The sequence below is a fragment of the Streptomyces nymphaeiformis genome, from assembly GCF_014203895.1.
Classification (GTDB): Bacteria; Actinomycetota; Actinomycetes; order Streptomycetales; family Streptomycetaceae; genus Streptomyces; species Streptomyces nymphaeiformis.
Genome location: NZ_JACHJY010000018.1, coordinates 1 through 54,489 on the forward strand (window position 1 = coordinate 1; position 54,489 = coordinate 54,489).

A 54,489-nucleotide genomic window follows, 5' to 3' on the forward strand; every position below is an offset into this window, starting at 1 on the left:
GGGCATCCACCGCATCAACCAGAACCCGCAGCTGCCTTGGTCCTTCCTCGCCCACACGGGCCTTACCCTCCACCCGCCAACCCCATGGAACTAACAAAAAGATCAGTAGAGGTCATCTCATTTGGTGGCTACGTGTGGGGAGCCCGCGGCAAGTCGAGCCATCTCGTGCAGGCGGTGCCAGTACTCAGGGGCGTCCGCTTCGCCGAGTACAGGTATGACCTGGTCTAGGCAGGCGATGCAGCGAAGCAGAATGCTTCGGCCCCGCGCTTCGAGCTCGCCGCCGCTCTTGATCCCCGTGAAAACGCAGCCTGCGGTGTCCGAGTCCAGCATCACCACGTCGAAGCCGGCCCGGTCCGCTCCGGCCAATCCGGGAGGAAACGGCAGTTACATGAACTCTTGGTACAGGCGTGATACGGCCTCAAACACAGTCTCTTCGCTCACGCGGACCATCATGGCGCAGCTTTCACAACGCCTGGAGTCGTCTTGAGCCTGCGGTAGCAGATGAGGGTGCAGGCGATGCTGGTGAAGGCGAGGAAGTGGTCGGCCTTGCGTTCGTAGCTTCGGTGGAGGCGCCGACAGCCAGCGAGCCAGGCCATGGTGCGTTCGATGGTCCACCGGTGACGGCCCAGCCTCTGCGAGGACTCGACACCTTTGCGGGCGATGCGGTGGGTGATGCCACGCTGGCGTAACCATTGCCGCAGGTGGGAGTAGTCGTAGCCCTTGTCGCCGTGGAGCTTGCCGGGCTTGCGCCGCCTGCGTCCGCGGCGGGACCGGATCGGCGGTATGCCCTTCACCAGCGGGATCAGGGCCTGGCTGTCGTGCAGATTCGCCGCCGAGATCCCGACAGAGAAGGGCAGACCTGTCCGCTCGGTGATCAAGTGGATCTTCGAGCCGTACTTGCCCCGGTCCACAGGATTCGGACCTGTCAGGTCCCCCTTTTCAAGGCCCGCATGTTCACCGAGTCGATCGCGCAGTGGGACCAGTCCAGCTCGCCTCGGGACCCGAGCTCGTCGAGGACCAGGCGGTAGAGCTTGGCCCACACCCTGGCCTTCGTCCACTCAGAGAAGCGTCGGTGGGCCGTCGCTCCCGACGGCCCGAACGACGCGGACGGCAGCTGCTGCCACGTACAGCCCGACGTGGCCACGAACACGATCGCGGCCAGCACCTCCCGGTCACCGTGCCGCCGCCGGCCACCACCCTGGGGCCGCGACGGAGCCTCCGGCACCACCCGCTGGAACAGCTCCCACAGCTCGTCCGGCACCAGCCGCTCAACAATCCCCACCACAGACCGCAGCCTACTGACCCTGCCAAATGAGATGACCTCTAAGGGCGGCAAGCTGCGTGACGTACCCCTGCCCGACCCCGTGGCGGACGCGCTCAAGGCCCATATGAAGCTCTTCCCGCCGGTGGAGATCACGCTGCCCTGGATGCGCGCCGGCGGTCCGCCGGTGACCAAGCGGCTGCTCTTCACCGGTCCGCTGGGAGGGCACGTCTGGCGCACGTCTCTGAACGAGGACCACTGGAAGCCCGCACTGGCCAAGGTGGGCGTCATCCCCACGGCGAAGAGCCGGGAGCACGCCGCCGCGCGCGAGCACGGGATGCACGCCCTGAGGCACTTCTACGCCTCGGTGCTGCTGGACGCCGGAGAGAGCATCAAGGCCGTCAGCGAGTACCTGGGCCACTCCGACCCGGGACTCACGCTGAAGGTGTACGCCCACCTGATGCCGAGCAGCCGGGACCGCGCGCGGCAGGCACTCGGCAGGGCCCTGAGGCCGGACGACTCTCCGCACTGAGGGCCCAGGGTGGGCCCAGAGCGCGAAAATGCCCCCGATCTGCGCCGTGTGCGCAGGTCAGGGGCATGATCACTATTCCTACTTCTTCTTGCCCTGGTTCCTGACCGCCTCGATGGCGGCCGCCGCGGCCTCCGGGTCGAGGTAGGTGCCGCCCGGGTTGAGGGGCTTGAAGTTCTCGTCCAGCTCGTAGGAGAGCGGGATGCCCGTCGGGATGTTGAGGCCGGCGATGTCGGCGTCCGAGATGCCGTCCAGGTGCTTCACCAGGGCGCGGAGGCTGTTGCCGTGGGCGGCGACCAGGACCGTGCGGCCGGCGAGGAGGTCCGGGACGATGTTGTCGTACCAGTACGGGAGCATCCGCTCGACGACGTCCTTGAGGCACTCGGTCTGCGGGCGCAGCTCCGGCGGGATCGAGGCGTAGCGGGCGTCGTGGGCCTGCGAGTACTCGCTGTCGTCGGACAGGGCCGGCGGCGGGGTGTCGTACGAGCGGCGCCACAGCATGAACTGCTCCTCGCCGAACTCGGCGAGCGTCTGGGCCTTGTCCTTGCCCTGGAGGGCGCCGTAGTGACGCTCGTTGAGGCGCCAGGAGCGGCTGACCGGGATCCAGTGGCGGTCGGCGGACTCGAGGGCGAGCTGCGCCGTGCGGATGGCGCGCTTCTGGAGGGAGGTGTGCAGCACGTCGGGCAGGAGGCCGGCGTCCTTGAGCAGCTCGCCGCCGCGCGTCGCCTCCTTCTCGCCCTTGGCGGTGAGGTTCACGTCCACCCATCCGGTGAACAGGTTCTTCTCGTTCCACTCGCTCTCGCCGTGGCGGAGGAGGATCAGCTTGTACGGTGCGTCGGCCATGCGTACGAGCCTAATCGACCGCTGACGATTGACGCGCGTCGTCAATTCGCTGGCGTCCGACGTATGAGATGCGTAAGTTACGAGAGCCGGAAGCAGGGCTTACGTACAGCAGGGGGCCGCCACACATGTCCATCGATTCGCTCAGACGATCAGCCCGGGCGACGGTCTCCGGCCTCCCCCAGGGATTCTGGTGGTTGTGGCTGTCCACCCTGGTCAATCGGACCGGGGCCTTCGTCCTCACCTTCCTCTCCCTCTACCTGACCGTCGAGCTCGGGCACTCCGCCTGGTTCGCCGGACTCGTCGTCGCCCTCCACGGGCTCGGCGGCGTCGCGGGATCGCCGCTCGGCGGCATGCTCACCGACCGCTGGGGCCGCCGGCCCACCATGGTCTCCATGCACCTCGCGGCCGCCGCCTGCGCCGCCGCCCTCGCCGTCGTCACCAGCGCCTGGGCCATCGCCGCCGTCGTCCTGCTCATGGGCGTCGCCATGCAGGCCGTCCGCCCCTCCATCAACGCGACCATCGCCGACATGGTCCCCGCCCACGACGTGCGCCGGGCGTACGCCCTCAACTACTGGGCCCTCAACCTCGGCTTCGCCATCGCCTCCATCGGCGGCGGCGCCGCGATGTTCCTCGGCTACCGCACCCTCTTCGTCGTCGACGCCGTCGCCACCACCCTGTGCGCCCTCATCGTCTTCCTCCGGCTCCCGGAGACCCGGCCCGAGACCCCGACCGACACGGCGGGCGAGCCGGTCGCCGAGGAGAGGGTCAGCATGCTCACCGTGCTGCGCGACGCGCCCTTCCGCACGCTCGTCCTCCTCAACCTGCTCGTCTGCCTCGTCTTCACCGCCCCCTGGATCGGTCTGCCGCTCACCATGGCGGGCCAGGGCCTCTCGCCCTCCTCGTACGGCGTCGTCATCGCCGTCAACGGCATCGTGATCGTCGGCTTCCAGCTGCTCGTCAACAAGCTGACGGACAAGCGCTCCCCGGTCGTCCTGCTGAGCCTCTCCGCCCTCCTCTTCGCCTTCGGCACCGGCGCCACCGCCCTCGCCGGCTCCCCCGTCGCCTTCGCCGCGACCGTCATCGTCTGGACGATCGGCGAGATGATCCACGTCCCGACGAACGCCGCCGCCACCGCCCGCCTCGCCCCCGAGCACGCCCGGGGCCGCTACCAGGGCGTGATGGGCATGTCCTGGGCCGTCGCCGCCTTCGTCGCCCCGATCGGCGCCGGCGCGATCGTCGACGGCCCCGGCCCCGACGTCCTGTGGGCGGCGTGCGCCGCGATCGGCGTCGCCGCCGCGGTCGGGTACTCGATCCGGCTGCGGAAGGCCCTGTGCGAGGAGCCCGAGGAAGCCGCCGCCGCAGCGGGACCGGTCAGGACCGAGGAAGCCGCCCCCGCCGCCGGACCGGTGAAGACCGAGGACGCCCCGTCCTCCGTCAGCGCCTGACCCGCTCCGTGTCGCCGTAGGCCGCCCACGCGGCCACGGCGAACCCCGTCCCCTCCCTCCGCACTTCGGCGGCGCCCGCCCCGCCGAAGTGCGCGGGGACGACCAGCTCCCGCTCGTCGGCGGCCCGTTCGAGGATCCGCCGGCGGCTGACCGCCGCCCCCGCCGGATCCAGGCAGAAGCAACTGGCGCGCTCCGGGTCGAGGATCTGCACCGGGCTGTGGAGCAGGTCGCCGACGAAGACCGCCCGGTCCGTCCCGGACGCCAGCCGCAGCACGGCCGAGCCCGGGGTGTGACCGGGCGCCGACTCCAGGACCAGGTTCTCGTCGATGCGGTGGGACCCGTCCCAGAGCGTGACCAGCTCCGCGCGGTGCACGGGCGCCACGCTGTCCCCGTAGATCAGCCGGTCCTCCTCCTGCAGGCCGCCGCCGTACGCGTTCTCCGGGCCGAAGTGGAAGTCGTCGGCGGCGGGGAGGAGGTAGCGGGCGTTCGGGAACGTCGGCGCCCACCCCCCTTCGACGGGGCGCGTGTTCCAGCCGACGTGGTCCGCGTGCAGATGCGTGTTGACGACGACGTCGACGTCCTCGGGCCGGACGCCCGCCCGCTCCAGACGGCCGAGGAAACCGTCCTGCCGGTGGTGGAAGTGCGGCGAGTGCGGCCGCTCCCGCCCGTCGCCCACCCCCGTGTCCACCAGGACGGTCCGTCCGCCGCTGCGCAGCACCCAGGTCTGCAGCGCCATGACCGCGCTGTCGCCGTCCGGCGCCCAGTGGTCCGGCGCCAGCCACTCCTCGTTGTCCTTCCACACCTCGGCCCCGGCGTCCGGGACGAGGGCGCGGGCGGGCGCGAACGGCCCCTGCCACTCGACGATCCGGATGATCTCGACGTCCCCCAGGACGATGCTCTGTGCGCTCTCGTTCGTCATGGGATCGACGGTAGGGAGGGCGGGTGAGCCTCTCAATGCCTCCTCGGCTCTTCTGCATGCGCCAGACGCTCAGTACGCTCCCCGCCATGGTGGACGTGGTGAGCGACGCGATCGCGGCCGTACGGGTCGGGCGGCCGTCCTCCGACCGGGTACGGGTCGGAGGACGCTGGTGCGCGCGGCTCGCCCCGTACGAAGGGGCCGGCTTCCACGTCGTGCTCGGCGGCAGCTGCTGGCTGCTGCCCGACGGCGGCGAACCGGTCGCGCTCGGCGCGGGCGACGTGGTGCTGCTCCCGCACGGCACCGGGCACGTCATCGCCGACGCGCCCGCCGACGCGGAGACGGTCGCGCGGGCGGTCCCCTTCGAGCGCTGGGCCGACGGCAGCCTTCCGCGGCGGCCCCGGACGCACGCGGGCACGCGCGAGGTCGAGATGCTCTGCGGCAAGTACCGCCTCGACCGCAGCCACGCGCACCCGCTGCTCACGGAACTCCCGCCGCTCGTCCACCTGCCCGCCCGCGCCGGCGCGCACCCGGAACTCCGGGCGGCGATCGGCCTTCTGGAGGGCGAGCTGGACGAACGCCGGCCGGGCGCCTCCCTCGCGCTCCCCAGCCTGCTCGACCTGCTGTTCGTCTACATGATCCGGTCCTGGGCGGCCGAGAGCACGGCCGGGGCGTGGCCGGCCGCCCTGGGCGACCCGGTGACGGCCGCCGCGCTGCGCGCGCTGCACTCCGACCCGGCCGCGCCCTGGACCGTCGACCGGCTCGCGGCCGAGGCGGGCGTCTCCCGCCCCACGCTCGCCCGCCGCTTCACCGCCCTGGTGGGCCGGCCCCCGATGGCGTACCTCACCTGGTGGCGGCTGACCCGCGCCGCCGCGCTCCTCCGCGACACCGGCGACCCGCTGGCGACGGTCGCCCGCCACGTCGGCTACGCCTCGCCGTACGCCCTGTCCCACGCCTTCCGCCGCGAGTTCGGCACGACGCCGGGGCGGTACAGGAACGGCTGCTAGACGGTCGGCTTCTGGATCAGGTTCTTGAAGGCGTCGAGGTTGCGGGTCGACTCGCCGCGTGAGACGCGCCATTCGTACTCGCGGCGGATCGCCGACGCGAAGCCCAGTTCCAGGAGGGTGTTGAAGTCGCCGTCCGCCGCCTCCAGGACCGAGCCGAGCAGGCGGTCCAGTTCCTCCGGGGTGACGGCGGAGAGCGGGAGCTTGCCGGCGAGGTAGACGTCGCCGAGCGGGTCGACCGCGTAACCCACCCCGTACAGGCGGAGGTTGCGCTCCAGGAGCCAGCGGTGGACGCCCGCCTCGTTCTCGTCCGGGTGCCGGATGACGAAGGCGTTGAGGGAGAGGGAGTGGCGGCCCGCCCGGAGCGACAGGGTGGTGAACAGCTTGCGCGTGCCCGGGAGCTTCACGACGTACGAGCCGGGCTCCGGGGACTCCCAGTCCAGCTCCGCGTCGTTGAAGGTGTCCTCGATGATCCGCCGAACGTCCTCAGCCATGGTGCGAGCGTACGCGACGGCGGTTCTCGCGCAGCCGGTGGTCGTGCATGGCGGCCGTGTACACGTCCGCCGTTCCCGAGGCCGCGGTGTCCCAGCCGAAGGAACCGGCGTGCAGCGCCGCCGCCTCGCCCATCCGGGCCGACAGCGACGGGTCCGCCACGAAGCGGCCGAGCGCGCGGGCGTAGTCCGCCGGGTCGTGCCCCTGGACGAGGAGACCGGTCACCTCGTCCCGTACCGCCACGGGCAGACCGCCGACCGCCGCCGCGACGACCGGCGTGCCCGCCGCCTGCGCCTCGATCGCGACCAGGCCGAAGGACTCGCTGTACGAGGGCATGACGAGGACGCTCGCCGCGCGGAACCAGTCCGCGAGCCGGTCCTGCCCCACCGGCGGGTGGAAGCGCACGACGTCCGAGATGCCCAGCCGGGCGGCCAGCTTCTGCAGCTGCTCCGGCTTCGCCAGGCCGCTGCCGCTCGGCCCGCCGACCACCGGGACGACCATGCGGGTACGGAGGGAAGGGTCCTGGTCCAGGAGCCGGGCGGCCGCGCGGAGCAGGATGTCCGGGGCCTTCAGCGGCTGTATCCGGCCGGCGAAGACCGGGATGAACGCGTCCTGCGGCAGACCGAGCCGGGCGCGGGCGGCGGCGCGGCCGTCCGCCGGGCGGAAGTGGTCGAGGTTGACGCCCGGGTGCACGACCGCGATCTTGCCGGGGTCCGCCTCGTAGAAGCGGGCGAGCTCGTCGGCCTCCTCGGCCGTGTTCGCGATCAGCCGGTCGGCGGCGGCGACGATCTGCGTCTCGCCGATCACCCGCGCCGCGGGCTCGGGGGTGTCGCCCTCGGCGAGCGCGGCGTTCTTGACCTTCGCCATGGTGTGCATGGCGTGGACGAGCGGGACGCCCCAGCGCTCGGCGGCCAGCCAGCCGACGTGGCCGGAGAGCCAGTAGTGGGAGTGGACCAGGTCGTAGTGGCCGGGACGGTGGCCCGCCCACGCCTGCATCACGCCGTGCGTGAAGGCGCAGAGCTGCGCCGGCAGCTCCTCCTTGGCGAGCCCCTCGTACGGGCCGGCGTCGACGTGCCGGACGAGGACGCCCGGGGTCAGCTCGACGACCGGGGGGAGGCCGCCGGTGGTGGCCCGGGTGAAGATCTCCACCTCGATGTCGATGGCGGCGAGACGTTTCGCCAGCTCGACGATGTAGACGTTCATGCCGCCCGCGTCGCCCGTGCCGGGCTGGTGCAGCGGCGAGGTGTGGACGCTGAGCATGGCCACGCGCCGGGGGGTGCGGTGCCGGCCGGGGAGCCGGAGCCTGGCCGGCGCCGGGTGCCGGTGCCGGGTACCGGCGAACCGGGACACGTACTGGCTCACGTCGGCGGTCCTTCCGCTCGGGGGCTGCGCTGGGCGGGCATGACAGTCGGAGGGCGCGCTACGTCCTCCACCTGCGGCAACAGCGGAACGGGCCGGTTCATTTCCGCGGGAGGGGTGCTTTGCCAATTCGTTGCCGGGCCGGGTCCGCGGGGCGGGCGGCCGTGGGCCCCCTCCCCCACCCCTTACGCTCGTGGCATGGCCCCGCGCACCACCCGCCCCGTCGGCACGCCGACCCGCGGGACCACCAACCCGAACCGGCTGCGCCGCATGGACCGCTGGATCGCCGCCGTCCACGGCCCCGCCCTGCGCCGCTTCCCCGAGCCGCCGCTCGCCGTCGACCTCGGGTACGGGGCCGCCCCCTGGACCGCCGTCGAGCTCCTGGCCCGGCTGCGCACCGCCGAGCCCCGCACCCGGCTCTACGGCATCGAGATCGAGCCCGCCCGCGTCGAGGCCGCGAAGCCGTACGAGCGGGAGGGCCTGTCCTTCGTGCACGGCGGCTTCGAGGTGCCGGTGCCCGGCCGGGTCGCCCTGATCCGGGCCGCGAACGTGCTGCGCCAGTACGACGAGGACCAGGTCGCGGCCGTCTGGGCCCGGCTCTGCGGGCGGCTCGCGCCCGGCGGGCTGCTCGTGGAGGGGACCTGCGACGAGATCGGGCGCCGGCACGTGTGGGTGGCGCTCGACGCGGACGGGCCCCGCACGGTGACCTTCGCGACCCGGCTGGGGTCGCTCGACCGGCCTTCGGACCTCGCGGAGCGGCTGCCGAAGGCGCTCATCCACCGGAACGTGCCGGGCGAGCCGGTGCACGCCTTCCTGCGGGACTTCGACCGGGCCTGGGCGGCGGCGGCCCCGTACGCCTCACTGGGCGCCCGGCAGCGGTGGATCCGCGCCGTCCGCGACCTGGCGGCGGACTGGCCCCTGACGGACGGCCCGCGCCGCTGGCGCCAGGGCGAGGTGACGGTCCGCTGGGAGGCGCTGGCGCCGCGCCCGTGACGGTGCGGGACGAGCGGAAGCGCCCGTGACGGTACGGGACAGGCGGAAGCGCCCGTGACGGTACGCCAGGTGGACGCCTCCCCCGTTTTCACCAACTCCCGCTGAATTTCCCGTACGCGGGGAACGCCGCACGCACATCACTCGTCCCCCGTGAGGGGACGCGGCCCGACAGGCCCCGGTTTCCCCTGTTGCTTTCCGGTTTCGCATGGCACTATCGCCAGGTCACCACAAGTTACTGACGGTAAATCAGATTTGGGTCACTCGAGGGGGAGCTCGTGAACCGACGCCGCCACGCCACTGCCGCGATCACCGTGATCTGCGCCCTGACCGTGCTGGCCTCTCCCGCACTGACCCTCCAGGCCTCCGCCGCGCCGCTCCCGCCTCCCCCTCCGAAGAAGAGCCTGGAGGAGGTGCGCGAGGAGATCGACGACCTGTACCGCAAGGCGGCCGTCGCCACCGACGCGTACAACCTCGCCGAGGAGAAGACCAAGGAGCAGTCCGCCGAGATCGTCCGGCTCGCCCGGATGATCGTGGACGGCCGCGAGAAGATCGAGGACCTCAAGGCCAGGGCCGGCGCCCAGGCCCGCGCCCAGTACCGCAACGGCGGCCTCCCCGACGGCGCGCAGCTCGTCCTCACGAACGACCCGCAGCTCTTCCTCGACGCCACCGGACGGCTCAAGGCCGGCGCCAAGGCCACCAGCGACCTCCTGGGCGAGATGACCCGCGCGCAGGCCGAGTTGGACACGTACGCCAAGGACGCCGGCACGAACTGGACCAAGCTGGAGGCCAACCGCGTCCGGCAGGCGAAGGCGAAGAAGGAGATCAACGACAAGATCGCCGCCGCCAAGAAGCTGGAGTCCGAGCTCGCCGCCGAGGAGCGCGAGCGGCTGCGGATCCTGGAGGAGCAGGCGCAGCTCCGGGCCCAGACGACCTGGCTCGGCACCGGCGTCCTCGACGGCCTGAAGGAGGGCGCGACCGCGGAGGGCAAGAAGGCGGTGGCGTTCGCGACGGCGCAGATCGGCAAGCCGTACGTCTGGGGCGCGGAGGGACCGAAGTCGTACGACTGCTCCGGCCTGACCCAGAGCGCCTGGGGTGCGGCCGGCCGGAACATCCCGCGCACCTCGCAGGAGCAGTGGCGGCTGCTTCCGCACGTGGACGTCAAGGACATGCGGCCCGGCGACCTGATCGTCTACTTCAAGGACGCGAGCCACATCGGGATGTACGTCGGGAACGGGACGATCGTGCACGCCCCGCGCCCCGGCCGGAACGTGACCCTCGCGGGCGCGGGCTCGATGGAGATCCTCGGGGTGGTCCGTCCTTCGTGACGGCGGCCACGTCGCGCCGCGCTCCGGGGCGCGGTCCGTCCTTCGTGACGCGGGCCACCTCCGCGCCGCGCCGGGCGTGACGGGAGCCACGTCCGGCGCGTGACCTTTCTCATGGGCCCGACGCGCCCGTGCGGACCGAACGAGGGCAAGTACCTCCCTTTCCGCGGCATATGCCAAGCGCGGCGCGCGCTCTCACAGGCTGATCACCATTCCGCTGCGCACCGCCCTACCGCTATGGTCCGGGACGGGCGGGACGCCACCCGGCGCCCTGCGCACCCTCGGGGGGAGGGAAGGAAACCCGGACCGATGCCCGTATCCGTACCGCGCCAGAGAAACGTCTCTGCCGCTGCGGGACCCGGCGACGCCACCCCAATGGACGCCACTCCCATGACAGGCACAGTCACAGGCACCGATCGCACCGATCTCACTCTCCTGGTCGTCGAGGACGACCCGGCGGGTGCCCTCGCCGTGCCCGAACTGCTCGACGCGGCCGACGCCGCCGGCACCCGGGTCCGCATCCGTACCGCCCGCAACCTCACCGAGGCCGAGCGGCTCCTCACCGACGACGTCCACTGCGTCCTCGTCGACCTCTCGCTGCCCGGCCCCCGGGCAGCCGTGGGCGACGACCCGCTCGCCCCGCTGCGGCACATCCTGCGCCTCGCCCCGCGCCACGCCGTCCTCGCGCTCGCGGCCTCCGCCGACGCCGAGCTGGCGGCCGAGGCGGTACGCGTCGGGGCCCAGGACCACCTCTTCCGCGAGGAGCTCGACGGGCGGCTGCTCAGCCGGGCCATCCGGTACGCCGTCGAGCGCAAGCGGGCCGACGCCGTCCAGTCGAAGCTCACCGAGTCCAGGCTGCGCGCCCAGGAGAACGCCCGCCTCGAACGCGGCCTCCTGCCGACCCCGCTCCTGGAGGGCTCCGAGCTGCGGTTCGCCTCCCGCTACCGGCCCGGCCGCTCCCGCGCCCTGCTCGGCGGCGACTTCTACGACACCGTCCGCACCCCCGACGGCACCGTCCACGCCATGATCGGCGACGTCTGCGGGCACGGCCCCGACGAGGCCGCCCTCGGCGTCGAGCTGCGGATCGCCTGGCGGGCCCTGACCTTCGCCGGCCTGTGCGGGGACGAGCTGCTCTCGACGATGCAGCAGGTCCTGGAGCACGAGCGGGAGAGCGACGAGATCTTCGCGACCCTCTGCACCGTCGACATAGCGCCCGACGGCCGCCGGGCCGGGCTCTGCCTGGCCGGCCACCCCTCGCCGCTGATCGCCCGGCAGGGGCAGGCCGCGCGCCTCCTCCCGTACGAGGACGGGGGTCCGGCCCTCGGACTGCTGCCGCGCGCCCGCTGGCCGCGCCGGCAGGTCGAGCTGGGCGGGGCGTGGAGCCTGCTCATGTACACGGACGGGCTCATCGAGGGCCGCTCGGCCGGCCCCGGCTCGCCGCGGCTCGGCCAGGACGGGATGGTCGAGATGATCAACCGCCAGCTGGCCTCGGGCCTGCGCGGCGAGGAGCTCCTGGAGGCCGCCGTGACGGAGGTCCGGTCCCTGAACGGCGGCGAGCTGACGGACGACGTCGCCGTCCTGGCCCTGGAAAGGGACAGGACCCGGGTCTGAGACCCGGGTCCTGTCGTCGTACTGCTCTACCGGCCGCCGTTGTAGGGGCCGTACGGTCCGTCGCTGCTGGAGCCGCCGCCACGGCGGCCGCCCCGGCCTCCGCCGGACACCTGCGCGAGCGCGGGGCGCACGTCCACCATGAAGACGATGGCGGCGATCAGGCCCGCGATCTGCAGGAACAGCATCGGCAGGAGCAGGTTCAGGGCAAGGTTGATGCCCAGAATGATCAGCCAGAACTTCTTCGTCTGCTTCTCGGCGGCGCGGTAGGCGTCCTCGCGCGCCATGGCGGCGAAGACGAGCGCGGCGACGGCGAAGCCGGTGAAGATCAGGAAGATCACCAGATTGAGAAGGGAGTCGAATCCCGCGCGCAACATGCTGAGCACCGCCTAGTGGAAAGAGATGGAGCGCCTCGCGGTCAAGGTACCCGGTACAACGCACCGCGTACCCGAATTGGTGCCCGGCCCTACTCCTTCTCGGCGGCGACGGCCGTCTTCTTGGCGGGGGCCTTGCGGGCGGCGGCCTTCCGCGCGGGCTTGGCGGGCTCGTCGTCCTGCTTCGCCTCGGGCTCGGCCTCCGGCTCCGCCTCCGCCTCCGGCTCGACGACGACGGCGATCTCGGTGATCTCCTCGGCGACCTCGCCGCGCCACGCCTTGACGGCCTCCTCGCCGTGGGCGGCGACCTCCTCGTACTTCTCGCGCGCCTTGACCGCGTACTCGGCGGCGACGCCGACCCCGCGCAGGGCCAGGTCCTGGCAGGTCTCGCCGAGCTTCTTGAGGTCGGTGTCGAGGCTGCCGACGACCTCGGCGAGCTTCGACTGCACGGTGGCCTGGGCCTCCTTGGCCTGCGTGGACACCTTCTCCTGCACGGCCTTCGGGTCGGTCTTCCGTACGGCGTCGATGCGCGCGGGCGCCTCGGCGGCGAGCTGCTCGATCAGGCCGGGAACCTTCTTGGCCTGCTGCACGGCGAGGTCGGCGGTGCCGGCGGCGAAGTAGAGAGGGGTACGCAGTTCGTCGATGATGGCCATGCTGGTGTTCCTCCCGGATGTGACGTACTAGCTCGAGGGCGGTGCGGCATCGGGCGCGGCGGCCGCCTGCTCGGCGGCGTCGGCGGCGTTCTCCTTGCGGAAGGAGTCGTAGATCTGGAGCAGCACCTGCTTCTGCCGCTCGTTGATCGAGGGATCGGCCAGGATGACGGCGCGCGTCTCCAGCTCCTCCCGCTCCTTCTCGTCGAGGATCCCGGCCCGTACGTAGAGCGTCTCGGCGGAGATCCGCAGCGCCTTCGCGACCTGCTGCAGGACCTCGGCGCTGGGCTTGCGCAGCCCGCGCTCGATCTGGCTGAGGTACGGATTCGACACCCCGGCGGCGTCGGCGAGCTGCCGCAGGGAGAGCTGCGCGGTCCGCCGCTGCTCGCGGAGGTACTCACCGAGATTGCCGACGTTGAGCGATGCCATGCCCCGACCATGCCAGCCTTTGCTAACTATTGCAAGCAGGTGCTTGCAACAGTCGTGCGCCCGGTGTCGTGCCATGCTGGGCGGCGTGGACCTGGACGACCTGAAACGCCTGCGCCGCGCGCGGGACACGATGGACCGCGCGTACGCGTCACCGCTGGACGTCCCCGCCCTGGCGAGGGTCGCCCTGATGTCGACGGGGCACTTCGCGCGCAGCTTCCGCACGGCGTTCGGCGAGACGCCGTACAGCTACCTCATGACGCGGCGCGTCGAGCGGGCGAAGGCGCTGCTGCGGCGGGGGGACCTGAGCGTGACGGAGGTCTGCTTCGAGGTCGGCTGTACGTCGCTCGGGTCGTTCAGCTCGCGCTTCACGGAGCTGGTGGGCGAGACGCCGAGCGCGTACCGGGCGCGGGCCCACGAGGAGGGCGCGGCGATGCCGGCGTGCGTGGCCAAGGTGCTCACCCGCCCGGTGAAGGGCAGGGGCGAACCGATCAGGAACGGAGAAGCGGGCCCGAGCGCCGCGCCGTAGCGTCGACGGCATGAACGACATCAAGCTCTCGCAGTGCTTCATCACCGTCGACGACGCCGACAAGGCGCTCGCCTTCTACCGTGACGCCGTCGGCCTCGAGGTCCGCAACGACGTCGGCTACGAGGGGATGCGCTGGGTGACCCTCGGGTCGCCCGCCCAGCCGGACGTGGCGGTCGTCCTGGAGACCCCGCTGCCCGACCCGGGCGCCTCGGAGGCCGAGCGCGAGGCGGTCAGGGAGCTCCTCGCCAAGGGCCACCTGCGCGGCGTGATCTTCTCGACCGAGGACGTCGACGCCACCTTCGAGCGCGTCCGGGCGGCCGGCGGCGAGGTCCTCCAGGAGCCGGTCGACCAGCACTACGGCGTCCGCGACTGCGCCTTCCGCGACCCGTCCGGCAACATGATCCGCTTCTCCCAGCCCAAGGCCTGACCCCTCCGACCCGACGGCCGGACCATCGACCACCGCCCACGCCAGGCGCTCGACCGGGACACCCCGGCCGAGCGCCTGCACCGGTTTCGCGGGAGCGGTCGGACGCCGGCGGGCGCGGGCGGGGCACGGCCGTGCCAGCATGGAACCAAAGTCCAACGGGGAGGGAAACCATGACGGTTGACGAGCAGAAACGACGCCGGGCGGACGTCCTCGACGAGACGGCGGCCCCGGGCCCGGGGCGCTTCACCGGCCCCGCGACCGGGGACGAACTGCCCATGCTCGTCGGGTTCCTGGCGGACCAGCGGGCGACGCTGGTCCTGAAGTGCGCGGGTCTCGGCGAGGAGTTGGCGGCGACGTCGGCGGAACCGTCCACCCTCTCCCTGCTCGGCCTGGTCCGGCACCTCGCCGACGTCGAGCGCCACTGGTTCCGCGAGGTGCTCGCCGGGGAGCGGGACGCGCGCCCCCTCTTCTCCTCGCCGGACTCCCCGGACGGGGACTTCGACGAGGCCTCGGCGGACCCGGCGGCCGTCGCGGAGGCCTGGGAGGCCTGGCGCGCGGCGGTCGCCTACTCCGACCGCTTCACGGCGGAGGCCCCGCACCTCGACGTCACGGGCGAGGACGGGTGGCGCGGCCGGGTGTCCCTGCGGTGGGTCCTGATCCACCTGATCGAGGAGTACGCCCGCCACAACGGCCACGCGGACCTCCTGCGCGAGCGCATCGACGGCACGCGGGGGGTGTAGCGGACCTCCGTCCGCCGCGCCCGCGCCCGCGCCCGGTGGACCCGGGGCGCCGCCCCACCGGGCGTGGGCGCCGCACGGGCGCGGGCGCCGCACGGGCGCGGCCCGCACCGCCCCGGACTCGTCCGCTTCGCGATGATCCGTCACGGATCGGTTCTCGTTACGCTGGCAGGCATGACCTCCATGGCCCCCACCCGCACCGAGCCCGACCTCTCCTACCTCCTCGATCACACCAGTCACGTCCTCCGGACGCGGATGGCCGCCGCGCTCGGGGAGATCGGACTCACCGCGCGGATGCACTGCGTGCTGGTGCACGCGCTGGAGGAGGAGCGGACCCAGGCGCAGCTCGCCGAGATCGGGGACATGGACAAGACCACGATGGTGGTGACCGTCGACGCCCTGGAGAAGGCCGGACTCGCCGAGCGCAGGCCGTCCGCCACCGACCGCCGCGCGCGGATCATCGCGGTGACCGAGGCGGGGGCGGAGGTCGCCCGCCAGAGCCAGCTGATCGTCGACGGGGTGCACGAGGGCGCCCTCTCCTCCCTGCCCGACGACGAGCGCGAGGTTCTCGTGCGCGCCCTCGGCCGGCTGGCCGCCGAGCACCTCGCGGCGCCCGTCGAGAGCCCCCGGCCCGCCCGCCGCGCCCGCCAGCGCACATGAGACCCGAACTCCTCCCGTAAAAAATAGTCTGCAACAAAACCTTCTGCTAACGTCTCTCCTGTCGCCTCCGACGAACAGGAGAGATCCCCATGCCCGCCACCAGCCCCCGCCTCGCCCTCGGCGTCCTCGCCACCGGCATGCTCATGACCGTTCTCGACGGCAGCATCGTCACCGTCGCCATGCCCGCCATCCAGGGCGACCTCGGCTTCACCCCCGCCGGCCTCAGCTGGGTCGTCAACGCCTACCTGATCGCCTTCGGTTCGCTCCTCCTCCTCGCCGGCCGCCTCGGCGACCTCGTCGGCCGCAAGCGGATGTTCCTCGCGGGCACCGGGATCTTCACCGCCGCCTCGCTCCTCGCCGGCGTCGCCGCCTCCCCCGCCGTCCTCGTCGCCGCCCGCTTCCTCCAGGGAGTCGGCAGCGCGACGGCCTCCGCCGTCGGCCTCGGCATCCTCGTCACGCTCTTCACCGAACCCCGCGAACGCGCCCGCGCCATCGCCGTGTTCAGCTTCACCGGCGCCGCCGGCGCCTCCCTCGGCCAGGTCCTCGGCGGCATCCTCACCGACGCCCTCGCCTGGAACTGGATCTTCTTCATCAACCTCCCCATCGGCGTCGCCACCGTCCTCGTCGCCGTCCGCGCCCTCCCCGCCGACCGCGCCCGGGGCCTGCGCGCCGGCGCCGACGTCCTCGGCGCGCTGCTCGTGACCGCCGGGCTCATGGCCGGGATCTACGCCGTCGTCAAGATCGAGGAGTACGGGGCGGGTTCGGCGCACACCCTCGGCTTCGGGGCCCTCGCCCTCGCCCTCCTCGCCGGCTTCCTGCTCCGCCAGGCGAAGGCGACGAACCCCCTCATGCCGCTGCGGATCCTCCGCTCCCGCAACGTCGCCGGCGCGAACGCCGTCCAGATGCTGATGGTCGCCGCGCTCTTCTCCTTCCAGGTCCTCGTCGCCCTCTACCTGCAGAAGGTCCTCGGGTACGGAGCCGCCGGGACCGGCTTCGCGATGCTGCCCGCCGCGCTCGTCATCGGCGCCGTCTCGCTCGGCGTCTCGGCCCCGCTCATCGCCCGCTTCGGCGAGCGGAACGTCCTGGTCACGGGCCTCGTGCTGCTCGTCGGCGTCCTCGGCCTGCTGGCCCGCGTCCCCGTCCACGCCTCGTACGCCGCCGACCTGCTCCCCGTGATGCTGCTCGCCGCCGGCTTCGGCCTCGCCCTCCCCGCCCTCACCGCGCTCGCCATGTCCGGCGCGGAGGAGGCGGACGCGGGCCTGGCCTCCGGTCTCTTCAACACCACCCAGCAGATCGGCATGGCCATCGGCGTCGCCGTCCTCTCCACCCTGGCCGCCGCCCGCACCGCGACCCTGACGGCGGCGGGAGAGCCCGACGCCCAGGCCCTGACAGGGGGTTACCACCTCGCCTTCGGCGTCGGCGCCGGACTCCTGCTCCTCGCCCTGGCCGTCGCCCTCACCGTCCTGCGCCCCCGCGTCACCGAGGACACCCGGCAGATGACAATGGCCGCATGAGAGCCGACCGACTCGTCGCCGCCCTGCTCTTCCTGCAGACCCGGCAGCGGGTCACCGCCGCCGAACTCGCCGCCGAACTGGGCGTGTCCGAGCGCACGGCCCGCCGCGACCTCGAAGCGCTCGCGAGCGCCGGGATCCCGGTGTACTCGCAGGCGGGGCAGGGCGGCGGCTGGTCGCTGGTCGGCGGAGCCCGTACCGACCTGACCGGCCTGACGGCCCCCGAGATCCGCGAGCTGTTCCTGCTCACCGGGTCCGACGCCGACGCGGGCCCGCAGACCAGGACCGCCCTCCGCAAGCTCGTACGGGCCCTCCCCGCACCCCTCCGCGCGGGCGCCGAGGCCGCCGCCCGCGCCGGGATCGCCGACGGCACCGACTGGGCGGGCGCGGACACCGAGGAACCCCGGCTCGCGCCGCTCCAGCGTGCGGTGGTCGAGGAGCGGGAGCTGCACATCGGGTACGCCCGCCCCGGCCGCCCGCCCCGCGAGCGGACCGTCCAGCCGCTCGGGATCGCCGCCAAGTCCGGGGTCCGCTACCTCCTCGCGGACACGGCGGACGGCCTGCGCACCTTCCGGGTCTCCCGCGTCACCTCGGTGACCGAGACCGGCGCCCCGGCCGTACGCCCCGAGGGCTTCGACCTCGCCACCGCCTGGCGCGCGCTCGCCGCCCGCATGGAGGACCGGCTGGTCGCCGCGACGGTCCGGGGCCGCGCCGCCCCGGGCACGGAGTCCGTCCTGGAGGGCCTGCTCGGCGGGCGGATACGGTACGGGGAGCGCGGCCCGGACGGCTGGACGGCCATCGAGGCCGACGGCCCGTCCCCCGAGGTCGTCGCCGCGCAGCTGGCCGGCCTCGGCGCCCGCGTCGAGCTCCTCGACCCGCCCGGGGCCCGCGCCGCCCTGGCCAGGATCGGCGCCGAACTCACCTCCCTGTACGGGGGTCCAGGCACTCCGGAAGCTCCGCCTCGTGCACCAGCGCCAGGCGCGACACGGCCCGGGTGAGCACCACGTACAGCCGGTTCAGGCCGCGCGCCTCGGCCGCCACGATCGCGGCCGGTTCGACGACCACGACGTGGTCGAACTCCAGGCCCTTGACGACGGTCGCGGGCAGCACGGACACCCGCTCCCCGCACCCCTTCACCTCTTCGGCGACCGCGTCGACGAGGTGGTCGGCCGTGACGACCCCCACCGAGCCCTCCGCCGCGAGCGCGGCCCGCACGGCCTCGCGGACCCCGGCGGCGAGCTCCGTCGCCCGGTGGACCGTCACCTCGCCGTCCCGGCGCACCGAACGCCCCGCGGGCACGCCGGCGCCGAGCCGCGGAAGGAGCCGGTTGGCGAGGTCGACGATCGCCGCCGGGACGCGGTAGCCGAGGGTGAGCGGCACGACGGGCGTCCCGGGCTTGCCCAGGTGCTCCAGCTGCTCGTCCCAGTCGCGGGCCGCCCACGGGGTGGTGCCCTGGGCGAGGTCCCCGAGGACGGTGAGCGAACCGAACTCGGTGCGGCGGGCGATGGCCCGGCACTGCATGGGCGAGAGGTCCTGCGCCTCGTCGACGACGACGTGCCCGTAGCTCTCGGGGCGTTCGATCAGCCCCGCGAGCTCGTCGAGGAGGACGAGGTCGGCGGCGGTCCAGCGCGCCGAGCGGTACGAACGCGGCGGCCGCGCCCACCGGATCGCGGCGAGCTCGTCGGCCGTGAGCAGAAGGTCCGCCGCGCCCGCCGGGTCCGTCAGGACGCCCGCGAGGACCTCCTCCGGGGTCGCCTTCGGCCAGCAGCGGTCGAGGAACGCCGTCACCGCCCGCGCCCGCTCGACCCGCCGCGCCCAGGCCGCGCCCATCGGTCCCGAGCGGCGTTCGGCCCGGAGCTGGAGGGCCCGGACGATCCGGGCGCGGACGCGTTCGCGGCCGGTCGCGTAGGGCGGTGCCTCCTCCCGTACGGCCGAGACGATCGCGGCGAGCTGCGCCGCGGGAAGCCGCCAGTGGTACGAGCCGTCGGGGACGGCCAGGTCCTCCGCCGGGGCCGGGTCGACCCTGCCGTACAGCGCGCGGTGCAGCACCCCCGCCATCCGGGCGTCGTGCTTGACCAGGGCCGCCGCCTCGTCGTCCTCCACCCGGACCGGGTGGCGGGCGATCTCGTCGTCGAGGGTGGCCTGCCGGATCCCGGTCTCGCCCAGCGAGGGCAGCACTTCGGCGATGTACGAGAGGAAGGCCCGGTGGGGGCCGAGGACGAGGAGGCCGGAGCGGCGGATCCGCTGCGGGTGCGTGTAGAGGAGGTACGCGGCCCGGTGCAGGCCCACGGCGGTCTTGCCCGTGCCGGGCGCGCCCTGCACGCACAGGGAGGCGGCGGGCTCGGAGCGTACGAGGTCGTCCTGTTCGGGCTGGATGGTGGCGGCGATGTCCCGCATGGGGCCCACCCGGGGGCGCTCGATCTCCCCGGTGAGGAGGGCGCTGACCTGCCCCGTGTCACCGTCGGTGAGGTTCTCGTCCTCCAGGGCGGTCAGGTCCTCGGTCGCGCCCGCGCTGTTCGGGGCCCAGCCGAAGCGGCGGCGGCGCAGGACGCCCTGCGGGTCGTGCGCGCCGGCCTGGTAGTAGGCGCGGGAGACGGGTGCGCGCCAGTCGACGACGAGCGGCGGGGCGGCCGGGTGCTCGGCGATCCGGCGGCGGCCGATGTGGTGGATCTGGCCGTCCTCGCGGTCGAGGCGCCCGAAGAACAGGGGTCCGGGCGGCTGTTCGCGCATCTCCTTGGCGCGGCTGCGGAGGTGGTAGCCGAGGGCTTCGGCGTCGGCGCCGGAGGCGGCGACGTCCTCGCCGGTGACGACCTGCTCGACGACGTCCTCGGTCATGCGGATCAGGGCGGCGCGGCAGGCGTCGTGGTGGGAGCGTTCGCGGGCGAGCTCAAGGTCCAGTGACGTCATTCCGTCAAGCCTAACGGAAAACGTTACCGGGTTACATTTTTTACCGAGTCACAGATGAGCGATCAGTACGGCAGCCCCTCCCGCAGCGACCGGAACGCCTCCCTCGCCGCGGCCATCGCGTCCCGCGCCACCGCGTCGAGCGCCTCTCCGGCCGTCAGGCGTGCCACGTTCTCGTTCGCCAGGATCCGCAGCACGGCCGTGATCTGCCCGGCCGCGAGCCGCGCCGTCAGGGGGTCGCCGCCGAGCGCCCGCGCGAGGGCCTCCTCCGAACGCTGCTGGTAGGCGTGGATCCCGGCGAGCAGGGCCGGCGTCCCGTACAGGAGCCGGTGGTACGCGAGGACCGCCGGCACGTCGCAGAGCCCGGTCACCGGATCGCGCCGCTGAAGGCCCGCGAGCAGGTGCTCGCCCAGCGCGTCGAGCGGCGCCCTGCCGTCCGCACGCCCGCCCGCCACCACGCGCGCGGACTCGTCCTCGTGGTCGGCGAACCGGTGGAGGACCAGGTCCTCCTTGGCGGGGAAGTAGCGGAAGAGGGTCGGCTTCGAGACCTCGGCGGCGGCGGCCACCTCCGCGACGGACACCGCGTCGAAACCCTTCCTCAGGAAGAGCGCGATCGCCGCGTCCGAGAGGGCCTGCCGGGTCCGCGCCTTCTTCCGCTCGCGCAGACCGCCCGGGCCGGCCACACCGTCCTCCGCCACGCGGCGCCTCCTTCGTTCGGGGGCGCCCATCCTATGGCGGCCGGGCCTCAGAAGACGTCGGGCGAGAAGGGCCGCAGCGGGGTGCGGAACAGCAGGTCGGCGCGGGCGGCCGCACCGGCCGTCAACTCCTCCACGCGCCCGAGCCGGGACAACCGCACCGCCGACTCGTCGCCGAACGCGAGCGTGCTCACCTCCGCGACGTCGAGGGCGAGATCGGCCGAAGCGGACGTGGGCACACAGGCCGCGCCCGCCGGGGACGCGTCGAGCCGGAAGCGCCCGCCGGCCGGCCCGCCGGCGTCCCGCACCTCCAGGACGAGGCCGTCCTCCACCGGGTACGTCCGGCCCTCCAGGACCCGGACCACGTCCAGGACCCGGACCCACAGCATGTCCGCGTACGTCAGCAGCCGGGCCGCGCGCGGGTCGGGCAGGAGCAGCGGCAGCAGGTCGTCGGGCGCCCGGTAGCCGGTGCGGACCGTGGCGATCCAGTCGATCGAGCAGACGTAGTGCCACAGGGCGCGCTCGGCGGCCGGGGTGACCGCGATGAGGTCCCGTACGGTCGCCGTGTTCTGCGGGCGCTTCGCGTCGTCCCACTTGTCGTCGGCGGAGTACGCGACGTACCCCTCGACCTCGCCGGACTCCGACCGGTACATCGCGTAGTACGGCTCCCGCCACGGATGGCTCTGGAAGCCGAGGCCGGTGCCCTGCTCCCAGTCGCGCGCGCCACGGTTCGTGACCCCCGCGCGGACGCCGGCCAGCCGGCGGTGCACCTCGGGGCCGGCCTTCCGGATCTCGTCGCCGTCCGTCAGATCGATCCGCCCGCCGTCCTCCGGGCGGCCCGAGCGGCGCGGGTCGAGACCGGAGCGGTTCACGTCGACGCTCCACTCGGCGGCCCAGCTCGCCGCACCGAAGCCGAAGCGCCCGTAGATCGGGTACTCGGCGGCGATCAGCGTCGCGATCGCGTCGCCCCGCTCCTTCGCGGCGGCGAGGTCCATGGCCATCATCCGGCCGAGCAGCCCGCGCCTGCGGTGCGTCGGGGAGACCGTGACCTGCGTGATCGCGTCGGCGGTGAGACTGCCCCCGCCGACCGTGCTGACCTCCTGCCGGAAGGACCGGAAGGTCCCGACGATCCGGTCCCGGTCGAACACGCCGAGCGTCCGCGTGAGGTCCGCGGCCGCCAACCGGTCGGCGACCTCCGCGTCGGAGACGACCGGAGTCCTGAGGAACCCGGTGCGCAGCGCCCGCTGCCAGTCGCGGAACTCGGACTCCGTCACGGCACGCACGTCGAGGCTCATCCCCCGACCCTACGACCGCCGCGACGGGCCCCGCACGGGGTTTTCCGCCGTGCGGACGGGCGGCGCCGCACGGGCTGCTCCCCGTACGACGGCGCCGCCCGCGCACCGCGGTTCAGGCCCTCATCGAGGCCGGCTCACCGCCCTCGGGGAGGGCCTCAGGCGAGCAGGTCGTCGACCTGGGCCTCGCCCTCGCGGTAGCGGCGGGCGATCTCCGCGCTGCAGTCGTCGGCGGTCCGCTGGAGGTGCTGGCGACGGCGCGAGACCTGCTGCTCGTACCCCGCGAGCCGACCCATCGCCGCGTGCAGCTCGTCATCGGTGCGGGCCGTCAGGTCCGACAGCTCCACCTCCGACAGCATCTCGGTCGCGAGCCGCCGGTACTCCTCGCCGCGCGGCGTCGACAACGTCACGTGCCGCGCCGAGCTGCGGTGCCGCGAGGGCACGTCGGCGAGGATCTCGGAGAGCCGGTCGAGGACCGGCGCCTCCGGATCGGTCCGCCGCGCCAGCTCGGCCCGCAGGATGTCGATCCGGCCCTGGAGCATCCGGCGTACGTAACTCAGGTCGGCCTCGTCGCTCTGCGCGTCCCTGCGCAGCGCGCGCAGTTCCGGCAGCCGCAGGGCGCCGAGCTCGGGCTGCGTCCGCTCCTCCGGCTCGGCGGTCCTCTGCACGGGTGGGCGCGTCACGGGCCCTCCGCCCGGTCCTCCGCCGCGGGTTCCGGAGCGGATCAGCGGTACGGGGCCGGACGGCGTCGGCCCGGTTCCAGGTGCACTCATGAGAATCGTCCCCTCGACCGGTGCGGTCGGCCGCACCGCCTGACACGCATGGTGCCACTCCTGCACGTGCGAACGCAGGCGCTCTGCACCCGTTCGGCCCCTCGTCCTCCGGCCCGCGGCCCGCTCGGTAGGTTGGTGCGCATGCGAGCTGTGGTGCAGAGGGTGGACGGCGCGAGCGTCGTCGTCGCAGGGGAGACCGTCGGGGAGATCACCGGCGAGGGGCTGTGCGTCCTGGTCGGGGTGACCCACGACGACACCCCGGAGAAGGCCGCCCAATTGGCCAGAAAGCTCTGGTCCGTCCGGGTACTGGACGGCGAGAAGTCGTGCTCCGACGTGAACGCGCCGCTGCTCGTCATCTCCCAGTTCACCCTCTACGGAGACGCCCGCAAGGGCCGCCGCCCCACCTGGAACGCCGCGGCCCCCGGCCCGGTCGCCGAGCCCCTCGTCGACGAGGTGGTCGCCCGGCTGCGCGCCCTGGGCGCGCACGTGGAGACGGGCCGCTTCGGAGCGAAGATGAGCGTCTCCCTCACGAACAACGGCCCGTTCACGGTACTGCTGGAGGTCTAGGACCCATCCGGCCCTGATCCGCCGGGCAGGCCCTAGGGCTCGACGACGGTCTCCTGCGCGGCGGCCGTCGTGCCGGCGATCAGCGGGGCGTCCACGGGCACGTTCCGCTTCAGCAGGCCCAGGGCGATCGGGCCGAGTTCATGGTGGCGGACGGCCGTCGTCACGAAGCCGAGCTGCCGGCCCTCCTCCCCGTCGGCCGCGAGCCGGAGCGGGGTGCCGTGGGCGGGCAGCAGGACCTCGCTGCCGTCCAGGTGCAGGAAGACCAGACGGCGCGGCGGCTTCCCCAGGTTCTGCACCCGGGCGACGGTCTCCTGGCCCCGGTAGCAGCCCTTCTGGAGGTGGACGGCGCTGCCGATGAGGCCGACCTCGTGCGGGATGGTCCGGTGGTCGGTCTCGAAACCGAGCCGCGGCCGGTGCGCCTCGACGCGCAGCGCCTCGTACGCGAGGATCCCGGCGGCCGGCCCGTGCGAGGCCGCGAAGGACTCCAGGTCGGCGCGGGGCAGGAACAGGTCGCGGCCGTGCGGGGTCTCCCGTACGACGGCGCCTTCGGGCACCTCGGCGATGGACCCGGCCGGAAGGTGGACGACGGCGAGGTCGTCGGTCCGGTCGGCGACCTCCACCCGGTAGAAGAACTTCATCGACTCCAGGTACGCGACGAGCTCCTCGCGCGTCCCCGGCTCGACGTGCGCCCACACCGTCTCGCCGTCGTCGACGAGGTACAGGGCGTGCTCGATGTGCCCGTTCGCGGAGAGGATCAGCGCCTCGGTCGCCTGCCCGGGCGGCAGTTCGGTCATGTGCTGGGTGACGAGCAGGTGCAGCCAGCTCAGCCGGTCGTCACCGGAGACGGCGACGACCCCGCGGTGCGAGAGGTCGACGAAGCCGTTGCCTTCGGCGAGGGCGCGCTGCTCGCGGAACAGGTCGCCGTAGTGCGCGGCGACGCCTTCGTCGCGGCCTTCGGCGGGGACGGCGCCGGGCAGGGACAACAGGGGGCTCTTCATGCAATAGAGCCTACGACTCGGCGGCAGCGTCCTTGTTCGAACAGTCCCGGCAGCGGCCGAAGATCGCGAAGTGCTTCATGTCCGTCTCGAACCCGAAGGCCTCGCGGAGCTTCCCCGTGAACTCGGCGGCCACCTCGACGTCCGCCTCGATCACCTCGGAGCAGTCCCGGCAGACCAGGTGCAGATGGTGGTGCCGGTCGGCGAGGTGGTAGGTCGGCGCCCCGTGCCCCAGATGCGCGTGGGAGACCAGACCGAGCTCCTCCAGGAGCTCCAGGGTCCGGTACACGGTGGAGATGTTCACCCCGGAGGCCGTCCTGCGGACCTCGCACAGGATGTCGTCCGGGGTCGCGTGCTCCAGCTTGTCCACGGCCTCCAGGACAAGCTGGCGCTGCGGCGTCAGCCGGTAGCCGCGCTGCCGCAGGTCGCTCTTCCAGTCGGTGCTCACCACGCCCCCCAGTGTATGAGGACGCGGTGAACACCCCCAGGTGTCTAGCGGAAGAAGGCGATGCCGTCGTCCGGCATGTCGGGCAGGTTGCGGGCCATCTCCGCGACCTCCTCCGGCGTGACGACCTTCTTCAGGTGCGCCGACATGTACGGGCGGAGCGGGACCTCGGGGGTCGCCTTCTCGCCGACCCACATCAGGTCGCTCTTCACGTAGCCGTAGAGCCGCTTGCCGCCGCTGTACGCGTCCGAGGCCGCGGTCCGGGCGACGGCGTCCGTCACCAGGTCGATCTGCGGCTTCTGGTCGGCGAGCTCGCCGTACCAGATCTCGACGATGCCCTGGTCGCGGACCATGACGACCTCGACCTTGCGGTCCTTGTCGATCCGCCAGTAGCCGCTCTCGCTCTCCAGCGGGCGGACCTTGTTGCCGTCGTTGTCCAGGACCCAGGAGTGGGAGCGGTACTCGAGGAAGTCCCGGCCGTCGTGGCTGAAGGTCACGGACTGGCCGAAGTTGCACTTCTCGGCGCCGGGGAAGTCGGAGACGCCCGCGCCCTCCCACGTGCCGAGCAGGAACGCGAGGGGGACGAGGTCCGGGTTGAGGTCGGACGGAATCTCGATCATGAGCAGCTCTGGCGTTCTCTAGAAGTGGTTAGCGCTGGCCCTGGTACAGCTTCTTCACGGTCAGACCGGCGAAGGCGATCACGCCGACGGCGACCAGGACCAGGAGGGTTTCGAAGAAGGCGATCATGAGGTGCTCCTCGACTGAGCGGTGAAGGCGGAACGGGCCGGACCCCAGCTTAGTGGGCGGGGGTCCGGCCCACTCGGTGAGGTGGGTCTCGCGGACGATCAGCCGAGCAGCTGGTTCTGCAGGGTGACGGTCTGCTGGAACGGCACCGCGAGCGCCTCGCCCCTGCGGGTCTGGGTGATCAGCGCGAGGGTGTCGCCGGCCTGGACGTAGGCCCAGCGGACCTGCTCGGGGCCGTACGGCTTCTTCTCCCGGAAGGCGTACGCGCTCGTGTCCGACACCTCGATGTCGTCCCCGATCGCCTCCGGGACGACGCCCTCCACTCCGTCCGGCAGGGCCTTGGGGCCGTCCACGCCGTCCGCTTCCAGGGCCACGTCCTTGTACGCCTCCGCGTGCGCGACGGAGCTGAACCGGAGCAGGTGGATCGTGGTGCGGGTGCCGTCGGGGGTCGTCCATCCCCGGGCGGCGATGTGCCGCAGGGCGGAGTCCGCGAGGTGCTTCGCGAGGTCGCCGCGGAACTCCTTCCCGTAGAGGGAGAGGTACGCGTCCGTGGACACGAACCCGCCGTCCAGCTTCGGGTCGGTCGTCGCACCGGCCGGGGCGGGCAGCAGCAGCCGACGCACGTCGGCGTGGTGGACCTCGCCGTCGTTGCCGTCGGTGAAGGGGCGCGGCTTGTCCGCGGGCAGCGCCGGGAGCCGGAGCTTCGGGTACTCCCAGCGGCCGTCGCTCTCGGTCGCGAGACCGGGCACGTCGGTGCGGTCGAGCGCGGTGATCCCCATGGCGGTACCGGCACCGACGCCACCGCACACGACGACGGCGGCGGTCCACCGGGCGACGGCCCACAGGACCCGCCGGGACCGACGGGGCGCGGGGACGGGGGCGGTGGCCTCGGGCGCGGGGGCGGTGGCCTCGGGCGCGGGGGCGGGGGCGGGCGGCACGGCGTCAGTGGGCGCCACGGCATCGGCGGCCGGCACCGCCTCGGCGGGCGCCACGGCCGGCGCCTCGGCCGGCGTCCCAGCGGACGCTTCGGCCGGCGTCCCAGCCGACCCCTCGGCCAGTGCCCCAGCGGGCACCACGGCCGGCGTCCCAGCGGGCGCCTCGGCCGGTGCCCCAGCTCGCGCCTCGGCCGCGGCCTCGGCGGCCGTCGTGCTCGGCTCCTCGGTCGGCTGCTCGCTCAGCTGCTCGGTCATACGTACTCCCCCGGGGACTCGATGTGGCGGAGCTGCTTCTCGACGAGGTCCGCCACGGCCTGCTGGTCGAAGGGCGCGGCGCCGAACGCCCGGACGGTCACCATGACCTCGCCGTCGTACGCCGAGCAGGTCATGTCCTGGAGGTCGGGCGTCCGCTCGACCCCGTCGTCCTGCTTCGGCTTCTCGGGCTTCGGCCCCAGGTAGCAGGCGGAGTTCTTCGCGTGCTCCTTGATCTTCGGGCCCTTGCGCAGCTCGAGGAGCTCGGCCATGTCCTTGCGGACCTCGAAGAACTCGCGGACCGACTTCTTGTCCTTCATCCGCAGGATGAGCACCTCGGCCTGGAGGGTGCTGTCCTCCTTGGCGTACGCGCGCATCGCCATGCCCTGGATGCCGAGCCGGTCGATCTCCTTCTCGTACGCGCGGCGCTTCTTGCCGTAGAAGGACCTGCCCGACTGCTTGAGGAGCCCCGCGGCCTGCTTCGCGGGCACCTCGACGTCGTTGCCGTACCCCTCGATGTCCGCCCCGAGGGTGTAGCCCTCCGGCACGGGCAGGAGGAGCTTGCTCATCGGCGTGGACGCGCGGCCCCGGAGGGCGCCGGCGGCCGGGTCCCCGGCGGTCGCGGACGCGCTGGGCTCGGCCCACGCCACCGTGGGGGCGGTCCGGTCGGCGCGGTCGACGGTGACGGCGGTGTACGCGACACCGCCGCCGACGAGTCCGAGCACGACCGCGGAGGCCAGCACGTTCAGCAGGATCCGGCGCTTGCGGCTCCCCGGCTTCTCGGTCTTCTCGCTCACAGGCGCCCCAGCTGCCGCTCGGCCAGAGAGCGGATCTCGCTCTCGGCGATCTTGTGTGTGTCGGACATGAGGATCGTGATCGCGATGTCCCCGCGCGCGATGAAGGCGCGGGCCTCGTACATGTCCAGGTATCCGGCCTCCCGGCGTACCGGATAGACGAAGTAGCGGCCGTCCGAGGAGCCCTTCACCGGCTGCCCGAGGGAGGCGGACTTGTCTTCCCTGGTGGCGATGCGCTGCTGCTGCATCACGTGGTCCACGGCGCCGAGGGTGGAGCCGGGGCGGTACTGCACGAGGTCGACCTCGACCCTCTTGTACTCGCCCACCAGCCACGCGCGCGAGGCGATCCGCCGGATCCCCGAGTCGAGCTCGTCCTCCAGGGCGCTCTCGGGCCTGGTGTAGCTGTCGGCGTACGCGTCCAGCGACTGCCACCCGTCCTCCCCGGCGGACCGCGCGCCCGCCGGCATCGGGACCAGCAGCTTCCGCAGGTCGCCCTGCGCCTTCGCCTGGTGGTCGTCCTTCGCCGACGGCGGCTCCGGCTCCTGGCCCTTCGGCAGCGGCTTCGACGGGTACGCGAGGCCCGGCTGGTTCAGGGGCGGGAGGGCGGTCGGTTCGCGGTCGGCCTGGATGCCGTAGCCGACGGCGGTGCCGCCGACGAGGCCGATGACGGCGGCGACGGCGATCAGCCCGACGGTACGGAGGATCCGGCGGCGCGGCCGCTGGACCGGAGGTGCGGGTTCCGTCGCCGTTTCCGGCTCCGGTGGTGACGTTGTATCCGTATTTTGGATACTTTCTTCGATACTCAAGAGTCCCCCCACGAGACCTGAAGCGCGGATTCCGTCACCCGCGCACACAGCTGACACGCGAGGGGCGCATGAGGTTGCAGTGCCGCGCATTACAGTTCGGTATATGGCGAAGAAGCTCGTGATCAAGGTGACCGCAGGGGCCGACGCCCCCGAACGCTGCTCCCAGGCCTTCACGGTGGCCGCCGTCGCCGTCGCGAGCGGCGTCGAGGTCTCGCTGTGGCTGACCGGCGAGTCCGCCTGGTTCGCCCTCCCCGGCCGCGCGGCGGAATTCGACCTCCCGCACGCCGCGCCGCTTCCGGACCTGATCGACTCGATCCTGGCGGCGGGCCGCATCACGCTCTGCACGCAGTGCGCGGCGCGCCGCGAGATCACGGAGAAGGACGTCCTGGACGGCGTCCGCATCGCCGGCGCGCAGGTCTTCGTCCAGGAGGCGATGTCCGACGGGACGCAGGCGCTCGTCTACTGACGCGGACGCGCCTCTCGCACCGAACCCCTCACGGCTCCCGGCGCTTCTTGCCGTCGAGCTCGTCCCACCACTCGTCCGACTGCGGGTCCCCGGACGGATCGTCCCACCAGCGGTCCTCCGGGCCCCGGCGGTTCGCGATCATCGCGGCGACCGGGGGGATGATCATGGCGACGACGCACATGCCGATCGCGACCGGCATCGAGAAGAGCCGCACGACGGCCCAGGCGCCCACGAACAGGGCCAGGCAGGCGCCCATCATCCAGAAGTAGACGTGCCGACGTCGCGCGTACACACCTTCAGCGTACGACCGGGCGGGCCCCGCGTCACCGACGGCCAAAGGCAGGCGCAGAAAAAAGAGGAGCCGGAGGGCCGTGCCTCTAGTCCTGGTCATAGGCGTCCAACCCCCCAGGAGGCACGGCCCTCCGGCCGTTCAGTGGTGTGGCGTCACACCGCGATGGCGACGTCCGTCAGGCTGCCCGTCTCGGTGACGACGACCTTGCGGTCGGCCTGGGCGCCGGGGACCAGCGCGCGGAGGGTCCACTCGCCGGTCGCCGCGTAGAAGCGGAACTGGCCGGTGGCCGAGGTCGGGACCTCGGCGGTGAACTCGCCGGAGCCGTCGAGGAGGCGCACGTAACCGGTGACGGGCTCGCCGTCCTTGGTCACCTGGCCCTGGATGGCCGTCTCACCGGGCTTGAGCGTGCTGACGTCGGGACCGCCGACCTGAGCTCCACACATGTTCTCTGTCCTGTCCTGAAGAAGCCTGAAGAAGTGGGGGTTACTTGTTGGCGCCGAGCTCGATCGGCACGCCGACGAGGGAGCCGTACTCGGTCCAGGAGCCGTCGTAGTTCTTGACGTTCGTGACCTCGAGGAGCTCGTGCAGGACGAACCAGGTGAGCGCGGAGCGCTCGCCGATGCGGCAGTAGGCGATGGTGTCCTTCGCCAGGTCGACCTGCTCGGCCTCGTAGAGGGCCTTGAGCTCGTCGTCCGACTTGAAGGTGCCGTCGTCGTTGGCGTTCTTCGACCACGGGATGTTGCGGGCGCTCGGCACGTGGCCGGGGCGCTGCGACTGCTCCTGCGGGAGGTGCGCCGGGGCGAGCAGCTTGCCGGAGAACTCGTCGGGCGAGCGGACGTCGACCAGGTTCTGGGAGCCGATCGCGGCGACGACGTCGTCGCGGAAGGCGCGGATGGAGGAGTCCTGGGCCTTGGCCTTGTACTCGGTGGCCGGGCGGGCCGGCACCTCGGCGACGAGGTCGCGGGAGTCGAGCTCCCACTTCTTGCGGCCGCCGTCGAGGAGCTTGACGTCCTGGTGGCCGTAGAGCTTGAAGTACCAGTAGGCGTAGGAGGCGAACCAGTTGTTGTTGCCGCCGTAGAGGACGACCGTGGTGTCGTTCGCGATGCCCTTGGCCGAGAGGAGCTTCTCGAAGCCCTCCTGGTCGATGAAGTCGCGGCGGACCGGGTCCTGCAGGTCCTTGGTCCAGTCGATGCGGATGGCGTTGCGGATGTGGTTCTTCTCGTAGGCCGAGGTGTCCTCGTCGACCTCGACGATGGCGACCTGCGGGTTGTCGAGGTTGGCCTCGACCCAGTCCGCGTCGACCAGGACGTCGCTGCGAGCCATGCTGTTCTCCTCCGGGGCAGTGTGCGGGGGTGTGCTGCGGTGGTGCGGATGCGTGCTGCGGTGCGCGTCGTCGCGGACATACGGACATACGGGGCATATGGACATACGGACAGCGGACGTGCGTACGGCTCTGCACAGGGGCGGCCCCGACGTCAGTCGACAGGCCTGAGGGATACGGGAGTTGGCGTCCCGCTCAGACTGAAGGACAGAGCATGGCGGCGACGCGGCACAGGTCTACTGCCCGCCGCTTCGTGAGATCCGCCTGTCGCTTCATGCCCTCGATCGTAGGGACGGACAGGCGGCCGTGTCACCGGTGTGTCGTATTTTGAGACGCGATCGTCCGAGATGCGAGACGTGATCACGTCATGGGTGGCCTTCGAACGCCTCCGGACCGAGGTGTCCGGTTCACCATCTACGGATCGGACGGCCCTGTCTCACCATGTGACCAGAGGCCCCCGTCAGCCCGCCAGGACGACGTCCTTGCCGGTCACGGTGACCGCGAGGCCGTCCGGGCGCGGCTCGACCTTCTCCACCTTCATCCCGGCGATCATGCCGATCGGGCGCTCGAAGTCGGTGCGCGCGCGGACGAGGTCCTCGACGCCCGGAATCCCCGCGCCCGGCACCTCGTCGGCGCGGACCCGGATGGTGTCGCCGTTCACGACGGTGACCGTGGACAGGACCGAACGGGTCAGGCTGCGGCCGAGGATCTTCACGCTGCCGGTGACCTTCACCTTGCCGTTCCCGCCGTAGGCGACGGTCGCCTCGCGGTCGGAGGCGGCGGTGAGGTCCGCGTACGAGATGAGGGCCGTGCCGCTCGCCGAGCCCGCCTTCGCGCCGGCCCAGTCGCCGGTCACGGTCACGTCCCGGAGGGTCGCGGTCAGCTCGCCGACCCGGACGTCCTTGTCGCCGGCCTGCGCCTTCACGCCGGTCGCCGTCACCTCGACCTCGTCGAACCGCTTGTCCAGGACCTGGGTGAGGAACGGGAAGCCCTTGATGTCGACCTCGATCGAGTCGCTGGTCGAGGCGGACAGCTTCACCCGGCTCGACGCCTCCGACTCGGCGTACGACACGGCCAGCCGGTCGATCCCGACGAGGATCCCGCCCAGCACGACGGCCACGATCAACAGAATCCGCAGTGCTCGCATGGGCTGTGCGTCCCCCCGTAGTGGTTCCTGTGGTGGTTCCCGTGCCGGATCCCGTGAAAGGTCACGGCCCCCCGACACGAAGATCGACGTGTCGGGGGGCCGGTTGGTTCCCGTGTCCGGGACGAGCCGCAGGTCAGGCCAGGGCCCGGCCGAGCAGGTAGACGGCGGGCGCGGCGGCGGTCAGCGGCAGCGCGACGCCCGCGGTCATGTGGACGAACCGCGACGGGTAGTCGTAGCTGGCCACCCGCAGGCCGATCAGCGCGCAGACCCCGGCGCCGAGGCCGAGGAGCGCGCCGGAGGTGCCCAGGTCGGTGAGGCCGCCGGCCGCGATCCCGGCGCCCGCCGCGGCGAGCAGGGCGGCGATCAGCGAGACCGGTCCGGGCAGCGGCAGCGCCCGGGCGAGGACGGTGGCGGCGACCGCGGCCCCGCCGACGACCACCGCGTCCGGGGCGGCGCCGAGGTGCCCGGTGGCGACGACGGTCAGGGCGGCGGAGGCGATGGTGGCCATCAGGCCGTACATGCGCTCGTCGGGGTCGGCGTGGCTGCGCAGCTGGAGGACGAGGCAGAGCAGCACCCAGACGCCGAGCGTGCCCAGGATCGCGGCGGCCGCGTGCTCCCGGCCGGTGGCGAGCAGGGCGGCGTCGGCGACGAGGCCGCCGAGGAAGGCCAGGGCGATGCCCTGCCGGGCCGGCCACATGCCGTTGAGCCGGAACCAGCCGGCGGCGGTGAGGCCCTGGAGCAGCACGAGCGGGACGAGCAGCCCGTACGAGCCGAGCGAGGCGCCGCCCGCGAGCAGCAGTCCGAGGACGGCGGTGAGGGCGGCGGGCTGCATGCCGGGCTCGATCACCGGCGAGCGGCCCTCGGCGCGGGCGCGCTGGGCATCGGTGATGCGGGTGTTCCCCGAGGTGGTGGGCGAGGAGTACGCGGGCCCGCCGTCGGCCACCGGAGCGGATGCCGGGACGGGGGCGGGCGCGGGCTCGGGCTCGGGCTCGGGCTCGGCGACCGGCTCCGCGTAGTACGCGGCGGGCGCGCCTCCGTGCGACGGGTACTGCTCGTACGGCTGCTGCCCGTACGACTGCGGGTAGGCCTGCGGCTGCGGCTGCTCGTGGCTCACGGGAGCCTGGGCCTGCGCCTGCGCCGCCTGGATCTGGTCGTACGAGACGGCCGGCTGGTACGTGGTGTCCCAGGTCTGGCCCTCCCACGTCTGGGTGACGTCGGCGGGGTTCTGCGGCCCGTTCGCGTTGGCGTCGGCGTACGGCTCGTACTGCTGCCCGCCGTAGTACTGGTCGTTGCTCATTGCTGTGGGGTTCACCCTCCTGCGAACGGGGGGAGCACCTCGACCGTGCCGCCCTCGGCAAGCCGTACCGTCTCATGGCTCCGGGTCCCGACGGGGTCGCCGTCGACCAGGAACGAGCACCGCTTGAGGACCTGGACGAGCTCGCCCGGATGCTGCGCGCGGGCCGCGTCGAGGGCCTCTGCGAGGGTCCCGGCGTCGTACGGCTCCTCGGCGACACCGGCGGCCGCCTTGGCCGCGGCCCAGTAGCGGATGGTTCCCGCTGCCATAGCGGCGCTCCCTTCGTTCGTGTGCGCGCCGCCCCCCATCATGGGCTATGCGCGCGTGAGCCAGTCCCCCAGGCGGGCGAGGAGCTTCTCGTCGGCCGCGTTCTCGGCGTGGCCCATGCCCCGCTCCAGCCAGAGCTCCGCGTCGCCCGCGGCGGCCAGCATGCGCGGGTGGTCGAGCGGGAAGTACGCGTCGCGGTCGCCGTGGACGATCAGCAGGGGGGTCGGCGCGATCAGCGGGACCGCCTCCACGGGGGACAGCGGCACCGGGTCCCAGGCCCTGCTGTCGATCCGGGTGCCGAGTCCGTACCGCCCGACGAGGCGGCCCGCCGGCCGGGTGACCACCCAGTGGACGCGGCGCATCGGCGCCGTCCCCCGGTAGTACCAGCGGGCGGGCGCGGACACGGCGGCCACCGCGTCGGCGCGGCCCTCCGTGCCGCGCTCCAGGGCCGCGTGCCGCAGGACCACGGAGCCGCCCATGGAGAAGCCGAGGGTCGCCACGCGCGCGTGGCCGAGCTCACGGGCCCAGCGGACGGCGGCGGACAGGTCGAGGACCTCGCGGTCGCCGACGGTGGAGCGGCCGCCGGAGCGGCCGTGGCCGCGGAAGGAGAAGGTGACGACGGCCGCGCCGCGCTGCGCGAGGGCGCCGGCGGCGCGCCGGACGGCGGGCCGGTCGGCCGACCCGGTGAAGCCGTGGGCGAGGACGACCGCCGTATCGGTGACACTTGCCCGTGAGGGTTCGTAAACCGCCTCGATCCGGACACCGTCTTCGGTACGCAGCATGGACCGCACAGGTCGGGAAGTGAGCGAGGAAACATCCACCATGTGAAATCGGCCCTCTGCCTCGGAACTCATGTGGGCTATTCTGCTTGCCAGAGGATCCGGGCAACGCAGCCCCCGGGTCCTTTTGTGTTTTCCGACCGTTGTTACGGACGGATGAACAAAAGCTCTCAGGGCGCGAGAGAGCCACACGTGAGCACACATAGACGTCCTCGCAGGGACCGAGGAGGAACCGACGTCATGGACGAGCGAACGACGACGCACGAAGGATCGACGACGATCGAGGCAGGGGCGGCGCGATGAGTTCTCTGCTGCTCCTGACGAACGCCCTCCAGCCGTCGACCGAGGTGCTCCCCGCCCTCGGCCTGCTGCTGCACAACGTCCGGGTCGCCCCGGCCGAGGGCCCGGCCCTCGTGGACACCCCCGGCGCGGACGTGATCCTCGTCGACGGCCGGCGCGACCTCCCGCAGGTGCGCTCGCTCTGCCAGCTGCTGCGCTCCACCGGGCCCGGCTGTCCGCTGATCCTCGTCGTCACGGAGGGCGGCCTCGCGGCCGTCACCGCCGACTGGGGCATCGACGACGTCCTCCTCGACACGGCGGGCCCCGCCGAGGTCGAGGCGCGGCTCCGGCTCGCGATGGGCCGCCAGCAGATCGTCGCGGACGACTCCCCGATGGAGATCCGCAACGGCGACCTGTCGGTGGACGAGGCGACGTACAGCGCGAAGCTCAAGGGCCGGGTGCTGGACCTGACCTTCAAGGAGTTCGAGCTGCTCAAGTACCTGGCCCAGCACCCGGGCCGGGTCTTCACGCGCGCCCAGCTCCTCCAGGAGGTCTGGGGGTACGACTACTTCGGCGGCACCCGCACGGTCGACGTCCACGTACGGCGGCTGCGGGCCAAGCTCGGCCCCGAGCACGAGTCGCTCATCGGCACCGTCCGCAACGTCGGCTACCGCTTCGTCACGCCCGAGAAGGTCGAGCGGGCGGCCGATGAGGCCCGGGCCAAACCGGAGAGCACGCGCGACCGGGAGAAGGCCCGCGCGGCCGCGCGCGTCAAGGAGGACACGGAGCTCATCACCCTCCCGGAGGACAGGAACGTGGCAGATGCCACAGTGCGACCTGCCGGTAGGTAGGTCCCCCCGCGTAGACTGCCGCGCGTGGCCAAGGTGACGCGGGATGACGTAGCGCGACTTGCAGGTACTTCTACCGCGGTCGTGAGCTACGTCATCAACAACGGACCCCGGCCGGTCGCCCCGGCCACGCGCGAGCGTGTCCTCGCCGCCATCAAGGAGCTGGGCTACCGGCCCGACCGGGTGGCGCAGGCGATGGCCTCACGGCGCACGGACCTCATAGGCATGATCGTCCCCGACGCTCGGCAGCCGTTCTTCGGCGAGATGGCGCACGCGGTCGAACAGGCCGCCGCCGAGCGCGGGAAGATGGTCCTCGTCGGCAACTCCGACTACCGGACCGAGCGCGAGGTCCACTACCTGCGGGCCTTCCTCGGGATGCGGGTCTCCGGACTGATCCTGGTCAGCCAGGGCATGAGCGAGCAGGCCGCGAGCGAGATCGAGGCCTGGGACGCGCGCGTGGTGCTGCTGCACGAGCGGCCCGAGGCGATCGACGACGTGGCCGTCGTCACCGACGACATCGGCGGCGCCCAGCTCGCCACCCGGCACCTCCTGGAGCACGGCCACCCGTACGTGGCGTGCCTCGGCGGCGTGCCGAACACCCCGGCCGTCGGCGACCCGGTCGCCGACCACGTCGAGGGCTGGCGGCGCGCCATGCAGGAGGCGGGCCTCCCGACCGAGGGCCGGCTCTTCGAGGCCCCGTACAACCGGTACGACGCCTACCAGGTCGCCCTCAAGCTGCTCGCCGGCCCCGACAGGCCGCCGGCCATCTTCTGCTCCACCGACGACCAGGCCTTCGGCGTCCTGCGGGCCGCCCGCGAGCTGCGCATCGAGGTGCCGACGGAGCTGGCGGTCGCGGGCTTCGACGACGTGAAGGAGGCGGCGCTCACCGACCCGCCGCTGACCACGGTCTCCTCGGACCGCCCCGCGATGGCCCGGGCGGCCGTGGACCTGGTCCTCGACGACTCGATCCGCGTGGCGGGCTCGCGCCGCGAGCGCGTGAAGCTGTTCCCGTCGGCCCTGATCGTCCGCCGCTCCTGCGGCTGCCACGAGTAGGACCGCGGGACCCGTCTTTATACGGGACATACAGGGTTCTGTCGGGCTTCTCAGCCGGTCCTCAGACGGCTCTCATGTACGGATCCGAGAGTCATAGCCATGACGGACTTCCAGGAGCAGCAGCCACAGCAGCAGCCGTACCACCCGCCGAGGCCGCCGTACGAGCCGACGCAGGCCCCCCGGGGCCCGCAGGGCCCGTACGAGCGGCCCCAGCCGCTCACCACCGAGCCGGGCACGACCGTCTGGCCCTCGGGCGGGAACACCCCGCCGCCGGTGGACCCGACGCTCGTCGGCGCCGTCCCCGCTCCCGTCCCCTCGCCCCGCCGCCGCGCCAAGCGCGGGGTCGGGCTCATGGCGGCCGTGGCCATCGCCGCCGCCGCGGTCGGCGGCGGCACGGCGACGCTGGTGCAGCAGCTCGCCTCCGACCCCCCGGTCAGCGCCTCCGCCCCCGTCGTGAGCGGCACCAACGTCTCCACCGGCACCAAGGGCACGGTCGCCGGGGTCGCCGAGGCCGTCTCCCCCTCCATCGTGGAGATCTCCGCGACCTCGAACTCCGGCAAGTCCACCGGCTCGGGCGTGATCATCACCTCCGACGGCGAGATCGTCACCAACAACCACGTCGTCTCCGGCGCCTCCCAGGTCACCGTGCAGCTCAGCGACGGCAAGACCTACCGGGCCCAGGTCGTCGGCACGGACCCCGACAAGGACCTCGCCCTGATCAAGCTCCAGGGCGCCTCCGGGCTCAAGGCCGCCACGCTCGGCGACTCCTCGAAGCTGAGGGTCGGCGACGAGGTCGTCGCGATCGGCTCCCCCGAGGGCCTCACCGGCACCGTCACGAGCGGCATCGTCTCCGCGCTCGACCGGGACGTGACCGTCGCGAAGGAGGACGGCGGCCAGGGGCAGCAGCAGGAACAGCAGCAGTGGGACCCGCAGCAGGGCTGGCCGTTCGAGTTCGGCGGGCAGCAGTTCAACGGCGACACCGGCTCGTCGAAGACCACGTACAAGGCGATCCAGACCGACGCCTCGCTCAATCCGGGGAATTCCGGCGGCGCGCTGATCAATATGAACGGCGAGATCATCGGAATCAATTCGGCCATGTATTCGCCCAGTTCTTCGAACGGTTCCACCGCCGGAAGCGTCGGTCTCGGATTCGCGATCCCGGTCGACACGGTCAAGGCCGACCTGGACGGCCTCCGCTCGGGCGGCGGCAACTGAGCACGTGGGACGCTGACCCCATGACGGGACAGCCCTTGCCGGGACAGCAGAACGAAGCCGAGCGCATCCTCATCGTCGACGACGAGCCCGCCGTGCGGGAGGCCCTGCGCCGCAGCCTCGCCTTCGAGGGATACGCGACGCGGGACGCCGTCGACGGACTCGACGCGCTCGCCGCGATGGAGTCGTACGCCCCCGATCTCGTCGTCCTCGACGTCCAGATGCCCCGCATGGACGGGCTGACGGCGGCCCGCCGGATCCGGGCCTCCGGCTCGACCGTGCCGATCCTGATGCTCACCGCCCGCGACACCGTCGGCGACCGGGTCACCGGCCTCGACGCCGGCGCCGACGACTACCTCGTGAAGCCCTTCGAGCTGGACGAGCTGTTCGCCCGCATCCGCGCCCTGCTCCGCCGCAGCTCCTACGCCTCGGCGTCCGCCGCCGCACCCGCCGCGGAGGACGTCCTCGCCTTCGAGGACCTGCGGATGAACCTGGCCACGCGCGAGGTGACCCGCGGCGGGCGGACCGTGGAGCTGACGCGCACCGAGTTCACCCTCCTGGAGATGTTCCTCGCGCACCCGCGCCAGGTCCTCACCCGGGAGCAGATCCTGAAGGCCGTGTGGGGCTTCGACTTCGAGCCCAGTTCCAACTCGCTGGACGTGTACGTGATGTATCTGCGGCGCAAGACCGAGGCCGGCGGCGAGCCGCGCCTCGTCCACACCGTCCGGGGCGTGGGCTACGCCCTGCGCGGAGGAGGCGGGGAATGACCGGACCCGTGGCCTGGTTCCGCTCCCGCCCGCTGCGGTCACGGCTCGCGCTGCTCACCGCGTTCGCGGTGGCGGTGGCGGTCGCGGCGGTGTCGGCGGCCTGCTGGTTCGTGACGCGGGTGCAGCTGGAGGCCGAGCTGGACTCCTCGCTGCGCAGCACCCGCCTGGACACGAACGGCGTGCAGAGCCTGCTCGCGCTGTGCCGCCAGGGCGCGACGCCGCCGCCGCTCGCGGGCTCGTACACCGTGCAGGTCATCCTCGCCGGCGGCAGCGTGTGCACCTCGGGCGAGGCCGCGATCCCCGCCGGGACCGGCGAACTCGCGGTGGCACGCGGGCAGCTCGACGACGTGCTGCGCACGGTGAAGGACGACGACGGCCGCGAGATGCGGGTCTACACCTACCCGCAGGACGGCCCCGTCGGCATCGCGGTCTCCGTCGCCCGCCCGCTCTCCGAGATCGACAACTCGATGTCCACGCTCCGCTGGGTGCTGCTCCTGGTCTCCGGGATCGGCGTCGTCGGCGCGGGTGCGGCCGGACTGTGGGTCGCGCGGACCGGCCTCGAACCGGTGAACCGGCTGACCGACGCGGTCGAGCACGTCGCCGCGACCGAGGACCTCACCGTCCGGATCCCGGTGGAGGGCGAGGACGAGATCGCCCGCCTGTCCCGCTCCTTCAACGCGATGACGGCGGCGCTCGCGAGCTCCCGGGACCGGCAGGCGCAGCTCATCGCGGACGCGGGCCACGAACTGCGGACGCCGCTGACCTCCCTCCGTACGAACGTCGAACTCCTCGCGCGCAGCGAGGAGACCGGCCGGGCGATCCCGCCGGACGACCGGCGGGCGCTCATGGCCTCGGTGAAGGCGCAGATGACGGAGCTGGCCGCGCTGATCGGCGACCTCCAGGAGCTGGCCCGCCCGGACGCGGTGCAGCCGGACCACCCGCTCGAAGTGGTCCCGCTCCACGCGATCCTGCGGACGGCCCTGGACCGGGCGCGGCTGCGCGGCCCGGAGCTCACCTTCGACACGGACCTCGCGCCCTGGTACGTACGGGCGGAGACGCCGGCGCTGGAACGGGCCCTGGTGAACGTCCTGGACAACGCGGTGAAGTTCTCGCCGCCCCGGGGCACGGTCGAGGTGACCCTGATGCGGGGCGAGCTGACCGTCCGCGACCACGGCCCCGGCATCGCCCCGGACGAGCTCCCGCACGTCTTCGACCGCTTCTGGCGCTCCCCGTCGGCCCGCAGCCTCCCGGGCTCGGGCCTGGGCCTGTCGATCGTGGCGCGCACGGTGCAGCAGGCGGGCGGCACGGTGTCCCTGGAACCGGCGGAGGGCGGCGGCACGGTGGCGAGGCTGCGCCTGCCGGGAGCGCCGACGCCACCGCCGGAGCTGTGAGGACCGGCGGTCGCTAGTTGTGCCGGAGGAGCGCCTCGACGAGCCCGGCCCGGGTGTCGGGGAAGTCCAGGGGCACGATGCCGAGCCCGGTCCTCCCGGCCAGCTCGGCGCCGTCCACGAACCCGTGCACCCACGGGTTCAGCCGGTCGGAGTTCCAGCGGGGCGGCAGGTACGCGGAGGTGCTGACGAAGTTCACGTAGAGCCGGCCGGGCTGGGTGGCGGCGGCGCGGAACTGGGCCTGGATCTTGGGGTACTTGGCGTCGGGCAGGGCGTTCCAGTCGTCCTGGACGGAGAAGACGGCGGGGTCGGCCCAGCGCAGCCCGGGAAGGCCGCCGTTGTCGGCGAGCAGGACGACCCGGCCGCGTGCCTCGCCGAGGAGGGGCAGCGTGTTCCCGATCCGGAAGAGGGAACGCCATCCCCTCCCGTCGAGGTAGTCGTCGAAGACGGCGCGGAAGGTGGCGTCGGACTCCTCCGAGTACTCCTGCTTGACCCGCATGAGGACGGTCTCGGAGGGGTGTGCGGCGAGGAAGTCCCGGCAGGCGACGAGGACGTCCCCGAACATCATGTTCTGGTAGGAGGCCCCGTGGTGGATGGCGAAGGACCCGCCGGTCACCCGGCACCGCACGTCCAGGAACCGGATGCCGCTGTCCAGCTGCTGGGCGATCGTGGTGTTCTGGCACTCGCTCCAGGGCCCGCCGAACCGGGCGCCCGAGTCGTGCGTCCCGGGGATGGTGAGCCGCCGCAGGTCGGTCCCGTCCCCGTGCGCCGCCATCCACGCGCGCACGTCCACGGCGGAGGCGCTGGGCGCCCCGACGAACAGTGCGGCCCCGGCCCCCAGGGCTCCCATGAGTAAGCGTCGTCGCTCCATGACCCGGCACTATGACAGGTCCACAACAACATCACCAGAGCGGGTGCGCGAAAGGGGGCGGCGGTCCGCCGAAGCGGGTCGCCGCCCCCTCTCAGGGGTCCTTCGGGGTTACTTCACGACCGTGATGCGGTCCGCGGCCGGGACCGGCAGCGGGTTGGCCGCCGAGGAGTGGCCCGCCAGATAGGCGTTGAAGACGTCCAGGTCCGAGGCGCCGACCAGCTTGTTCGTGCCGGTCGCCAGGGCCGCGAAGCCGTCGCCGCCGCCCGCGAGGAACTCGTTGATCGCGACGCGGTAGGTCTTCGCCGGGTCGATCGCCTCACCGTTCAGCTTGATCGTGCCGTCGACGACGCGGTCCGCGCCCGTCTTCGTCATGTCGAGCGTGTAGGTCAGGCCCTTCGACACCTGGAGGATCTTGATCGAGTTCAGGTTCGAGCCGCTGACCTGCTGCTTCAGCGCGGTGATGAGGTTCGCGCCGGTCAGGTCGACCACGTTCATCATGTTGGTGAAGGGCTGCACGGTGAACGACTCGCCGTACGTCACCACGCCGTCGCCCTCGACGCCGGACTGCTTGTAGACGAGGTCCGCGCGGATGCCGCCCGGGTTCATCAGGGCCAGCTGCGCGCCGCCCTTGTCGGCCGGGGACAGACCCTCCAGCTGCGCGTCGGCGATGACGTCGCCGAGCGGCTTCTCGTACGCCGTGGAGCCGCGGCCGTTGATGTCGGCGGCGATGAAGCCCTGCGGCCGGTTCGCGACCGGGGCGGCGAGCGCCTTCCAGTCGGAGATCAGCCGGGAGATGTCCTCGGCCTTCGGCACGTCACGCGAGACGACGTGGTTGGCGGAGGCGACCGCCGTGCGCACGATGTCCTTCGTGGCGCGGTCGTACGTCAGCGTCGTGTCCGTGTACAGCTTGCCGAACGAGGACGCCGAGGTGACCAGGCGCGGGTTGCCCGCCGGGTCCGGGATGCTGCACACGTACGCCTGGTGCGTGTGGCCGGTGACCAGCGCGTCGACCTGCGGGGAGACGTTCTTGGCGATGTCGACGATCGCACCGGAGACGCCCTCGCCGTCACCGTCCCCGTCACCGTCGCAGTTGTAGTTGTACGAGGCGGAGGCCGGCATGCCGCCCTCGTGGACCAGGGCGACGATGGACTTGACGCCCTTGCGCTCCAGGATCTTCGTGTACTTGTTGATCGTCTCGACCTCGTCGCCGAACTTCAGGCCCTTGACGCCCTCGGCGGTGACGACGTTCGGGGTGCCCTCCAGGGTCACGCCGATGAAGCCGATCTTGACGCCGTCCTTCTCCCAGACGAAGTACGGGTCGAGGATCGGCTTGCCCGTCTTCTCGTCCGTCACGTTCGCCGCGAGGTACGGGAAGTCGGCGCCCTCGAAGGTCTTGCCCTCGACGAAACAGCCGGCGGTCGGGTGACAGCCGCCGTTCTGCATGCGGGCCAGCTCGCGCGCGCCCTCGTCGAACTCGTGGTTGCCGACCGAGGTGACGTCCAGGTCGAGGTCGTTCAGGGCCTCGATCGTCGGCTCGTCGTGGAAGAGACCGGACAGCAACGGCGAGGCGCCGATCATGTCACCGGCCGCCGCCGTGATGGAGTAACGGTTCCCCTCACGGGCCTGGCGCAGGTGCGTCGCCAGGTACTCGACACCACCGGCGTCGATCTTCTCCGTCGTCCCGTCCTCCTTGGTCCGGGTGACCTGCCCGGACGAGCCGGCCGGCGGCTCCAGGTTGCCGTGCAGGTCGTTGAAGGACAGCAGCTGGACGTCGACCATCCGGCCCCAGCCCTTGCCGTTGGTCCCCTGCCCGGCGGCGTACTCGCCCCCGGCCGCACCGGCCGACGGCATCGCGGCGACGAGCGCCCCGACGGTCGCAATCCCCGCTCCGGCGGCGAGAATTCGCCGTACCGTCTTGTTCTTCCTCGGTGTCGCTGCCATCTCTCCCCTAGTCCCCTTGCCCCGTTTCGCGGCCTTGATCTACTCCCCCGTTGCGCGAGCAGCCTAGAGTCAACGCGCGTAGCGCAACAGGGGGTGGCTGGTTACAAGACAGTTGCCGCTGGCTGACGAAGTGTCGCCGTAGGCTCGTAGCCATGACTTCCGACACGGCGCCGGCCCTCGAACCGGGACGGCAGATCCACACGTATGACGAGCTCACGGCCGAGCAGATCCAGGACGTCCTGGATCTGCTCGAGGCCGCCGAGCGGGCCGACGGCATGCACGCCGTGTCCGAGCAGGGGCGGCTCTACCTGCGGCACGGCAGGCGCGAAGGCGTGCGGCACCTCCTCCTCACCGTCGGCACCCACCTCTACGGCTACGCCCAGCTGGAGGAGACCGACCCGATCGAGGCCCCGGCCGCCGAGCTCGTCGTCCACCCCTCCCACCGGGGCCGCGGCCACGGCCGGGCGCTCGGCACCGAGCTGCTCAACACCTCCGGCAAGCGCCTGCGGGTCTGGGCGCACGGCGGGAAGTCGGCGGCCCGGCACCTCGCCCAGGTCCTCGGCCTGACGCTCTTCCGCGAGCTGCGCCAGCTGCGCCGCCCCCTGGTGCCGCTCGACATCCCGGAGCCGGTGCTGCCCGAGGGCGTGACCGTCCGCACCTTCACCCCGGGCCAGGACGACGCGGCCTGGCTCGCCGTCAACGCCGCCGCCTTCGCGCACCACCCGGAACAGGGTTCGCTCACGCAGCGGGACCTCGACGACCGGATGGCCGAGCCGTGGTTCGACCCGAAGGGCTTCTTCCTCGCGGAGAAGGACGGGCGGCTCATCGGCTTCCACTGGACGAAGACGCACGCCGAGGAGCAGCTCGGCGAGGTGTACGTGGTCGGCATCCTGCCGGACGCCCAGGGCGGCGGCCTCGGCAAGGCCCTGACCGCGATCGGCCTGCGCCACCTGGCGGCACAGGGCCTGCCGACGGCGATGCTGTACGTGGACGCGGACAACACGGCGGCGGTACGGGTCTACGAAGGCATCGGTTTCACGACGCACGAGGTGGACCTGATGTACCGCACGGAGTCTTGACACCCGGCGGACAGGGGGCGGTTGACACCGCCCCCTTCTTTCCACCACCCTTTCACTACTTGATTAGTGAAAGGGTGGTGGAAGGGATCGTGGTCGAGTACCGCATCGACCGGCGCAGCGGCGTCGCCACCTACCTCCAGATCGTCCAGCAGACGAAGCAGGCCCTCCGGATGGGCCTCCTGGAGCCGGGCGACCGACTGCCCACCGCACGCGAGGTCGTCGAAGCGACGGCCGTCAACCCCAACACGGTCCTCAAGGCCTACCGCGAACTCGAACGCGAAGGTCTCGTCGAGGCCCGCCGCGGCCTCGGCACCTTCGTCCGCGCCACCCTCGGCACCGGCCCCGCCGACTCGCCGCTGCGCGGCGAACTCACCGACTGGGCCCGCCGGGCACGCGCCGCGGGACTCGAGCGGGAGGACGTGGCCGCGCTCTTCACATCCGTACTGAAGGAACACTTCGAGGGGGACGAATGACCGATCCTGTCATCGAGGCCGACGGCCTCGGCATGCGGTACCGACGGCGCGGCGGGGGCTGGGCCCTGAAGGACTGCACGTTAGCCCTGCCCGCCGGCCGCGTCGTCGCCGTCGTCGGCCCCAACGGGGCGGGAAAGTCGACCCTCCTCGGCCTGGCCGCGGGCCTGCTGCGCCCCACGGAGGGCAGGATCACGGCCCCCACGCGGGACCGCCTCGCGTACGTCGCCCAGGACAAGCCCCTGTACGGACAGCTCACCGTCGCCGAGACGCTGCGCCTGGGCCACGAGCTCAACCCGGACCGCTGGGACCCGGCCGCCGCCGAGCGCATCACCGGCCCACTGCCCGGGAACGCCCGGGTCCGCACCCTCTCCGGCGGGCAGCGCACCCGGCTCGCGCTCGCCCTCGCCCTCGGCAAGCGGCCCGAACTGCTGCTCCTGGACGAGCCGATGGCGGACCTCGACCCGCTCGCCCGGCGCGAACTCATGGGCGCGCTCCTGGCCGACGCCGCGGAACGCGGCACGACCGTCGCCATGTCCTCGCACATCCTCACCGAGCTGGAGGGCTCCTGCGACCACCTGCTCCTGGTGCAGGACGGCCGCATCCGCCTCGACGGCGCCATCGACGACCTGCTCGCCGCGCACACCCTGCTGACCGGCCCGATCGCCGACCTCGCCCCGCACACGGTCGTCGACTCCCGGACGACGGGCCGTCAGCTCACCGCACTGGTCCGCCGCGAGGGCCCCGTCGAAGGCCCCTGGGAGACCGCGGAACCCTCCCTGGAAGAACTCCTCCTCGCCCACCTCCGCCCCACCGAAGGAGCCCCGGCATGAGCACCCTCGCCCTGAAGGGCCCGCAGTGGGTGACGTTCCGGCAGCACCGGCGGGCGCTGTGGTGGTCACTCGCCCTCGCGGTCTGCGCGCTGGCGGTCATGGTCGCCTCGCGGATGTGGTCGGACGGCGCGGTGGACGCGCTGCGAACGGCGGGCTGCACCGTCAACGGCTCGGACAGATCCTGCTTCCAGGCGCAGCGCAACTACGCCGACGACCAGTGGTTCGCCCGGAACCTCGTCAGATACGCCGCCGCAGCCATGCTCGTCCTTCCCATCCTTCTCGGGGCCTTCGTCGCGGGCCCGATGCTCGCCCGGGAGATGGAGTCCGGCACGTACAAGCTGGCGTGGACCCAGTCCGTCAGCCCGGCACGCTGGCTCGCGGCCAAGATCGCGGTCCCCGCCGCACTCACGCTCACGGTCGTCCCCGTGCTGAGCCTGGTCTTCTACTGGTCGTGGTCGACGGGCCCGGCCGACGACTACCCCACGTTCTGGTACGAGCCGACGGTGTTCGTCTCGTACGGCGTCGTGCCGGTGGCACACGCCCTCCTGGGGCTCGCCCTGGGCACGGCCGTCGGCATCCTCGTCCGGCGCACCATCGTCGCAATGGGGATCGCCGCCGTCGTCATCGGGGTGGCCCTGGCGGTCCTCTCCCGGCTGCGCGACGGCCTCTGGCCGGTTCGGACCCTGACCGGCGCCGGACTGTCGGCCGAGGGCCGCGCGTGGCCACTGGACCGGGGCATGCTCACGGCATCCGGTGAGCGCATCCTCTGGCAGGACTGCTTCACCGCCCAGTCGGACGACGTCGGGCGGTGCATGACCGGCCGGGGCGGTGTCACCGGGTTCCTCGACATCCACCCCGCCTCGCACTACTGGCCCCTCCAGCTCGTCGAGACCGGCATCTGTGTGGCCGTCGCCGTCCTCGCGACCCTCGCCGCCTTCCGTGTCCTGCGGTCCCGGCACCCGTAGCGGACCCGGGAGCACCGCCGGAGGACACGGCGGACACGCGTAGACAAAGCGGGGGCGGGGCCCCGACAAGGGCCCCGCCCCCGATTCCCGTACGACATGTCGTCGTTACCGGCCATTCAGACGCGCTTGCGACGCTCACGCAATGAAGCGCTCCGTGTCCACTCCCGGCAGGGTGGTCCTCCCCAAAGGGAGACTGCCCGCCCCCACGGCCCGCTCCGACGCGCCCGATCACCCCTTCGCGCGGAAGAATGGGGCCATGAGCCAGAAGCCCGCCGAGGTCCCGGTCCAGTCCCCCGCCGCGCCGTCCGGAAAGTCGTCCGGGAAGGCATCCGGGAAGGCGTCCGAGACGCCCTCCGGCACGCCCGCCGCCGCGCCCGCCCTCGGTTCCATGACCGCGCAGCGCGCGCACATCGTCAACGGGACCGTCGTGACCGACATCGACGCCGACCTGGACACGGATCCCGACACGTACGAGGACGACGGCACGCTCGGCGACGACCTGCCGCAGGGCCGTTTCCTCGACCGGGAGCGCAGCTGGCTCGCGTTCAACGAGCGCGTCCTCGAACTCGCCGAGGACCCGACGACGCCCCTCCTCGAGCGGGCCAACTTCCTCGCGATCTTCGCGTCCAACCTGGACGAGTTCTTCATGGTCCGCGTCGCCGGACTGAAGCGCCGCATCGCCACCGGCGTCGCCACCCGCTCCGCCTCCGGCCTCCAGCCCCGCGAGGTCCTCGACCTGATCTGGACGCGCTCGCGCGAGCTCATGGCCCGGCACGCCGCCTGCTACCAGCAGGACGTGGCCCCGGCCCTCGCCGACGAGGGCATCCACCTGATCCGCTGGCCCGAGCTCACTGAGAAGGAGCAGGCCCGGCTCTTCACCCTCTTCCGGCAGCAGATCTTCCCGGTCCTGACCCCGCTGGCCGTGGACCCGGCCCACCCCTTCCCGTACATCTCGGGCCTCTCCCTCAACCTCGCCGTCGTCGTGCGCAACCCGGTCAGCGGCCACCGCCACTTCGCGCGCGTCAAGGTGCCGCCGCTGCTCTCCCGCTTCCTGGAGGCCTCCCCGCAGCGGTACGTGCCGCTCGAGGACGTCATCGCGGCGCACCTGGAGGAGCTGTTCCCCGGCATGGAGGTGCTCGCGCACCACATGTTCCGGGTGACCAGGAACGAGGACCTGGAGGTCGAGGAGGACGACGCCGAGAACCTTCTCCAGGCCCTGGAGAAGGAGCTCATGCGGCGCCGCTTCGGGCCCCCGGTGCGCCTGGAGGTCGAGGAGTCCATCGACCCGTACGTCCTCGACCTGCTGGTCCGCGAGCTGAAGATCTCCGACGCCGAGGTCTACCCGCTGCCCGGCCCGCTCGACCTCACCGGCCTCTTCGGGATCGCCGGGCAGGACCGGCCCGAGCTGAAGTACCCGAAGTTCGTCGCCGGCACCCACCGGGACCTCGCCGAGGTCGAGTCCGCGTCCGCGCCCGACATCTTCGCGGCGCTGCGCGAGCGGGACGTGCTCCTGCACCACCCGTACGACTCCTTCTCGACGTCCGTGCAGGCCTTCCTGGAGCAGGCGGCCGCCGACCCGGACGTCCTCGCGATCAAGCAGACGCTGTACCGCACCTCCGGCGACTCCCCGATAGTCGACGCCCTCATCGACGCCGCCGAGTCCGGCAAGCAGGTCCTCGTCCTCGTCGAGATCAAGGCCCGCTTCGACGAGCAGGCCAACATCAAGTGGGCGCGGAAGCTGGAGGAGGCCGGCTGCCACGTCGTCTACGGCCTCGTCGGCCTGAAGACCCACTGCAAGCTGTCGCTCGTCGTACGGCAGGAGGGCGAGCTCCTCCGCCGGTACTCGCACGTCGGCACCGGCAACTACCACCCGAAGACGGCCCGGCTCTACGAGGACCTGGGCCTGCTCACCGCCGACCCGCAGGTCGGCGCGGACCTGTCCGACCTGTTCAACCGGCTCTCCGGCTACTCCCGCCGCGAGACGTACCGCCGTCTCCTGACCGCCCCGAAGTCGCTGCGGGACGGCCTGGTCTCCCGGATCAACAAGGAGATCGCGCACCACCGCGCCGGGCGGCCCGCGTACGTCCGCATCAAGGTCAACTCGATGGTCGACGAAGCGATCATCGACGCCTGCTACCAGGCCTCCCGGGCCGGCGTCCCCGTCGACATCTGGGTCCGCGGCATCTGCGCCGTACGCCCCGGGGTCACCGGCCTCTCGGAGAACATCCGGGTCCGCTCGATCCTCGGCCGCTTCCTGGAGCACTCCCGGGTCTTCGCCTTCGGCAACGGCGGCGAACCCGAGGTCTGGCTCGGCAGCGCCGACATGATGCACCGCAACCTGGACCGCCGGATCGAGGCCCTCGTACGGGTCTCCGACCCGGCGCACCGGGCTGCGCTCACCCGGCTCCTGGAGACCGGGATGTCCGACACCACCTCCTCCTGGCACCTCGGCCCCGACGGGAACTGGACGCGGCACGCGACCGATCCCGAAGGCCGGCCGCTGCGGCACGTCCAGGAGATGCTCATCGACGCGCGGAGGCGCCGGCGTGCACAACCCTGACCACTCGCAGGACGTCACGGCGGGCGAGGTCCTGGCCCCCTACCTGCACGCGCGGGCCGCGGACTTCCTCCGCGGCCTGCGCCTGCACACCGAGAGCGGCTCCGACACGGCCGGAGCGGAGGAGGCCGCCCGTACGCTGCGGGGGGCGGCCCGCCGGATCGGCGGCACCCTCCACACCTTCCGGCCGCTGCTCGACACGGCCTGGGCCGACCAGCTGCGCACCGAGCTCGCCTGGCTGTCCGGGACGCTGGCCCTGGAGCAGGCCTGCACGTCCCGGCTCATCCGCCTGGTGGACGCGCTGTCCCGCCTGTCGAACGGCAGCGGGCCCGTGCCGGCGGCCCGCGGCTCGGAGGGCGCCGGGCTCACGGTCGGCGCCGCCCGGGCCGGCGCGCTCCTCGAACGCCAGCTGACCCTGGCCCGTACGCGCGCCCACTCGGCCTCCCTCCAGGCGCTCGGCTCCGCCCGCTTCCACGCGGTCGCGGACGCCGTCGCGCTCCTGGCCTCGGAGGTCCCGCTCGGGCCCGCGGGCGCGGCCCCGGCCACCGAGGTCATCGACGCCCCCGCCGACCTCGCCGAGCGCCGCCTCCTGGACGCGGTCGCCGCGCTCCCCCTCACCCGGGCGGCGCACCCGTACAACGCCGACGCCCTCGCCCTCGCCGCCGGCGAGGCCCAGGACGCGCCCTGGCACCAGACCCGGCTCCTGCTCCGCCTGCACCGGTACGCCACCGAGGCCCTGCACACGGGCGGCGAACCCGACTCCGTCCTGTACGAGGCGGCCCGGGCCCTGGACCGGCACCGCGACGCGGCGGAGGCCGCATCGGCGGCGGCCACGGCGGCCCGCACCCCGCGCATCGCCCCGGCGACGGCCTACGCCCTCGGCGTCCTCCACGCCGACCAGCGCCACGAGGTCGAGGCCGCGCGCTTCGCCTTCCAACGCGCCTGGCGCAGAACGACGGCCCCGGTCCCATGAGCACGCCCACCCCCATCCTGGCGGCGGGCTGCGTGCTGTGGCGGCCGGCGCTTTCCGGCCAGGGAATCGAGATCGCCCTGGTCCACAGACCGAAGTGGGACGACTGGTCGCACCCCAAGGGCAAGCGGAAGCGCGGCGAGACGGCGGAGGCGTGCGCGCTGCGCGAGGTCCTCGAGGAGACGGGCCGGCGCTGTGAGCTCGGCCCCCGCCTGCCGACCGCCCACTACACGGTGGACGGCCGGCCCAAGGAGGTCGTGTACTGGTCGGCCCGGGCGCTGGACGGCGGCTTCGTCCCCACGAAGGAGATCGACGCCCTCGTCTGGCTTCCCCCTGCCTCGGCCCGCCCGCGCCTCACCCAACCGAGAGACCGCGACCTCCTGGACGCAGCCATGGCCACGACCCACCCTTGACGAGCCCGCGACAACGCGGGCCACACCTGTCCGACCGGCACCTCGACCGCCCCCTGCCGGCCCACCCCCCGTGTGGGCGATCGTCCCGCAGGGGCGAGGGGGTCCCCCCTGCTCGAGCGAAGCCGAGAGCTCGGGGGAGGGTGGGCACACGGGACGGCGCCCCCAGCGGCGCCTCCGCGTTCCGCGCCTGGACCCGCACCCCGAGCGCGGCGCACGAGCCGGTGCGGGTCCAGGCTCGGGAGCCTCTGGCGCCACCGCCCGCCCAAGGGCCCCGCACCGGCGCTTCCGGCACGGTTCACTTGCCGTTCACCCTCCCCCGTCGACGGCTTCACCTGTTCTGCCTAATTTCGGCCTTACACGGTGCACGGAGCACAGCGATGCACCCACCAACCGACACACGCCGCCGTAGAACGGTCAGGACATCACGGTCCGCGACAAGGCGGCTTCTGGAAGGAACACCCGAAAGTGAAGCTTTCGCGCAAGAACGGGCTTCGCGCCTCCGCGATCGGTGCCCTCGTCGTCTCCGGCGCATTCGTCCTCTCGGCGTGTGGCTCGGACAACAACACGGCGGCCCCGACCAAGGACTCCGGCACCAAGACCTCCGCCGCCGCGTCGAACATCGCGTGTGACGGTGCCAAGGGCCAGCTCCTCGCCGCCGGCTCCAGCGCGCAGAAGAACGCCATGGACCTGTGGGTCAAGAACTTCCAGGCCGCGTGCTCCGGCGTCGAGGTCAACTACCAGGCCATCGGTTCCGGCGGCGGCATCACCAAGTTCAACCAGGGCCAGGTCACCTTCGCCGGCTCCGACTCCGCCCTGAAGCCCGAAGAGGTCACCGAGTCGCAGAAGGTCTGCAAGGGCGGCAAGGGCATCAACCTGCCGATGGTCGGCGGCCCCATCGCCATCGGCTACAAGCTGGACGGCGTGGACAACCTCGTCCTGGACGCCCCCACCCTGGCCAAGATCTTCGACACGAAGATCACCAAGTGGAACGACCCGGCGATCGCCAAGCTGAACCCGGGCGCCAAGCTCCCCGACACCACCATCCAGGCCTTCCACCGCTCGGACGAGTCGGGCACCACCCAGAACCTGGGCAAGTACCTCTCCGCCACGGCCCCGTCCGACTGGAAGTACGACCCGAAGACGAAGTCGTGGCCCGCCCCGGGCGGCCAGGCCGCCAACGGCTCCTCCGGCGTCGCCACCGCGGTCAAGGACGCCGAGGGCTCCATCGGCTACTTCGAGCTCTCCTACGCGACCGCCAACAAGATCTCCACGGTCAGCATCAACACCGGCGCCTCCGCCCCGGTCGCCGCGACCACCGAGAACGCCTCGAAGGCCATCGCCGCCGCCAAGGTCAAGGGCACCGGCAGCGACCTGGCCCTCTCCCTCGACTACACCACCAAGGCCGAGGGCGCCTACCCGATCACCCTGGTCACCTACGAGATCGCCTGCGACAAGGGCAACAAGGCGGACACCCTGCCGACCCTGAAGGCGTTCCTCACCTACACCGCCAGCGAGGAGGGCCAGAAGGTCCTCTCCGACGCCGGCTACGCCCCGCTCCCGGCCGAGATCGCGGCCAAGGTCCGCGCGATCGTCCCCACCCTGTCCTGACCCCCGGCCGGGCCCGGCCCCTCACCCTCCCGTGGAGGGGCCGGCCCCGGCATCCGGTGCACCGCCGCCAGGGCCCCCGCACCCCCGCAAGGGACGTACGGGACCCGCAGACCGGAGAAAACCGATGGCTACCATCTCACCCGACATACAGAGGAGCCGGCGCGCCAAGAGCGCGACCCGCCCGGGCGACCGCATCTTCAGCGGTCTGTCCAAGGGCTCCGGCATCACCCTCCTCGTGATCATGGCCGCGATCGCGGTCTTCCTCACCTACCGTGCCGCCCTCGCCATCTCGGAGGACAGCACGAACTTCTTCACCACCTTCGAGTGGAACCCGGCGAACACCCCGCCGGTCTTCGGCATCGCCGTCCTCGCCTTCGGCACCCTGGTCTCCTCGGTCATCGCGATGGTCATCGCCGTGCCCGTCGCGATCGGGATCGCCCTCTTCATCTCGCACTACGCCCCGCGCAAGCTGGCCAAGCCGCTCGCGTACGTCGTCGACCTGCTCGCCGCCGTGCCCAGCATCATCTACGGCCTCTGGGGCGCGATCTTCCTCGTCCCGTACCTGGACGGCCTCAACAAGTGGCTCGACCAGTTCATGGGCTGGACGTACATCTTCGACAAGTCCCAGGACGGCGTCGCCCGCAACCTCTTCACCGTGGGCATCCTCCTGGCGATCATGATCCTCCCGATCATCACCAACGTGACCCGCGAGGTCTTCCTCCAGGTCCCGAAGATGCACGAGGAAGCCGCCCTCGCCCTCGGCGCCACGCGCTGGGAGGTCATCCGCATGTCGGTGCTGCCCTTCGGCCGCTCCGGCATCATCTCCGCCTCCATGCTGGGCCTCGGCCGCGCACTCGGCGAGACCATGGCCGTCGCCGTGGTCCTCTCCCCCAGCTTCGTCATCTCGGGCCACCTGCTCGACCCGGGCGGCGGCACCTTCGCGCAGAACATCGCCGCCAAGTTCAACGAGGCCAACGAGTTCGGCCGTGACGCGCTCATCGCCTCCGGTCTCGTCCTCTTCGCCATCACCCTGCTGGTCAACGGCGCCGCCCGCTGGATCATCGGCCGCCGCAAGGAGTACTCGGGGGCAGCGGCATGAGCCACGCCATACAGGAACGTCCGGTCTCGGTGGCCCCGCGCCGCGACCCCCTCTCGCACGCCCGGCTCCCCCGCTGGACCCCGGCCGCCATCGCCGCCGGCTCCATCGCCGCGGGCATCGGCATCGGCCTCGGCGCCGGCTGGCACAGCAAGGTCCAGTGGGGCCTGATCGCCGCGCTGCTCTTCGTCCTCGTCACCTTCGCCGTGACCACCAAGGTCGAGGGCCGCCGCCAGGCCAAGGACCGCGTCGCCACCAGCCTCGTCTGGGTGTGCTTCGTCCTCGCCGTGATCCCGCTGGTCTCCCTCGCCTGGGTCACGATCAGCAAGGGCGCGCAGGTCCTCGACCTCTACTTCCTGACCCACTCGATGAACGGCGTCCTCGACGCCGAGGCCGGCGGCGGCGTCTACCACGCGCTGCTCGGCACCATCGAGCAGGTCGGCATCGCGACCCTGATCGCCGCGCCGATCGGCCTCCTGACCGCCGTCTACCTCGTCGAGTACGCCGGCGGCGGCAGGCTCGCCAAGGCCGTCACCTTCTTCGTCGACGTCATGACGGGCATCCCGTCGATCGTCGCCGGCCTCTTCATCCTCGCCACCTGGAACCTGATCCTGGGCTTCGGCCCCTCCGGTTTCGCCGGCGCGATGGCCCTCGCCATCCTGATGATGCCGGTCGTGGTCCGCTCCACCGAGGAGATGCTCAAGCTCGTCCCGAACGAGCTCCGCGAGGCCTCCCTCGCCCTCGGCATCCCCAAGTGGCGCACCATCCTGAAGGTGGTCCTGCCCACCGCGATCGGCGGCATCACCACGGGCGTCATGCTCGCGGTCGCCCGCATCACCGGTGAGACGGCCCCGGTCCTGCTCCTCGTGTTCGGTACGAAGCTGATCAACCCGAACCCCTTCGAAGGCGCCCAGTCCTCCCTGCCGCTCTACGTGTACGAGCAGTACGCGGTCGGCACCGACGCCGCCGTGGCCCGCGCCTGGGCCGCCGCGCTCGTCCTGATCGCCTTCGTCATGATCCTCAACATGGTGGCCCGCGGCATCGCCCGCTGGAAGGCCCCGAAGACCGGCCGCTGACGCGGCACTCTGGAAGTGAATTGATATGGCCAAGCGAATCGACGTCAGCGGCCTCTCCGCCTACTACGGCGCCCACAAGGCGATCGACGACATCTCGATGACCGTCGAGCCCCGCTCCGTGACGGCCTTCATCGGCCCGTCCGGCTGCGGCAAGTCCACCTTCCTGCGCACCCTGAACCGCATGCACGAGGTCACCCCCGGCGGCCGCGTCGAGGGCAAGGTGATGCTCGACGACGAGAACCTGTACGGGACGAACGTCGACCCGGTCGCCGTGCGCCGCACGGTCGGCATGGTCTTCCAGCGCCCGAACCCCTTCCCCACCATGTCGATCTTCGACAACGTGGCGGCGGGCCTGCGCCTCAACGGCAAGTACAAGAAGTCCGAGCTCAGCGACATCGTCGAGCGGTCCCTCAAGGGCGCCAACCTCTGGAACGAGGTCAAGGACCGCCTGAACAAGCCGGGCTCCGGCCTCTCCGGCGGCCAGCAGCAGCGCCTGTGCATCGCCCGCGCCATCGCGGTCGAGCCGGACGTCCTGCTGATGGACGAGCCCTGCTCCGCCCTCGACCCGATCTCCACCCTCGCCATCGAGGACCTGATCGGCGAGCTGAAGGAGCGCTTCACGATCGTCATCGTGACGCACAACATGCAGCAGGCGGCCCGCGTCTCGGACCGTACGGCCTTCTTCAACCTGGCGGCCGTCGGCCAACCCGGCAAGCTGATCGAGCTGGACGACACCGAGCGCATCTTCTCCAACCCGAGCGTCCAGGCGACCGAGGACTACATCTCCGGCCGCTTCGGATAAGACCCGTCTTGTGGTGCTGCATGGCGGTGCCACCACAAGACGAAGGGCCCGGCTCCCCCACAGGGGAGCCGGGCCCAACCATTTCCCGGGGGACCCGGTGCGGGGGTCCTACCCGAACAGCAGCTGCACCACGTAGTAGCTCGCGGCAGCGACCAGCGCCGCCGCCGGCATCGTGATGAACCAGCCCATCACGATGTTCTTCGCGACGCCCCAGCGGACCGCGTTGACGCGCTTGGTGGCGCCCACACCCATGATCGCCGAGGTGATGACGTGCGTCGTGGAGATCGGCGCCTTGAAGACGTACGCCGTGGTGAACATGATCGCCGCGCCGGTGGTCTCGGCCGCGAAGCCCTGCGGCGGGTCGAGCTCGATGATCTTGCGGCCGAGGGTCCTCATGATCCGCCAGC

At 72.2% G+C, this 54,489-nt stretch carries 58 protein-coding genes and 1 pseudogene (1 of these 59 only partly in view); 30 read left to right on the forward strand and 29 right to left on the reverse strand.

All coding sequences use genetic code 11. The annotated features are described in order from the left end of the window. Positions 1 to 449: 449 nt before the first annotated feature. Positions 450 to 1,276 (reverse strand): IS5 family transposase gene (locus GGE06_RS40070; RefSeq protein ID WP_184933155.1). Its coding sequence is split into 2 segments (ribosomal slippage): positions 450 to 937 and positions 937 to 1,276, totalling 828 coding nucleotides; the frame shifts between segments, so codons are not numbered across the junction. Between the two features lie 49 nt (positions 1,277 to 1,325). Here GGE06_RS40070 and GGE06_RS40075 point away from each other — a divergent pair. Then, positions 1,326 to 1,793: pseudogene (locus GGE06_RS40075) on the forward strand (tyrosine-type recombinase/integrase); the annotation flags it as partial. A 78-nt stretch (positions 1,794 to 1,871) separates the two neighbouring features. Here GGE06_RS40075 and GGE06_RS40080 read toward each other — a convergent pair. Further along, positions 1,872 to 2,633, reverse strand: coding sequence for a phosphoglyceromutase (locus tag GGE06_RS40080; RefSeq protein WP_116159723.1), 762 nt, complete (start codon positions 2,631 to 2,633; stop codon positions 1,872 to 1,874). Between the two features lie 125 nt (positions 2,634 to 2,758). On the opposite strand from GGE06_RS40080, the gene GGE06_RS40085 reads away from it, so the two are divergent. Beyond that, on the forward strand, positions 2,759 to 4,078 hold the full coding sequence (locus tag GGE06_RS40085) for an MDR family MFS transporter (protein WP_184933136.1): 1,320 nt from the start codon (positions 2,759 to 2,761) through the stop codon (positions 4,076 to 4,078). Here GGE06_RS40085 and GGE06_RS40090 read toward each other — a convergent pair. After that, positions 4,068 to 4,997 carry an MBL fold metallo-hydrolase gene (locus tag GGE06_RS40090; protein ID WP_116159725.1) on the reverse strand — a complete coding sequence of 310 codons (930 nt, stop codon included), beginning with the start codon at positions 4,995 to 4,997 and terminating at the stop codon, positions 4,068 to 4,070. The genes GGE06_RS40085 and GGE06_RS40090 overlap by 11 nt on opposite strands. Before the next feature lie 89 nt (positions 4,998 to 5,086). Between GGE06_RS40090 and GGE06_RS40095 the strand changes: the two genes are divergently transcribed. Then, the gene (locus GGE06_RS40095; protein WP_184933156.1) at positions 5,087 to 6,001 is read left to right on the forward strand and encodes an AraC family transcriptional regulator; all 915 of its coding nucleotides are present in this window, start codon (positions 5,087 to 5,089) and stop codon (positions 5,999 to 6,001) included. Here the strand turns inward: GGE06_RS40095 and GGE06_RS40100 are convergent. After that, entirely contained in the window at positions 5,998 to 6,492 is a 495-nt protein-coding gene (locus GGE06_RS40100; protein WP_116159726.1) for a type III secretion system chaperone family protein, read from the reverse strand. The two genes, GGE06_RS40095 and GGE06_RS40100, sit on opposite strands and share 4 nt — an antisense overlap. Continuing rightward, positions 6,485 to 7,852, reverse strand: coding sequence for a D-inositol-3-phosphate glycosyltransferase (mshA, locus tag GGE06_RS40105; RefSeq protein WP_116159727.1), 1,368 nt, complete (start codon positions 7,850 to 7,852; stop codon positions 6,485 to 6,487). The genes GGE06_RS40100 and mshA overlap by 8 nt, the downstream gene beginning before the upstream one ends. A 195-nt stretch (positions 7,853 to 8,047) precedes the next feature. Here mshA and GGE06_RS40110 point away from each other — a divergent pair, with 195 nt between their 5' ends. The 3 genes from GGE06_RS40110 to GGE06_RS40120 all read left to right on the forward strand — a co-directional run bounded on the left by GGE06_RS40110 (position 8,048) and on the right by GGE06_RS40120 (position 11,775). Then, positions 8,048 to 8,842, forward strand: coding sequence for a class I SAM-dependent methyltransferase (locus GGE06_RS40110; protein ID WP_116159728.1), 795 nt, complete (start codon positions 8,048 to 8,050; stop codon positions 8,840 to 8,842). A gap of 275 nt (positions 8,843 to 9,117) precedes the next feature. Then, positions 9,118 to 10,167 carry a C40 family peptidase gene (locus GGE06_RS40115; RefSeq protein ID WP_116159729.1) on the forward strand — a complete coding sequence of 350 codons (1,050 nt, stop codon included), beginning with the start codon at positions 9,118 to 9,120 and terminating at the stop codon, positions 10,165 to 10,167. Positions 10,168 to 10,539: 372 nt separating this feature from the next. Then, entirely contained in the window at positions 10,540 to 11,775 is a 1,236-nt protein-coding gene (locus GGE06_RS40120) for a PP2C family protein-serine/threonine phosphatase (protein WP_184933137.1), read from the forward strand. Positions 11,776 to 11,801: 26 nt separating this feature from the next. On the opposite strand, the gene GGE06_RS40125 is transcribed toward GGE06_RS40120, so the two are convergent. The 3 genes from GGE06_RS40125 to GGE06_RS40135 all read right to left on the reverse strand — a co-directional run bounded on the left by GGE06_RS40125 (position 11,802) and on the right by GGE06_RS40135 (position 13,225). Beyond that, complete coding sequence (locus GGE06_RS40125; protein ID WP_116159731.1) at positions 11,802 to 12,149, reverse strand: DUF2516 family protein; 348 nt, start codon at positions 12,147 to 12,149, stop codon at positions 11,802 to 11,804. A gap of 89 nt (positions 12,150 to 12,238) precedes the next feature. Continuing rightward, positions 12,239 to 12,799: a hypothetical protein gene (locus GGE06_RS40130; RefSeq protein WP_116159732.1), complete on the reverse strand. Its 561-nt coding sequence runs from the start codon at positions 12,797 to 12,799 to the stop codon at positions 12,239 to 12,241. Positions 12,800 to 12,826: 27 nt separating this feature from the next. Next, complete coding sequence (locus GGE06_RS40135; protein ID WP_116159733.1) at positions 12,827 to 13,225, reverse strand: helix-turn-helix domain-containing protein; 399 nt, start codon at positions 13,223 to 13,225, stop codon at positions 12,827 to 12,829. A gap of 73 nt (positions 13,226 to 13,298) precedes the next feature. On the opposite strand from GGE06_RS40135, the gene GGE06_RS40140 reads away from it, so the two are divergent. The 6 genes from GGE06_RS40140 to GGE06_RS40165 all read left to right on the forward strand — a co-directional run bounded on the left by GGE06_RS40140 (position 13,299) and on the right by GGE06_RS40165 (position 18,084). Beyond that, positions 13,299 to 13,751 carry a helix-turn-helix transcriptional regulator gene (locus tag GGE06_RS40140; RefSeq protein WP_116159734.1) on the forward strand — a complete coding sequence of 151 codons (453 nt, stop codon included), beginning with the start codon at positions 13,299 to 13,301 and terminating at the stop codon, positions 13,749 to 13,751. A 10-nt stretch (positions 13,752 to 13,761) separates the two neighbouring features. Next, complete coding sequence (locus tag GGE06_RS40145; RefSeq protein WP_116159735.1) at positions 13,762 to 14,178, forward strand: VOC family protein; 417 nt, start codon at positions 13,762 to 13,764, stop codon at positions 14,176 to 14,178. Positions 14,179 to 14,348: 170 nt separating this feature from the next. Next, positions 14,349 to 14,918, forward strand: a complete 570-nt coding sequence (locus tag GGE06_RS40150; RefSeq protein ID WP_116159736.1) for a DinB family protein — start codon at positions 14,349 to 14,351, stop codon at positions 14,916 to 14,918. 171 nt (positions 14,919 to 15,089) lie between these two features. Beyond that, positions 15,090 to 15,575, forward strand: coding sequence for a MarR family winged helix-turn-helix transcriptional regulator (locus tag GGE06_RS40155; protein WP_116159737.1), 486 nt, complete (start codon positions 15,090 to 15,092; stop codon positions 15,573 to 15,575). An 89-nt stretch (positions 15,576 to 15,664) separates the two neighbouring features. Continuing rightward, positions 15,665 to 17,089 (forward strand): MFS transporter, encoded by a 1,425-nt coding sequence (locus GGE06_RS40160; RefSeq protein ID WP_246533067.1) that lies wholly within the window; start codon positions 15,665 to 15,667, stop codon positions 17,087 to 17,089. Next, on the forward strand, positions 17,086 to 18,084 hold the full coding sequence (locus GGE06_RS40165; RefSeq protein WP_116159738.1) for a helix-turn-helix transcriptional regulator: 999 nt from the start codon (positions 17,086 to 17,088) through the stop codon (positions 18,082 to 18,084). The genes GGE06_RS40160 and GGE06_RS40165 overlap by 4 nt, the downstream gene beginning before the upstream one ends. Here GGE06_RS40165 and GGE06_RS40170 read toward each other — a convergent pair. The 4 genes from GGE06_RS40170 to GGE06_RS40185 form a co-directional block, all read right to left on the reverse strand. Beyond that, on the reverse strand, positions 18,005 to 19,993 hold the full coding sequence (locus tag GGE06_RS40170; protein WP_184933138.1) for a HelD family protein: 1,989 nt from the start codon (positions 19,991 to 19,993) through the stop codon (positions 18,005 to 18,007). The two genes, GGE06_RS40165 and GGE06_RS40170, sit on opposite strands and share 80 nt — an antisense overlap. 62 nt (positions 19,994 to 20,055) lie before the next feature. Beyond that, positions 20,056 to 20,718, reverse strand: a complete 663-nt coding sequence (locus GGE06_RS40175; protein ID WP_116159740.1) for a TetR/AcrR family transcriptional regulator — start codon at positions 20,716 to 20,718, stop codon at positions 20,056 to 20,058. 17 nt (positions 20,719 to 20,735) lie between these two features. Further along, positions 20,736 to 21,980 (reverse strand): GNAT family N-acetyltransferase, encoded by a 1,245-nt coding sequence (locus tag GGE06_RS40180; protein ID WP_184933139.1) that lies wholly within the window; start codon positions 21,978 to 21,980, stop codon positions 20,736 to 20,738. Between the two features lie 155 nt (positions 21,981 to 22,135). Further along, a complete protein-coding gene (locus GGE06_RS40185) occupies positions 22,136 to 22,750 on the reverse strand; it encodes an RsiG family protein (protein WP_116165402.1) in 615 nt (204 codons plus the stop codon). 141 nt (positions 22,751 to 22,891) lie between these two features. Here GGE06_RS40185 and dtd point away from each other — a divergent pair, with 141 nt between their 5' ends. Next, complete coding sequence (gene dtd / locus GGE06_RS40190; protein ID WP_116159742.1) at positions 22,892 to 23,317, forward strand: D-aminoacyl-tRNA deacylase; 426 nt, start codon at positions 22,892 to 22,894, stop codon at positions 23,315 to 23,317. 32 nt (positions 23,318 to 23,349) lie between these two features. On the opposite strand, the gene ygfZ is transcribed toward dtd, so the two are convergent. The 6 genes from ygfZ to GGE06_RS40220 all read right to left on the reverse strand — a co-directional run bounded on the left by ygfZ (position 23,350) and on the right by GGE06_RS40220 (position 28,288). Beyond that, complete coding sequence (gene ygfZ, locus GGE06_RS40195; protein WP_116159743.1) at positions 23,350 to 24,315, reverse strand: CAF17-like 4Fe-4S cluster assembly/insertion protein YgfZ; 966 nt, start codon at positions 24,313 to 24,315, stop codon at positions 23,350 to 23,352. Positions 24,316 to 24,325: 10 nt separating this feature from the next. Further along, positions 24,326 to 24,763 carry a Fur family transcriptional regulator gene (locus GGE06_RS40200; RefSeq protein WP_116159744.1) on the reverse strand — a complete coding sequence of 146 codons (438 nt, stop codon included), beginning with the start codon at positions 24,761 to 24,763 and terminating at the stop codon, positions 24,326 to 24,328. A gap of 41 nt (positions 24,764 to 24,804) precedes the next feature. Further along, positions 24,805 to 25,377, reverse strand: coding sequence for a heme-binding beta-barrel domain-containing protein (locus tag GGE06_RS40205; RefSeq protein ID WP_116159745.1), 573 nt, complete (start codon positions 25,375 to 25,377; stop codon positions 24,805 to 24,807). A gap of 225 nt (positions 25,378 to 25,602) precedes the next feature. Then, the gene (locus tag GGE06_RS40210) at positions 25,603 to 26,493 is read right to left on the reverse strand and encodes a hypothetical protein (RefSeq protein ID WP_184933157.1); all 891 of its coding nucleotides are present in this window, start codon (positions 26,491 to 26,493) and stop codon (positions 25,603 to 25,605) included. A gap of 194 nt (positions 26,494 to 26,687) precedes the next feature. Then, on the reverse strand, positions 26,688 to 27,485 hold the full coding sequence (locus GGE06_RS40215; protein ID WP_116159746.1) for a hypothetical protein: 798 nt from the start codon (positions 27,483 to 27,485) through the stop codon (positions 26,688 to 26,690). After that, positions 27,482 to 28,288, reverse strand: a complete 807-nt coding sequence (locus GGE06_RS40220) for a hypothetical protein (protein WP_221519038.1) — start codon at positions 28,286 to 28,288, stop codon at positions 27,482 to 27,484. Before GGE06_RS40220 ends, GGE06_RS40215 begins: the two co-directional genes overlap by 4 nt. A gap of 103 nt (positions 28,289 to 28,391) precedes the next feature. On the opposite strand from GGE06_RS40220, the gene GGE06_RS40225 reads away from it, so the two are divergent. Beyond that, positions 28,392 to 28,754 carry a DsrE family protein gene (locus tag GGE06_RS40225; protein ID WP_116159748.1) on the forward strand — a complete coding sequence of 121 codons (363 nt, stop codon included), beginning with the start codon at positions 28,392 to 28,394 and terminating at the stop codon, positions 28,752 to 28,754. Positions 28,755 to 28,782: 28 nt separating this feature from the next. Here the strand turns inward: GGE06_RS40225 and GGE06_RS40230 are convergent, their stop codons facing one another. From GGE06_RS40230 to GGE06_RS40260, 8 genes are all read right to left on the reverse strand, one after another. After that, on the reverse strand, positions 28,783 to 29,097 hold the full coding sequence (locus tag GGE06_RS40230) for a DUF3099 domain-containing protein (RefSeq protein WP_181924872.1): 315 nt from the start codon (positions 29,095 to 29,097) through the stop codon (positions 28,783 to 28,785). Positions 29,098 to 29,198: 101 nt separating this feature from the next. Continuing rightward, a complete protein-coding gene (locus tag GGE06_RS40235; RefSeq protein WP_086826831.1) occupies positions 29,199 to 29,489 on the reverse strand; it encodes a DUF1416 domain-containing protein in 291 nt (96 codons plus the stop codon). A 40-nt stretch (positions 29,490 to 29,529) separates the two neighbouring features. After that, positions 29,530 to 30,369, reverse strand: coding sequence for a sulfurtransferase (locus tag GGE06_RS40240; RefSeq protein WP_116159750.1), 840 nt, complete (start codon positions 30,367 to 30,369; stop codon positions 29,530 to 29,532). 193 nt (positions 30,370 to 30,562) lie between these two features. After that, positions 30,563 to 30,643: a putative leader peptide gene (locus tag GGE06_RS44210; RefSeq protein WP_352029015.1), complete on the reverse strand. Its 81-nt coding sequence runs from the start codon at positions 30,641 to 30,643 to the stop codon at positions 30,563 to 30,565. A 184-nt stretch (positions 30,644 to 30,827) separates the two neighbouring features. Continuing rightward, a complete protein-coding gene (locus tag GGE06_RS40245; protein WP_184933141.1) occupies positions 30,828 to 31,514 on the reverse strand; it encodes an LmeA family phospholipid-binding protein in 687 nt (228 codons plus the stop codon). A gap of 133 nt (positions 31,515 to 31,647) precedes the next feature. Beyond that, positions 31,648 to 32,811, reverse strand: a complete 1,164-nt coding sequence (locus GGE06_RS40250) for a hypothetical protein (RefSeq protein ID WP_184933142.1) — start codon at positions 32,809 to 32,811, stop codon at positions 31,648 to 31,650. 11 nt (positions 32,812 to 32,822) lie between these two features. Then, positions 32,823 to 33,077 carry a MoaD/ThiS family protein gene (locus GGE06_RS40255; protein WP_116159753.1) on the reverse strand — a complete coding sequence of 85 codons (255 nt, stop codon included), beginning with the start codon at positions 33,075 to 33,077 and terminating at the stop codon, positions 32,823 to 32,825. 45 nt (positions 33,078 to 33,122) lie between these two features. After that, positions 33,123 to 33,929 carry an alpha/beta hydrolase gene (locus tag GGE06_RS40260; RefSeq protein WP_184933143.1) on the reverse strand — a complete coding sequence of 269 codons (807 nt, stop codon included), beginning with the start codon at positions 33,927 to 33,929 and terminating at the stop codon, positions 33,123 to 33,125. A gap of 224 nt (positions 33,930 to 34,153) precedes the next feature. On the opposite strand from GGE06_RS40260, the gene GGE06_RS40265 reads away from it, so the two are divergent. The 5 genes from GGE06_RS40265 to GGE06_RS40285 all read left to right on the forward strand — a co-directional run bounded on the left by GGE06_RS40265 (position 34,154) and on the right by GGE06_RS40285 (position 39,404). Next, positions 34,154 to 34,984, forward strand: a complete 831-nt coding sequence (locus tag GGE06_RS40265; RefSeq protein ID WP_116159755.1) for a response regulator transcription factor — start codon at positions 34,154 to 34,156, stop codon at positions 34,982 to 34,984. A gap of 24 nt (positions 34,985 to 35,008) precedes the next feature. Beyond that, entirely contained in the window at positions 35,009 to 36,034 is a 1,026-nt protein-coding gene (locus GGE06_RS40270; RefSeq protein ID WP_116159756.1) for a LacI family DNA-binding transcriptional regulator, read from the forward strand. Positions 36,035 to 36,133: 99 nt separating this feature from the next. After that, entirely contained in the window at positions 36,134 to 37,249 is a 1,116-nt protein-coding gene (locus GGE06_RS40275) for a S1C family serine protease (protein ID WP_184933144.1), read from the forward strand. 20 nt (positions 37,250 to 37,269) lie between these two features. Continuing rightward, positions 37,270 to 38,013 (forward strand): response regulator transcription factor, encoded by a 744-nt coding sequence (locus tag GGE06_RS40280; protein WP_181924564.1) that lies wholly within the window; start codon positions 37,270 to 37,272, stop codon positions 38,011 to 38,013. Continuing rightward, positions 38,010 to 39,404, forward strand: a complete 1,395-nt coding sequence (locus GGE06_RS40285; protein ID WP_184933145.1) for a sensor histidine kinase — start codon at positions 38,010 to 38,012, stop codon at positions 39,402 to 39,404. The genes GGE06_RS40280 and GGE06_RS40285 overlap by 4 nt, the downstream gene beginning before the upstream one ends. A gap of 13 nt (positions 39,405 to 39,417) precedes the next feature. On the opposite strand, the gene GGE06_RS40290 is transcribed toward GGE06_RS40285, so the two are convergent. Together GGE06_RS40290 and GGE06_RS40295 are read right to left on the reverse strand one after the other, a co-directional pair. Beyond that, entirely contained in the window at positions 39,418 to 40,272 is an 855-nt protein-coding gene (locus tag GGE06_RS40290) for a phosphatidylinositol-specific phospholipase C (protein WP_246533068.1), read from the reverse strand. A gap of 108 nt (positions 40,273 to 40,380) precedes the next feature. Further along, a complete protein-coding gene (locus GGE06_RS40295; protein ID WP_116159761.1) occupies positions 40,381 to 42,213 on the reverse strand; it encodes a bifunctional metallophosphatase/5'-nucleotidase in 1,833 nt (610 codons plus the stop codon). A 152-nt stretch (positions 42,214 to 42,365) separates the two neighbouring features. Here GGE06_RS40295 and mshD point away from each other — a divergent pair, with 152 nt between their 5' ends. The 11 genes from mshD to pstB all read left to right on the forward strand — a co-directional run bounded on the left by mshD (position 42,366) and on the right by pstB (position 54,082). Beyond that, entirely contained in the window at positions 42,366 to 43,292 is a 927-nt protein-coding gene (mshD, locus tag GGE06_RS40300) for a mycothiol synthase (protein WP_116159762.1), read from the forward strand. Positions 43,293 to 43,381: 89 nt separating this feature from the next. Then, positions 43,382 to 43,765 carry a GntR family transcriptional regulator gene (locus GGE06_RS40305; protein ID WP_184933146.1) on the forward strand — a complete coding sequence of 128 codons (384 nt, stop codon included), beginning with the start codon at positions 43,382 to 43,384 and terminating at the stop codon, positions 43,763 to 43,765. Then, positions 43,762 to 44,595: an ATP-binding cassette domain-containing protein gene (locus GGE06_RS40310; RefSeq protein ID WP_184933147.1), complete on the forward strand. Its 834-nt coding sequence runs from the start codon at positions 43,762 to 43,764 to the stop codon at positions 44,593 to 44,595. Before GGE06_RS40305 ends, GGE06_RS40310 begins: the two co-directional genes overlap by 4 nt. Then, positions 44,592 to 45,560, forward strand: a complete 969-nt coding sequence (locus GGE06_RS40315; RefSeq protein ID WP_246533069.1) for an ABC transporter permease — start codon at positions 44,592 to 44,594, stop codon at positions 45,558 to 45,560. Before GGE06_RS40310 ends, GGE06_RS40315 begins: the two co-directional genes overlap by 4 nt. A gap of 256 nt (positions 45,561 to 45,816) precedes the next feature. Further along, positions 45,817 to 48,120 carry an RNA degradosome polyphosphate kinase gene (locus GGE06_RS40320; RefSeq protein ID WP_116159763.1) on the forward strand — a complete coding sequence of 768 codons (2,304 nt, stop codon included), beginning with the start codon at positions 45,817 to 45,819 and terminating at the stop codon, positions 48,118 to 48,120. Continuing rightward, a complete protein-coding gene (locus GGE06_RS40325; protein ID WP_116159764.1) occupies positions 48,107 to 49,090 on the forward strand; it encodes a CHAD domain-containing protein in 984 nt (327 codons plus the stop codon). Before GGE06_RS40320 ends, GGE06_RS40325 begins: the two co-directional genes overlap by 14 nt. Continuing rightward, entirely contained in the window at positions 49,087 to 49,500 is a 414-nt protein-coding gene (locus GGE06_RS40330) for an NUDIX hydrolase (RefSeq protein WP_116159765.1), read from the forward strand. The genes GGE06_RS40325 and GGE06_RS40330 overlap by 4 nt, the downstream gene beginning before the upstream one ends. Positions 49,501 to 49,965: 465 nt before the next feature. Then, positions 49,966 to 51,108, forward strand: coding sequence for a phosphate ABC transporter substrate-binding protein PstS (gene pstS, locus GGE06_RS40335; protein WP_116159766.1), 1,143 nt, complete (start codon positions 49,966 to 49,968; stop codon positions 51,106 to 51,108). 124 nt (positions 51,109 to 51,232) lie between these two features. Beyond that, entirely contained in the window at positions 51,233 to 52,207 is a 975-nt protein-coding gene (pstC, locus tag GGE06_RS40340) for a phosphate ABC transporter permease subunit PstC (RefSeq protein WP_184933148.1), read from the forward strand. Continuing rightward, positions 52,204 to 53,280: a phosphate ABC transporter permease PstA gene (gene pstA, locus GGE06_RS40345; RefSeq protein WP_116159768.1), complete on the forward strand. Its 1,077-nt coding sequence runs from the start codon at positions 52,204 to 52,206 to the stop codon at positions 53,278 to 53,280. The genes pstC and pstA overlap by 4 nt, the downstream gene beginning before the upstream one ends. Positions 53,281 to 53,305: 25 nt before the next feature. Continuing rightward, positions 53,306 to 54,082 carry a phosphate ABC transporter ATP-binding protein PstB gene (pstB, locus tag GGE06_RS40350; RefSeq protein ID WP_116159769.1) on the forward strand — a complete coding sequence of 259 codons (777 nt, stop codon included), beginning with the start codon at positions 53,306 to 53,308 and terminating at the stop codon, positions 54,080 to 54,082. Between the two features lie 108 nt (positions 54,083 to 54,190). On the opposite strand, the gene GGE06_RS40355 is transcribed toward pstB, so the two are convergent. After that, positions 54,191 to 54,489 carry the 3' portion of an inorganic phosphate transporter gene (locus GGE06_RS40355; protein WP_116159770.1) on the reverse strand. Its footprint extends 700 nt past the window's final position, so 299 of the gene's 999 nt are visible here — the last part of the coding sequence; its start codon lies beyond the right edge, outside the window; its stop codon occupies positions 54,191 to 54,193.

Coding starts and splice junctions, on each gene's coding strand:
- GGE06_RS40080 (WP_116159723.1), bottom strand. CDS start 2,633: ATGGCCGACGCACCGTACAAGCTGATCCTCCTCCGCCACGGCGAGAGC.
- GGE06_RS40085 (WP_184933136.1), top strand. CDS start 2,759: ATGTCCATCGATTCGCTCAGACGATCAGCCCGGGCGACGGTCTCCGGC.
- GGE06_RS40090 (WP_116159725.1), bottom strand. CDS start 4,997: ATGACGAACGAGAGCGCACAGAGCATCGTCCTGGGGGACGTCGAGATC.
- GGE06_RS40100 (WP_116159726.1), bottom strand. CDS start 6,492: ATGGCTGAGGACGTTCGGCGGATCATCGAGGACACCTTCAACGACGCG.
- GGE06_RS40110 (WP_116159728.1), top strand. CDS start 8,048: ATGGCCCCGCGCACCACCCGCCCCGTCGGCACGCCGACCCGCGGGACC.
- GGE06_RS40120 (WP_184933137.1), top strand. CDS start 10,540: ATGGACGCCACTCCCATGACAGGCACAGTCACAGGCACCGATCGCACC.
- GGE06_RS40125 (WP_116159731.1), bottom strand. CDS start 12,149: ATGTTGCGCGCGGGATTCGACTCCCTTCTCAATCTGGTGATCTTCCTG.
- GGE06_RS40130 (WP_116159732.1), bottom strand. CDS start 12,799: ATGGCCATCATCGACGAACTGCGTACCCCTCTCTACTTCGCCGCCGGC.
- GGE06_RS40135 (WP_116159733.1), bottom strand. CDS start 13,225: ATGGCATCGCTCAACGTCGGCAATCTCGGTGAGTACCTCCGCGAGCAG.
- GGE06_RS40140 (WP_116159734.1), top strand. CDS start 13,299: ATGCTGGGCGGCGTGGACCTGGACGACCTGAAACGCCTGCGCCGCGCG.
- GGE06_RS40145 (WP_116159735.1), top strand. CDS start 13,762: ATGAACGACATCAAGCTCTCGCAGTGCTTCATCACCGTCGACGACGCC.
- GGE06_RS40150 (WP_116159736.1), top strand. CDS start 14,349: ATGACGGTTGACGAGCAGAAACGACGCCGGGCGGACGTCCTCGACGAG.
- GGE06_RS40155 (WP_116159737.1), top strand. CDS start 15,090: ATGACCTCCATGGCCCCCACCCGCACCGAGCCCGACCTCTCCTACCTC.
- GGE06_RS40160 (WP_246533067.1), top strand. CDS start 15,665: ATGCCCGCCACCAGCCCCCGCCTCGCCCTCGGCGTCCTCGCCACCGGC.
- GGE06_RS40165 (WP_116159738.1), top strand. CDS start 17,086: ATGAGAGCCGACCGACTCGTCGCCGCCCTGCTCTTCCTGCAGACCCGG.
- GGE06_RS40170 (WP_184933138.1), bottom strand. CDS start 19,993: ATGACGTCACTGGACCTTGAGCTCGCCCGCGAACGCTCCCACCACGAC.
- GGE06_RS40175 (WP_116159740.1), bottom strand. CDS start 20,718: ATGGGCGCCCCCGAACGAAGGAGGCGCCGCGTGGCGGAGGACGGTGTG.
- GGE06_RS40180 (WP_184933139.1), bottom strand. CDS start 21,980: ATGAGCCTCGACGTGCGTGCCGTGACGGAGTCCGAGTTCCGCGACTGG.
- GGE06_RS40185 (WP_116165402.1), bottom strand. CDS start 22,750: ATGAGTGCACCTGGAACCGGGCCGACGCCGTCCGGCCCCGTACCGCTG.
- dtd (WP_116159742.1), top strand. CDS start 22,892: ATGCGAGCTGTGGTGCAGAGGGTGGACGGCGCGAGCGTCGTCGTCGCA.
- ygfZ (WP_116159743.1), bottom strand. CDS start 24,315: ATGAAGAGCCCCCTGTTGTCCCTGCCCGGCGCCGTCCCCGCCGAAGGC.
- GGE06_RS40205 (WP_116159745.1), bottom strand. CDS start 25,377: ATGATCGAGATTCCGTCCGACCTCAACCCGGACCTCGTCCCCCTCGCG.
- GGE06_RS40225 (WP_116159748.1), top strand. CDS start 28,392: ATGGCGAAGAAGCTCGTGATCAAGGTGACCGCAGGGGCCGACGCCCCC.
- GGE06_RS40235 (WP_086826831.1), bottom strand. CDS start 29,489: ATGTGTGGAGCTCAGGTCGGCGGTCCCGACGTCAGCACGCTCAAGCCC.
- GGE06_RS40240 (WP_116159750.1), bottom strand. CDS start 30,369: ATGGCTCGCAGCGACGTCCTGGTCGACGCGGACTGGGTCGAGGCCAAC.
- GGE06_RS44210 (WP_352029015.1), bottom strand. CDS start 30,643: ATGAAGCGACAGGCGGATCTCACGAAGCGGCGGGCAGTAGACCTGTGC.
- GGE06_RS40245 (WP_184933141.1), bottom strand. CDS start 31,514: ATGCGAGCACTGCGGATTCTGTTGATCGTGGCCGTCGTGCTGGGCGGG.
- GGE06_RS40250 (WP_184933142.1), bottom strand. CDS start 32,811: ATGAGCAACGACCAGTACTACGGCGGGCAGCAGTACGAGCCGTACGCC.
- GGE06_RS40255 (WP_116159753.1), bottom strand. CDS start 33,077: ATGGCAGCGGGAACCATCCGCTACTGGGCCGCGGCCAAGGCGGCCGCC.
- GGE06_RS40260 (WP_184933143.1), bottom strand. CDS start 33,929: ATGAGTTCCGAGGCAGAGGGCCGATTTCACATGGTGGATGTTTCCTCG.
- GGE06_RS40265 (WP_116159755.1), top strand. CDS start 34,154: ATGAGTTCTCTGCTGCTCCTGACGAACGCCCTCCAGCCGTCGACCGAG.
- GGE06_RS40275 (WP_184933144.1), top strand. CDS start 36,134: ATGACGGACTTCCAGGAGCAGCAGCCACAGCAGCAGCCGTACCACCCG.
- GGE06_RS40280 (WP_181924564.1), top strand. CDS start 37,270: ATGACGGGACAGCCCTTGCCGGGACAGCAGAACGAAGCCGAGCGCATC.
- GGE06_RS40285 (WP_184933145.1), top strand. CDS start 38,010: ATGACCGGACCCGTGGCCTGGTTCCGCTCCCGCCCGCTGCGGTCACGG.
- GGE06_RS40290 (WP_246533068.1), bottom strand. CDS start 40,272: ATGGAGCGACGACGCTTACTCATGGGAGCCCTGGGGGCCGGGGCCGCA.
- GGE06_RS40295 (WP_116159761.1), bottom strand. CDS start 42,213: ATGGCAGCGACACCGAGGAAGAACAAGACGGTACGGCGAATTCTCGCC.
- mshD (WP_116159762.1), top strand. CDS start 42,366: ATGACTTCCGACACGGCGCCGGCCCTCGAACCGGGACGGCAGATCCAC.
- GGE06_RS40310 (WP_184933147.1), top strand. CDS start 43,762: ATGACCGATCCTGTCATCGAGGCCGACGGCCTCGGCATGCGGTACCGA.
- GGE06_RS40315 (WP_246533069.1), top strand. CDS start 44,592: ATGAGCACCCTCGCCCTGAAGGGCCCGCAGTGGGTGACGTTCCGGCAG.
- GGE06_RS40320 (WP_116159763.1), top strand. CDS start 45,817: ATGAGCCAGAAGCCCGCCGAGGTCCCGGTCCAGTCCCCCGCCGCGCCG.
- GGE06_RS40330 (WP_116159765.1), top strand. CDS start 49,087: ATGAGCACGCCCACCCCCATCCTGGCGGCGGGCTGCGTGCTGTGGCGG.
- pstC (WP_184933148.1), top strand. CDS start 51,233: ATGGCTACCATCTCACCCGACATACAGAGGAGCCGGCGCGCCAAGAGC.
- pstA (WP_116159768.1), top strand. CDS start 52,204: ATGAGCCACGCCATACAGGAACGTCCGGTCTCGGTGGCCCCGCGCCGC.
- pstB (WP_116159769.1), top strand. CDS start 53,306: ATGGCCAAGCGAATCGACGTCAGCGGCCTCTCCGCCTACTACGGCGCC.